Origin of the sequence: Methylobacillus draconifructus (assembly GCF_045984385.1) — a bacterium.
Taxonomy (GTDB): domain Bacteria; phylum Pseudomonadota; class Gammaproteobacteria; order Burkholderiales; family Methylophilaceae; genus Methylobacillus; species Methylobacillus flagellatus_A.
Genome location: NZ_JBJQIJ010000003.1, coordinates 401482 through 459020 on the forward strand (window position 1 = coordinate 401482; position 57539 = coordinate 459020).

The following is a 57539-nucleotide window of genomic DNA, read 5'->3' on the forward strand; positions in this document are numbered from 1 at the left end:
AGGCTGGATGTCAGTCCATCGACACGATCAAGAATGCCGCCATGGCCGGGCAACAGGTTGCCGCTATCCTTGAAGCCCGCCTGGCGCTTGATCAACGATTCGAGCAGGTCGCCCATAATGCTGAAAACCGTCAACACCCAGAATCCTGCGATCAACAAGACATTCAAGTCAAAAGCAATGCATAACGCCACTCCGTACAGACTCACGGCGACCAATGCGCCTAGCACGCCCTCCCAGGTCTTGCCCGGGCTGATACTGACCGCCAGCTTGTGCTTGCCGAAACGCTTGCCGGCGAAATAGGCTGCACTATCGGCAATCCAGACCACGAGCATGATGGCCAACAGCAGCCAGGGGCTGATCGCGCGCAAGCTGACGAGCGCCAGCCATAAAGGCAGGACGATCCACCACCCTGCAAGCATCATGAGATAAGGGTTCCTTACCTGTGTACGGCGCCATAACCAGATCGGCACGAGGGTAATCCAGAAAGCTGCCGCCAAGGGCAAACCCCAGTAAAGCGCATATTCCTGCATAAAGGCATTTGCCGGCCCTTGCCAGAAAGTAAAGAACACACCTGCGATAGCGGAGGCGGCAATATAAAGGACGCGGACAGCCGGCTTGAAGCCGGCCATATGGGACCACTCCCACAAGCCGATTAGGACGCCGGCAAGCATTAATAAGGACCAGTAAGGCTCCGGCAACACGAACAACACCGCCAAGAATGCGGGGATCAGGATAGCAGCCGTCAGCAAGCGGGTCTTCAGCATATCAGTCCGCAACCAGCTGTTCGCTCGTGCGTCCAAAGCGGCGCTCGCGCTGCTGGTAGGACGCAATCGCGCGCTTGAACTCGGCCTCGTCGAAATCCGGCCACAGGGTCTCGGTGAAATACAACTCGCTGTAGGCGAGCTGCCATAACAGGAAGTTGCTGATACGCTGCTCCCCTCCCGTACGGATGAACAAATCCGGCTCGGGCGCGTAATGCATGCTGAGATAGGCTGCCAGATCGGATTCCGTGAAGCTTTGCGCAAGGCCAGGCTTCTCGGCCAGCAGGCGCTTCATTGCCTGCATGATGTCCCAGCGGCCGCCATAGTTGACCGCGACCGTCAGGGTCAGTCCGTCATTGCTAGCCGTCTGCGCCTCGGCTTCCGCAATCTTGTCCACAAGGGCCGGGTCGAAACGGGAGCAATCCCCGATCATGCGCAAGCAGATATTGTTTTCGTCGAGCTTGCCGACCTCTTGTTGCAGCGCTTCCATGAACAGGTTCATCAAGAAGCTGACTTCATCCGCAGGACGGCGCCAGTTTTCACTGCTGAACGCAAACAGCGTGAGGTATTTCACGCCATGGTTTGCACACAGGCGCACGACTTCGCGCACGACCTCGACGCCGCGCTTATGCCCTGCGACTCGGGGGAGAAAGCGCTTCTTGGCCCAGCGGCCATTGCCGTCCATGATCACGGCAATGTGCTGGGGAATATCGCCCGTTACCGGGATGGTCTGGGTGGAGCTGGAAAAAAGTGCCACTCAATGCTCCATGGGATAGAAACAATATAAAATCACTGGCTGCCGCAATTAAACAGCCATCAACTCGGTTTCCTTGGTCTGCAGCAGCTTGTCGATCTCCGCTACAAACTTGTCCGTGAGCTTCTGCACGTCATCCTGCGCGCGACGCTCGTCATCCTCGCTGATTTCCTTATCCTTGACCAGTTTTTTCAGCGCATCATTGGCATCGCGGCGTACGTTGCGTACCGCCACCTTGGCATTTTCCGCCTCGCCACGCACCACCTTGATCAGGTCGCGGCGGCGCTCTTCGGTCAGCATGGGCATGGGGACCCGGATCACATCGCCGTTGGTGGCAGGGTTGAGGCCCAGGTCAGAATCCCGGATCGCCTTTTCCACCTTGGCCGTCATGCTCTTTTCGTATGCCTGCACGTTGAGGGTACGCGCATCGCCCAGGTTCACATTGGCGACCTGGTTGATCGCCACCATGGAACCGTAATATTCAACCTGCACGTGGTCAAGCAGCCCGGTATGCGCCCGGCCAGTGCGCACCTTGCTCAAATCGGCCTTCAAAGCCTCGATGGACTTCTGCATTTTCTGTTCTGCAGTGTTTTTTACGTCTTGTATCATGATGTCTCCTGCTAAGCATGTATCCGGGTATTCAAGGCAGAACGCGCGTTCCCTCGTCTTCACCCAGTACGACCCGTTTCAGCGCTCCCTGGCGGAAGATGCTGAACACGGAGATTGGTAACTTCTGGTCGCGGCACAATGTCAATGCCGTCGCATCCATGACTTTCAGATTCTTGACGATCGCCTCGTCGAATGTCAGCGTCTTGTAGCGCATGGCTTCGGGATTGCGTTTCGGGTCATCCGTATACACGCCGTCCACCTTGGTCGCCTTGAGCACGATTTCCGCGTTGATTTCCATGCCGCGCAAGGCAGCCGCGGTATCGGTGGTAAAGAACGGATTGCCCGTCCCTGCGCCGAAGATGACCACACGGCCTTCTTCAAGATAGCGGATGGCCTTGCCGCGAATATAAGGCTCGGCCACCTGCTCGATATTCAATGCGGACTGCACGCGGCTCACCAGGCCCACCTGGCGCATCGCGTCCTGCAACGCCAAGGCATTCATGACCGTAGCCAGCATGCCCATGTAGTCCGCCGTCGCCCTGTCCATGCCTTCTGCCGCCGGCGCAACGCCGCGGAAAATATTGCCCCCGCCGATCACCACCGCCACTTCCACGCCGAGATCGACCACTTCCTTGACCTCTTCCACAATCCGGAAAATGGTCGCTCGGTTGATACCGTAGCTGTCGTCGCCCATCAGGGCTTCACCAGAGAGTTTCAATAAAATGCGCTTATAGGCGGGAGTGCTCATGGGGCTCCTTATTGTTATGCAAATTGTGCAAAACGTGAATCATCCCACATATCAAGACGATCCACGTTCGTTTACTACCGGCAGGCCGCAACGGGTGCGACCATTAGTTTACACCTTTGCCGCAGCGGCAACTTCAGCAGCAAAATCGGTCACGACTTTTTCAATGCCTTCACCGACCACATACATGGTGAAAGAAGCGATGCTGGCATTGTTGGACTTGAGCAACTGATCGATGGTTTGCTTGTCGTCCTTGACGAAAGGCTGGCTCAACAAGGTCACTTCCTTGAGGAACTTCTGCACGGTGCCGTCAGCGATCTTGTCCAGCATGGCTTCCGGCTTGCCGGCTTCCTTCGCCTTCTCTATCGCGACGCGGCGCTCGGCTTCGATCAGCTCGGCAGGAATGCCGCTGGCGTCCAGGGACTTTGGCTTTGCAGCGGCGATATGCATGGCAATATCCTTGCCCAGCGCTTCGTCGCCGCCAACCAGGTCGACCAGCACGCCGATCTTGCCGCCGTGAACGTAGCTCACGAGCTTGCCCTTGGCTTCGGTAACGACGAAACGGCGCACGGTGATGTTTTCACCGATCTTGCCGATCAATTGCGTGCGGATGTCTTCCACGTTGCCGCCTTCGATATTGAGTGCGGACAAGGCAGCCACATCGGCAGGCTTGTTCGTGGCGGCAGCCTCGGCTACTTGGCTGGTGAAGGCGAGGAAATCCGCATTCTTGGCACAGAAGTCGGTTTCAGAGTTGATTTCAACGATCGCGCCCAGCTTGCCGTCGGCCTTGATGCTCACGGCCACGACGCCTTCAGCGGCCACGCGGCCGGCAGCCTTGCTGGCCTTGTTGCCAAAACGTACACGCAGGATTTCTTCCGCACGCGCCATATCGCCTTCAGCTTCTGTCAGCGCCTTCTTGCAATCCATCATGGGCGCATCGGTGCGCTCACGCAATTCCTTGACCATGCTTGCGGTAATTTCAGCCATTGTTTACTCCTTGAATATTGTTTTGTTGGCGTTAGCCAGGTTTCATTAACCAAATTCGGGTACAAAAAAAGGGGGCCAGAGCCCCCTTTTGACAGGGTCTTACTCTGCCGCGGCTTCTTCAACCTCGACGAATTCCTCTTCGGACGCTGCCTTGACGATTTCGTTGATGCTTTGATTACGGCCTTCCAGCACTGCATCGGCAATGCCGCGCGCATAGAGGCGGATGGCACGGCTGGAGTCGTCGTTGCCGGGGATGACGTACGCTACGCCGTCCGGGGAGTTGTTGGTATCAACTACGCCGATCACAGGGATGCCCAGCTTGGCTGCTTCAGTGACAGCGCCGCTTTCGTGGCCGACGTCGATAATGAAAATCGCGTCTGGCAGGCCGCCCATTTCCTTAATGCCGCCGATGGAGCGCTCAAGCTTCTCGACTTCGCGCTTGTAGCCCAGGGCTTCCTTCTTGCCGAACTTCTCGATGCCGCCGTCTTGCAACAGGGCTTCGTATTCATTCAGGCGCTTGATGGACTGCTTGACGGTCTTAAAATTGGTCAGCATGCCGCCCAGCCAGCGATGGTTGACGTAAGCGCAACCGGCGCGCTGCGCTTCTTCCTTGACGATTTCACGCGCTTGGCGCTTGGTGCCGACAAACAGGATGCGGCCCTTGTTTGCAGCCAGTTGACGCACGTATTTCAATGCATCTTCGAACAGCGGCAGGGTTTTTTCCAGGTTGACGATATGAATCTTGTTGCGGTCGCCGAAGATGTATTGGGACATCTTGGGATTCCAGTAGCGGGTTTGGTGGCCAAAGTGCACACCGGCTTCCAGCATTTGACGCATAGTAACGGACATTTTAATCTCCAGTAAGGGTTATGCTTCCATACGCCCAACAACATCCGCGCTTTCGCGCGGACACCCTGTACGGGGCGCATGTGCAGATTTGCAGCCTTGCCGTCGCGGCAGGCTGCGGGATTCCAGCCGGCAAGCATTATTCCTGCCAAATGGGTGCGGTATGCTACCATAAGCAACTGTACGAACTCAAGGAAAACCTGGGCGCAAGCCTTGCAATACAATGGCAATCAACATCAAGACAGAAAAAGATATCGAGAAAATGCGCGTGGCTTGCAAACTGGCCGCCGAAGTCCTGGATTTTATCACACCGCACATTCAAGCCGGCGTCACGACAGGCAAGCTCGACGAGCTATGCCACGACTACATGGTCAACGTGCAGAAAACCATCCCGGCCCCCCTCAACTACGCGCCCCACGGCCACACCCCGTACCCGAAATCGATCTGCACCTCGGTCAACCACCAGATATGCCATGGCATCCCCGGAGCCAAGGTATTGAAGAACGGCGACATCCTCAACATAGACATCACCGTCATCAAGGACGGTTATTACGGGGATACCAGCCGCATGTTCCATGTCGGCGACATCTCCATCCAGGCCCAGCGCCTGTCGGACATTACATATGAATGCATGTGGCTGGGCATAGACCAGGTCAAGCCAGGCGCGACATTGGGCGATATCGGCCATGCCATCCAGACCTATGCCGAGAAGCAAGGCTTCAGCGTCGTGCGCGAATTCTGCGGCCACGGCATCGGCAAGAATTTCCACGAGGACCCGCAAGTGCTGCATTACGGGCAGCCCGGCAAGGGCGCCGTGTTGAAGCCGGGCATGATTTTCACCATAGAACCCATGATCAATGCCGGCAAGCGCGACATCAAGCAACTGGGCGACGGCTGGACCATTGTCACCAAGGACCACAGCCTGTCCGCGCAATGGGAGCATACCGTGCTGGTGACCGACGACGGATATGAAGTGCTGACCGTTTCCGCAGGCACGCCTCCCGCCCCCGCCTTCATCAAATAAGCAGCATGCAACCCGCCGCACGCGCAGACAATACGCTTGCACGCCAATGGCGCCAGCAGTTGCAAGCCGGGCAACATGCGCTGAAGCAGGAATTCCTGCACAAACCCAATGTCAGCCGCCTGCTGCAAGCCCAGGCGGCGCTGACCGACCGCGTGCTGCGTGCGTTGTGGCAGGCTTTCGAACTGGACGCCGAGGCCTGCCTGATCGCCGTCGGCGGTTACGGCCGCGGCGAGCTGTTTCCCTACTCCGATGTCGACATCCTGATCCTGCTGAATAGCGAGGCTTCCGCATCGACCAACCGCAAGATAGAGGAATTGGTCGGCGTCCTGTGGGATACCGGGCTCGCCATCGGCCACAGCGTCCGCACCTTGACCGAGTGCGTCGTCGAGGCGCAAGGCGACGTCACAATACAGACCAACCTGCTTGAGGCTCGTTATCTGGATGGCCACGCTACCTTGTATGGCGATTTCCTCCAGGCTGTGGCATCCGTCATGAATGTCGCCAAGTTTTTTGAAGCCAAGGTGGAAGAACAGCACCGCCGCCATGCCCGCTTTAACGATACGGCGTACAACCTCGAGCCCAACATCAAGGAAAGCCCGGGCGGACTGCGCGACCTGCAGAACATCATCTGGATTGCGCGCGCGCTCAATCTTGGCAGCAATTGGCGCGAGCTGGTCAAGAACCGCATCCTGTCCAAGCATGCCGCGCAACAAGTGCGGCGCCACGAACGCAACCTGCAGATGTTGCGCACGCGCCTGCACTACCTGGCCAACCGACGCGAGGACCGCCTGCTATTCGACTTCCAGAACGAGCTGGCATCCCAGCTCGGCCTGGTCACGACCAAGCGCAGGCGCGCCAGCGAGCAATTGATGCACAGCTTCTACCAAAGCGCAAAGTTCGTGGGCCTGATCAACGAAATCCTGCTCCAGGTGCTGCGCGAGCGCATCTATCCCGAACAGCACACCGTCGTCAGCCTCAACAACCGCTTTGAGGCTGTCAACGGCCTGCTGGAAACCAAAAGCCCGACCCTGCTCTACGATGAGCCTTCCGCCATCCTGGAAAGCTTTCTCGTCCTGCAGCAGCACCCCGAGCTCAAGGGCATGGGCGCCGAGCTGCTGCGCGCATTGCACCGCACCAAGCATGAAATCACGCCTCAGTTCCGCGCCAGCGCAAAGAACAAGGCGATGTTCATGCAGATATTGCAGCAGCCCAAAGGCATTACCCATACGCTGAAACTCATGAACCGCTACGGCGTGCTCGGGCGCTATATCCCTGCTTTCGGCCGCGTATCGGGCCAGATGCAGCACGACCTGTTCCATGTCTACACCGTGGACGAGCATATCCTCAACGTGCTGGCCAACCTGCGCCGTTTCGCACTGGCCGAGTTCGCGCACGAATTTCCATTATGCAGCCGGCTGCTACGCGAGTTCCCCAAGCCCCACCTGCTGTACCTAGGCGCCCTTTTCCACGACATCGCGAAAGGCCGCGGCGGAGACCATTCCACGCTTGGCGCCGTCGATGCCCGCCGCTTCTGCAAGCAGCACAACCTTCCGGTTGAAGACGGGGAGCTGGTAGCCTGGCTGGTCGAGGCCCATTTGGTCATGTCGAGCACGGCGCAGAAGTCCGACTTATCCGACCCCGCAGTGGTGGAAAAATTTGCGCATTATGTAGGCAGCGAATACCGTCTGATTGCGCTATATCTGCTGACCGTAGCCGATATCCGCGGCACCAGCCCGAAGATATGGAACGCATGGAAAGGCTCCCTGCTCGAAAACCTGTTCCGCGCCACCCAGCGCATCCTGCGTGGAAGCAACCTGAGCGAGGAGCTCAGCGCCCGCCAGCAGCAAGCCAAGGAAATCCTCAGCTATTATGGCGTGGTGGAGCAAGCCTACCAGCCGCTATGGCAGCAACTGGGTCCCGCCTACTTCCTGCGTCACGAAGCGCAGCTGATCGCCTGGAACACCCGGCTGCTGCTCACCCACATCGATACCCAGGCACCGATCGTACGCGCCAGGCTCAGCCCGGCTGGCGACGGCATCCAGACCATGATCTACATGCCCGACAAGACCGACATATTTGTCCGCATCTGCAGCTTCTTTGGCCGGCTGGGCTACAACATCGTGGAAGCCAAGGTGCACACCACCCAGCATGGCTATGCGCTTGATAATTTTTTGGTTCTGGATCAGTCAGATAAAAAAATAACTTATCGTGACTTATTAAGTTTTATCGAATACGAGCTGACGCAAAAACTGCTCAGCCAGGCGCCGCCGGATGCGCCGGTGCAAGGCCGCATCAGCCGCCAGGTAAAACACATGCCGATCAAGCCCGAACTCACCATCGCGCAGGAAGCCGAAAGCCCCAACACCGTACTGGACATCGCCACCAACGACAGGCCGGGCCTGCTGTCGCGCATTGCCCATGTGCTGCAGCAACACCATATCCGCCTGCATACTGCGAAAATCAATACGCTCGGCAACCGCGCCGAGGATACTTTCCTGATTTCCGACCAATCGGGACACCGCTTGAACCCCGACGTCCTGACGGCATTGGAAGACTCGCTCCGCTCGCAGCTTTAACCTGCCTGGAATATAGATGTAGCTACAATAAAAAAGCCCCGTCTTAGACGGGGCTTTTTTATTGTGCGGTTAGTGCGAAATTAACCGTGCTTGTAGTGCTTGCGCAGCGGCTTCACAACTTCCCAGCTGCTTTGCAGGCCGACAGGGAATACAACCAGGTCGCCTGGAACGATGCGAACAGGTTCGCCGCCCTTTGGCGTTACCAGGATTTCACCTTCCAGCACGTATGCGGTTTCCTTGATGCCGAAGTCCAGCGGGAACTTGGACACTTCCTTTTCCCAGATGGACCAGTTTGCCACACCCAGTTCCTTCAGTTTTTCTTCACTCGGGTTGTGCTCGATAATAATTTGACTCATTTAAAAATCCTTGATTAATCAACAAAAACTGGACGAAAAAACAGCCGTAACACCGGCTTGCACGAGATTCTAACATGCGACCGTAGTCAGGCATACCTGCCGTTGCCAAACTGTTTCCAATAAAACACCTAGGCGCCAATCTGTTCTAATTAAAACACCAAAGCTCGAAATTCAACAGCTCTGCCCCGTACGATCAATAGCTTAGCTACCGGCACATTTTCTGCATATTCCCGAGGTTATTGCAAAACAATCTAAGGACGCATGATGACAACATTGTATATTTCTCCAGGCGCCTGTTCCCTGGGGGCGATTGTGACCCTCAAAGCCCTGGATATTCCTCATCGGCTTGTACGCGTCGCCTTACGCCAGGCAGACTCCCAGATCTACGATATCAACCCGTTGGGTAGAGTGCCCACACTGCAACTCGAAAACGGCGATGTCATTACCGAGAATGCCGCCATCCTTCCCTACCTCGCTGACAGCAAGCCTGAGGCCAATCTGTTTGCACCCGCAGGAAGCCTGCAACGCGCGCATATCCAGGAATGGCTAGGGTTCGCCAACTCGGACATCCACCCTGCGTTCAGGCCGGTGACGCGCCCGGAGTTGTTTGCCGATCACCATGAGGCGCAACAGCAAGTGCGCAAGAAAGGCCTGGAACGGCTCAACAGGCTATTATCCCACGTGGAAAAACGCCTTGTGACGGATCAATGGCTGGTAGACGGGCGTTTCACGATCGCAGACGCTTATCTTGGCGTGTTCCTCGGCTGGCTGCCGCGGGCCGATATCGAGGCTAAAGACAAATACCCTGCGATCCATGCCTATCACAAACGCTATCTGAGCCACCAGGCGGTGCAGGCGGCGCTTGCTGCCGAAGCACAGCTGCGCTCCGGCGATCAAGCGCAGGGCTAATATGGGCATTTTTTCGAAATTACTCCTGGCCTTGTCCGGCAGCCTGCTGCTTTCAACCACGGCCAATGCTGGAAGCAGCCTTTTACTGACAACGCCGCGCGGCACTACAATTGAAATCATAGAGGACAAGCCATCCGGCCACGGGCCCTTCCCTGCCGTGATCCTGGGTTCGGGTTCCAACTATGACGCCAGGCAGCCCCTGCAGGAGCAGGTTGCCAGACAGCTGACCGAGGCCGGCCTTGCTACCATCCGCTTCAACTGGGCATACCACGTGCAAGACAGGGAAAACGGCAAGCCCTCGCTTGATAGACAGCCGGAAATCGAGGATATGCAAACGGCCATCGCCTATGCCAAGCAGCAATCCTGGGTAGACAAGCAACGCATCGCCGTGGCAGGCAAATCGCTGGGCTCGATTATCGGCTGGAGAGTATTTCAGGCTGATCCGGAACTCAAGGCGGCCATATTGCTGACGCCCGTATGCAGAACGCCCCCAGGGCTTGCGCAGCAATATGCAAATGCCGCTGACGAGACCAGGCCAAGCCTGTGGCTGCTCGGCAATGCCGATCCCGTCTGCGTGACTTCCGACCTGTACGGCTACCTGGGAACTAAGCCCAACCCCGCGCGTATTGCCATTGTGGACGGCAATCATGCGCTGGCGCAGGAAGGCCAGCCTGCAGACCCAGGCAACTTGGCCTTGGCGGCAAAAATAGCAGCGCAATTTGCCGTATCAGCTATCAGGCAAGAAGTAAATCAAATATATACTGGCAAATGAAAACACAATACTTTAGCAATCTATTTTTTCTTCAGAGCTCACCCGTTTGCAATTTCCAAAGCTCTGCATAAGGCCCGCCGCTTTCCAGCAATTCTGTATGGCTTCCCGACTGGATTATCCGGCCGTGTTCCAGCACATGGATGCAATCCGCATGACGTACAGTGGACAATCGGTGCGCGATGATGATACTGGTACGCCCCACCACCAGTTTGTTGAGCGAGCGCTGGATGGCGGCCTCGGTTTCGTTATCCACCGCGGAAGTCGCCTCGTCGAGGATCAGGATCGGCGGATTCTTGAGGATGGCGCGCGCCAGGGCCAGGCGCTGGCGCTGCCCGCCCGAGAGCTTCATGCCGCGCTCGCCCACCTGAGTGTCGTAACCCTCCGGCAGACGCTCAATGAACTCGTGGGCCTCGGCAGCCTTGGCGGCGGCGATAATCGCATCAATACCCGCATTAGGCTGCCCGTAGGCAATGTTCTCGGCAATGCTCGCATCCGTCAGGAAGGTGTCCTGCGCAACATAGCCAATCGCGCGGCGCAATTGCTGCAGATCCAGGGAAACAATATTCTCCCCGTCGAGCAGGATCTGGCCTTGCTGCGGGTCGTAAAACCTCAGCAACAGCTTGGTGATCGTGCTCTTTCCGCCGCCGGTCGCGCCCACCAATGCCACGGTCTTGCCGGCCGGGATATGCAGGTCAAACCCATCAAGCGCGGGCTGGCCCGATTGGGCATCGTAGGCGAAACGCACTCCCGCGAAGCGGATGTCGCCTTTTACCGAATCCAGGCCCAGGGGCTTGCCGCCGTACTGGATCGCCAATGGCGAATCCAGCAAATTCATTACGCGCTGGATGGAAGCCATCGAGCGCTGGTAAAGGTCGGTCAGCTCGGCCAGACCGGTCAACGGCCACAGCAGGCGCTGGGTCAGGTAGACCAACGCGGAATAGCTTCCCACGCCCAGCTCGCCATTCAAGGTCATGAAGCCGCCGTAAAGCAAGGTCACGGTAAAGCCTGCCAGGATCGCAATGCGGATCACAGGCGTGATCGCGGCGGAAAGGCGGATGGCATCCGCATTCTTCTGGCGATAGGCATCGGAGGCGCTGCGGATGTGTTGGGACTCGATCTCCTCTGCCGCATAGGCCTTGACGGTGGCAATGCCGAGCAGGTTGTTGTTGAGGCGTGTAGCCAAGGCGCCAGCCGCCTCCCTGACCGAGGTATAGCGCCTGGCAAGGCGGGACTGGAACCAGAATGCGCCATAGAGGATGAACGGCACGGGTATCAATGCGAGAAACGCCAGTTTCTTGGTGAGGAAGAAGAACACCCCGCCTACCATCACTGAGCCAAAGAACACCTGGATCAGGCTGTTGAATCCGCCATTGAAGAAGCGCTCCATCTGATTGATGTCCTCATTGAGGATGGCCAGCAGGTTGCCGCTGCGGTTGCGCTCGAAGTAGGCAAGCTCGAGCTGCTGCACGTGCTGGTAGGCCTCCATGCGCAAGTCGTGCTGCAGGTTCTGCGCGAGGTTGCGCCAGCGCACGTCATACAGGTACTGGAACAGGGACTCCCCCACCCAGATCAGCACGGTCAATGCCGCAAGCAGCAGCAGTTGGTCGCGCGGCTCCGCGATGCCCAGCCCGGCCAGGAAGGAAGCCTTCTGGTTGACGACGACATCGACCGCCACGCCGATGAGGATCTCGGGCAGGATGTCGAAAATCTTGTTCAGCAGGGAATAGATGGAAGCGATCCACGCATCGCGCCGGTATTGGCGGGCGTGGTTAAATAACCGTCGAAGAGGATGCATATGCGATGTAGTGGGCAAAGTTTTGATTTTATCAGCCAGGCATAAAGTATCAGCTACGTTGTGACTGCGGGTTTGACCGCCTGGAAACGTAAAAACCCCATGCCGCAGCATGGGGTTTTCTTGAGCGACGGTAGAAGGTTAGCCGACTGCGCGCAAAGCAGGCGCACTATCATGGCCGCGCACCAGCGGCAGCACTTCCTCCCCTACCCGGTAAGCTTCTTCCAGGTGCGGCGTGCTGGCGAGGATGAAAGCATCCGCGCCGAGCCTGACCAGGTCGTCCAGGCGCTCGGCCACCTGCTCGTAGCTGCCGACGATGCCCTGGGTCTGCCCGCCGCGCAGCAGGCTGAGGCCGGACCAGACGTTGGGGTGGATGATGAAGTCGCGGTAATCGTTGAGCTCCTTCGGCGCATTGCTGCGCTGGCGGTTGGCGCCGACGGAATCCCCGGTTTGCTGGGCGAAACGCTTGTAGCGCTCGCGCGCGGCGTCATCGAGGTTTTCAAACCCGCGCTGAACTTCGCGCCAGGCCTCCTCCTCGGTACGGCGGGCAATGATGTCCACGCGCACTGCGCATTTGATCTTGCCGCCCAATGCGGCGGTGCGTTCCTTCACGCGGTCGAACTTGTCGCGCAACTGGTCGAAAGGCTCAAGCCATGAAAGGTAATAGTCCGCATGCTTGGAAGCGGAAGCTAGGGCAGCATCAGAGGAACCGGAGAAGTAAATCTCAGGAAAGTCCTGACCCAAGAGCTGGGCCGGCAGCGCCGCATTCTCCACCTGGTAGAACTTACCCTGGTAGGAAAAACTGTTCCCGCTCCATACGCCGCGCAATACGTCCAGGAATTCTGTCGTGCGCGCATAGCGGTCGTCGTGCGGTGCCACGTCTCCCCACCACAATTGGGCAGGGCCTCCGCCGCCGGTAATCACGTTGTAAAGGGCACGGCCGCCGGTGGCGCGTTGCAGGCTAGCCGTCATGCGCGCGGCCACGACCGGGTTCAGGAAGCCGGGCTGGAACGCGATCATGAATCGGAAAGTGCTGGTCTCGCGTGCCAGGAACGAAGAAATCGCCCACGGCTCATCGGTCATCGGGAAGGAAGGGATCAAACCGCCTTGAAAGCCCGATATTTCGGCGGCACGCGCCACCTCGGCGATATAGTCGAGGTTGTTGAAACCGTCGCCATGGTCGCCGCTGAGGCCTTTCTGCACGATATGGTCGCCTTGCTGCTGCGACCAGTCGCCGCGGTGGTGCAGCTTGTTGCGCAACGAGCTTGGCTCGCCGTGCGTTGGAATTCTCCAGAAAACATCAATTGCCATAATATATCGACTCCTCTATCAGGCTGCGCGCCGGCTGGCGCCGTTTATCAGGGAACGCAGCGGCGGCAGGACATTCTCGCCAATGCGGTAGGCCTCTTCCAGGCTGGGGACGGCGCCCAGGATGAACTGCTCGACGCCCGCTTCCGCCAGCGCGGCCAGCTGTTCCGTGACTTGCTCGAAGCTGCCGACCAGCACGGCGCTTGCGCCGGTGCTGACTGTGGTCAAACCTTGCCATAATCCTGCGGTATTACTGTTACCGCCTTGCTGACCGGTCTGTTCGGCATAACGCTTGGCGTCGAATACCGCTTCCTCCTCGGTTTCGCGCGCCAGCACATCGACGCGCAGGCCGATTTGCAATGTACGGCCCTGCTTGCTTGCCTGGTTGCGTAAAAGCGAGACTTTCCTTGCGACTTCGTCCAGCGGCTGCGCTTCCAGCACATGCACGTCGGCAAGCTTGGCTGAGAGGGCATATGCCTCGTCCGTCTCGCCGGATAGATAGATGGGAGGAACCTTCTGGCCGGAAAGCGGCCCTTGGAAGCCGCCTTGCAATACCTGAAAGAAGCGGCCGTCAAAATCGTACCCGGTCGTGGTGATGACGTTGCGGGCCACGGTGACAAACTCCTCCACCCTTGGATACAAATCCTCCTGCGCCGCGAAGTCGCCCTGCTGCCTGCGCTTCGCCTCGTCGGGCTCCACGCCGATTTGCCAGGCAAAACGGCCTTCGGTAAAGCGCTGGTAGCTCACCGCATTCTTGGCGGCATAGACCGCCGAGCCGCGAGATGCGTCGAACTCGGCCAGCACCGTCAAGTAGCGCGTCGCGCGGCTGAGGTAGCCGGCGACGATCCAGGATTCGTCGCCCTCAGGGTCGTTCCTGACCTTGATGCCGTCGAACTTGGCCAGTTCTACCGCCTTGGCGATCTGGTGCAAATGGTCGAAATAATTGAACCGCTGGCCGCGAGGATCGGTCACGCCCGGCAGGAAGTAAGGCCGGCTGTCGGCCCGTTCGCCCCGGATGCGTTTCTCGGCGTCGGCATAGCGCCCATCCCCTGAGGTCGGCGCTTGCCAGAAAAATTTAACTGTCATGCATATCTCCGCGATATTTCTACTTAGATCATCATACTTATCGCAGAAACCATGCCATTCGCCTTTAATTCCCACAATTATTTTATGGAAATTTGCAGAGGTTTGAATCCTTTAGCTTATTTCACAGATTCACATTGCACTGGATTTTAATGCTGGACTTGAGGGAGGCATATTCGCGGCCCGAACTGTTTACATAAAAACACTTTAGCCCTTTAATTTGCTCCAAAATAAACAGTTGCTGCTCCATAAGCAGCCATCTCTCGATTAAACAAGACTTGGTTACGGACTTTTTTTGACCTGTGAAGATTAATGCTGTCTTTCAAATCGATTGTCACGGAGCGAGCGACCTCAGCGTAATCGGGGCCTTGGAAAGCTTATAGGATTGCCGGAAAGCACTGATAATCAAACCGGTGCCGTTCAGTCAGGCCTGCCTTGACCAGCGCTCGCGGCTTTAAGGCAACCCCCAATATCATGAGGCGCGTCGACAATGTCCTTTAAAAAGCCAAATATCGCGTCTGTTTGGCTTGTTAATGTGCTAAGGAAACCCGAACAAGTCAGGGTCTAGCTGCACACAATGAATTGCTTTCCTCCCAGGATTTCTCTAATTTTTCAATAAAGTTCATTTTTACTCAGCATTAGGTTGCCACATTCTCATCCGGTCCATTTTCAACAACGCTTTCTGTGCAAAACTACGGTTTATCCTATCCGTAACCACGCCTGATGATGTCAGGCAAAAGCAGCATGTCATCCACCGCCTGCTCCGCGCCTGCCTCCAGCAATCTGCTGGCTGCCATGGTGCCGGTATAGGCGCATACCCGCATGCCTGCGGCGACCGCCGCCGCAACGCCGACATCGGTATCCTCGATTACCAGGCAGGCTGAAGGCTTGACTCCCTGGCTTTCTGCCGCCTTGAGATAGACGTCGGGCGCAGGCTTCGGCCTGCCCAGGTCGGCGGCACTGAATATCCTGTCGTTGAAATAAGGCAGCAAGCCGGTGATATCCAGCATTTCATGCACTTTGGCGGCACTGCTGTTGGAAGCCACGCAGTGCGGCAACTGTAGCTGCCGCAGCACCTGTTCTACACCGGCGACGGGCTGCAAGCCGTCGCGCAATGCGGCATCGCGCCTGTGCCGGTAACGGGCAAGAAAATCCGCACCCGGCCTGCGGCCATAAATGCGGGCGATAATGTCCATGCACTGTTCGAGCGAATGGCCGACAAAATGCCTGGCCATTTCCTCGATCCGGGCAGGTATGCCCTCCTCGTTCAATACGTCGACAAATATCCGGTTGGTGATTTTCTCGCTATCGACCAACACTCCGTCACAGTCAAACACGACTAATTCATAAGCAGGCATGATTCCCTTATTGCCCAGGAGCCGCTAATAAAATCCTGCCGGCCTTGCCGTACCACTTGTACTGCTGCTTTTGGCAGGACGGTTAGACAGAATCGCTAAGCTTGGTTGGCGGCTCTAAAGGTACGCTGTTCAAAGCGCAGAATGATGCCTTAAAACCAGGAGCTATGCAGCTCCCGGCTTTCACCTTAAGCGCGCAATGCTTCCGGCGAAGCCTGGGTGTTGGGATTCGCTGGCCGGTCCAGCCCCAGCCTTTCGCGGTAGGTATTGCCGCTGTACTCCTTCTGGAAGATGCCGCGGCGTTGCAGCTCTGGCACGACCAAACGGGCAAAGTCCTCCAGCCCCTTAATCGAGTAAGGCGGCACGACATTGAAGCCGTCCGCGCCCTTCTCCACAAACCATTGCTCGATCAAGTCGGCCACGGTTTTTACCGAGCCGATGGCCTGGATGTGGCCGCGCGCCACCCGGAACTTGAGCACCAGCTGGCGGATGGTGAGGTTTTCGCGCCGGGCCAGCTCCAGTTGCTGCTGGAAGCGGCCGCGCCCGTTCTCGCCCGCGTCGTAGGGCAAGTCCGGCAACGGGCCGTCCAGGGGATATTGCGAGAGGTCGAAACCGCCGAATTCCAGGTCGCTGAAATCCACCAGCTCCTGCAGCTCGCCGTATTTGTCCTGCGCCTCCTGGTCGGTTTCCGCCACCACCACGTTCAGGCCCGGGGTAATCTTGAGCTGGTCCTCCGCCCTGCCGTATTTCGCCATGCGGCTCTTGACGTCGGCATAGTAATCCTGCGCCACCTTGAGCGAGGTTGCCGAGCTGTAGGTCATTTCCGCCACGCGCGCGGCAAACTCCCTGCCGGTATCCGAGTTGCCCGCCTGCACGAATACGGGATATCCCTGGATCGGCCTTGGATAATCCAGCAAGCCTTCGGAAGAGAAATAGTTGCCCCTGAAGCTCACCGGGTGTGCGGATGCCAGGTCATAGAAGTAGCCGGCGTTCCTGTCGGGATGGTCGAATGCATCGTCGTCCCAACTGTCCCATAATGCCTTGGCTAAGTTCACATACTCCTCCGCGCGCTCGTAACGCTGCTCGTGCGAGCGATTATCCTGTATGCCGAAATTCTTCACCGTGGCGGGATTCAAGGACGACACCACGTTCCAGCCGGCGCGGCCGCCGCTGATATGATCAAGCGAGGTAAACTGCCGGGCGATGTTATAGGGCTCGGAGAAGTTTGTATTGACCGTGGCGACCAGGCCGATATTCTTGGTCTGCGTCGCAATCGCGGAAAGCAAGGTGAATGGCTCGAAATGAAAGTTGGACGGGTTCTTGGCCGCTTGCGGCGTCAGCTCGCCTGAACGGCCGATGAAGTCGGCCACGAAGAAGGTATGGAACTTTGCCTCCTCCGCGATCTTCGCGGCGCGTATCCACCATTGCAAGTCCGGGCGGCCGTTTTCCTGCCAGACCGGATGCAGCCAGCCTGTAGGATGGTGCCCGTAGCGGAGCAGGAATACATTCAGGATCAATTGGCGCTTGTTGTCACTCATATGGAGGCTCTCTTAAATATAAAAAGCTGGGCACCAAGGCCTGTTGACCCTAGTCCGGCTATGTCTTCTAAGCTGGACGCTTAGGCGATATCTTCCAGATAACGGCCGCTGTATGCCTTGGCCTTCTCCAGCAAGCCAGTGCGCTTCCACTGTACTTCCAGTGCGCCTGGCGTGTAGTGCTGGGCGCCGCCGATCTGCTCGGCGATCGCCTGGTAGCGCGCGGCCTCTTCCACGAACAGGATCAGCTCCGAAGTGCGGATGATGCCCTTGCCCCAGAAATTGACGCCGCCATTGGATTCCAACAACGCAGGAGGAGGTGCCAGTTCAGGGTGCTTATCCAAGCGTTCCTTGATGACATCCAGGACACTGCGCGTACGGTCGAGGTGGTTGGGGATTTCGCGCGCCAGCAAATGGCGGGCCGCGGCGACATACAGGATCGGGAACGGCTTGTGCGCCAGCGACCATGCCGACAGGAAATTGGTATGGATATGGATGGCGGTGTCCGCATCCAGGCGCGATTCGTTCAGGATATGGCTGCTTTCCTCGGAGAACTTGCTGATACGCAGACTGGGGGTCTGGTCACGCGCAAGTCCTCCCGGGAAGCGGATATGCAAAAGCTTGTCGTGGCCTGGAATCTTGTGGGAGATATGGAAGGTCAGGCTCGCAGACAAGGTGCCGTTCTCACGCAATACGTTGAATGCATGGATTGCATCGGCCTTGGCTTCGTCCACATAAGACACCAAGTCGATTTCGGATAGGTTTTCACTCATTTCACATCCTCCAGTTAAAAATTAAATACCGCTTCTAAGAATCTATTTTGTCAGGGAAATTGGCAAACTTCTGTTGTGCTTCCACCAGTTTTCTGGCGGCTTCCAGCGGCTCATGCACTATCCAATCCCTGATATCGAAATCGTTCGCAAAATAGCCCCACTCGTGCAGAAAGTCCTTTTGCACTTCCAACCCCCGGATATATTCCTCGGATAATGACGGGGTGAACGACAGGTGCACATCCTTGCCATGCGATCCGCACAGCATCCTGGCCGGTCCCTTTTGCCCATATCGGCGGGATATTCCCGTCCTCGCGGAACAAACCCGACTGCTTATGATGAAAATATGCGTTGCGCAACTCGAGGCTGTCAGAATCGCGCAGTGAGTGGAGGATAGTGCCGTCCTGGGCAAACTCGGCCTGCAGCCAGCCTTGGCGGATCGCCAACGCGGAAGCCGTGGCGGCACCGCAACGGGTATACCAGAGGCGGATTGGTTCTGCTGGGTTCTGCGCCATATACATCCTTAACCACAAGTCATCTGAACCCATTCATTCGCAAGCACTATGCCAGGATCGACTTAAGCAGGACCAGCCCACGACAATTAAAAATTAATCTAATTTATTAAATAAATTCACCAACTTATTATGTTTTATATAAAATTCACTATCAAAAACTGCTAAAAGATCACGATAAACAATCTCAATATCAGTGACCGGAAATCAACAATCTCCTCAATAAGCCATGCTGCCTCTGCTGAAAAACAAACATATCCCGGCTTGCAACTCGCAATTGCTGCTTTAAAAACAACATTTGTTTAAAAATAAACATCTGGGATTGCCCGCAAAACAACAGCGTTACTACGACAAAAATTAGAGGAAAATAAATATCCAATATAATTCATATAGTTAAGATATTTACATGAAGGAAACAAAGTACTGGCACGAATCCTGCCGATAGTTTTGCCTGTGCACAGCAATGCGCTGGGCCATTCATTTCATTATTAGCAGGAAAATTCAATGTCCAGGAAAAGCACGCCCTTGCCAACAGAGTCGGTCCCAAGCCCATTTGTCAAACGACAACTCACAATCGCCGTAGCCGCCGCATTTGCAGGCAGTTTTTTTATCGCTCCCGCATTTGCGGCCGATGAGCAAACTCCTCAAGCCACGGGCACCGCCACGACACAAGCAACATCAAACAACGAAGAAACCACTCCTGCCCAAGCAAAGGATGTCGAATCATCCCTTGGCAGCATTGTGGTGACCGCCCAACGCCGTGAAGAAAATGCACAGGAAGTACCGACCGCCATTTCGGTATTGGGAGGGGAAGAACTGCAGCAAAGAGGCATAGGCCGTTCTGCAGGCGAAATTCTGAACAACGTCCCCAATTCATCAGCCGGCACCATCCAGAATGGCCGGCCACGCTGGTGGATCCGCGGCGTGGGCGCAGGCCAGCAACAGCTGGATTTCCCCAACCCCATCGGCTTCTATATCGATGACGTATTCATCAGCAATGCCAGCGCCACCGGCATCCCCATTTTCGACCTGGAACGCGTGGAAGTCTTGCGCGGGCCGCAAGGCACGCTCTGGGGCAAGAACACGACTGGCGGCGCCGTCAATATCGTATCCAAGAAGCCTACCTTCTCGGAAAACCCTGAAGGCTATGCCAAGGTGGATTACGGCAGCTTCGGCGACAAGGTAATCCAGGGCGCCGTGGGGGGCACCATCGTCGACGAGCGCATCGCAGGCCGTATTTCCTTCTATAACCAGGACCTCGATGGCCGCTTCACCAACCAATTCAATGGTAAAACCAGCGGCGGCGTTGAAGACTCGGTCATTCGCGGCCAATTGTTATTTGCGCTGACTCCTGACATCGATGCCTTATTAAACGTTTACCACCGCAAGTACAAAACCGACGGCAACGTCGGTACGGTCTACAGCCGGACAGGCGAATTCCGCAATGGCTACCGACCTAGCCGGAATATCAACCATGTCAGCAGCAATGCCGAAGAAAGCAACGATGTTACGCAAAACGGTATTTCCTTGAATGTTAATTGGCAGATCGGCAAACTTACACTCACCTCCATTACTGCGTATGCCGATTACAAAACTGAGAATTTCGCCGATACAGATAACTCTCCGTTAGAAATTGGCCGTGGTTACACAGATGCAAAAAGTAAGCAGTGGACACAGGAATTCCGCCTAGCGTCTCCTCGTGAGGATCGCTGGAACTGGCTGACCGGTTTCTTCTATTTCAAAGAGGATATTGATTCATTCTCTGCCAACGCGAGACTACCTAATGGATCGGTTCCTCAGTTTGCAGGCTCTTCCCAACCAGTGAGCTTTAATTCTACTGACTTATCCCATAAGAGCGAAAGTTACGCTATCTTCGGGAGCACTACGTATAACTTCAGTGAAAAGTTTGATACTACTTTAGGCGCTCGCTGGACTACTGAAGAAAAGAAATACGACCTTAATCGCTTGAATAACACTGCAGGAACAGCGTCTTGGTCCGATCTGGGTTCTTGGTGGAGCAGTTACACTGGCGGCATTGGAGGAACAGGCACGTTTACTGATGAGCGTAGCAAACGATGGAACGCTTTCACTTACGACATCACCCCGCAATACAAGATCACGGACACGGATCGCGTTTACTTCAAGTTCTCCCGTGGCATCAAGTCCGGCGGCTACAATACCGCTGCCGCAAACCCATTGGCATTGAATACCTTGAAGCCGGAAGAATTGAACGCCTATGAAATCGGCTATAAGTCCGAATGGTTGAACGGCCGCTTGAATTTCAATGCCAATGCCTTCTACTACGACTACAGCAATGTGCAAGTCAATGTCGTCGGCACCAATCTTGCTGTGCCAATTTCCTACTTGCAAAACGTGGAAAAAGCCAGCGTCAAGGGCGCAGAATTTGAAGTCGAGGCATTGCCGACCAATAACCTGCACTTGAATGCCAATATCGGCATACTCAAGACCGAGTTCGAAAAATTCGACATCCAGAATGGCGGCGGCAACCACGATGGCAACGAGTTCGTGCGTGCTCCCCGCTGGAGCGCCCAATTACGCGGCACCTACAATATCCCGCTGGAAAACGGCAGCAGGATATTGCTGGGAGCCGATGCGCGCTATCTAGGCAAGCAGTATTTCTTTGTCGTACCGCAAAACAACGACTTGCTGAACCAGGGAGCCTACACCTTGGTGAATGCACGCGTAAGCTACTTGACCAAGAACGACAAGATCGAGATCACCGGCTACGTCAACAACCTGTTCGACAAGGAATACCGCTACCACGCCCTACCAGCAAGTGCTCCTGCAGGCACCGCCATCTCTGGTAACACTGTGTATTGGGGCAACCCAAGAACGATAGGCGCATCCTTGACCTACCGCTTCTAATAATTTCAGTCAACCAACCTAAACACTGTACGACTTTGTTCAAGAAACAGCCTGGAAACAGGCTGTTTCTTTTATTGAGTTCTAGCGGCATCAATGCAATCGAGCGTCTTCCCAAATTATTCGTATCTTTAAACCACGAGCACCCAATCAGTATGAAGCAATACTCCCTCATCCGCTGCCTGCTTTTGTATCGCTACATGCCATACAAATTTGCCTTGACCGCTGCCTTGTTCACCCTCGTCAATATCGGCATGGCGTGGCAGCTATGGCTGGTCGGCCAAGCGGTCAACGATGTCCAGAGCGGCAATGCCATTACCAGGCTCGCGGATGGCAGCCTGGAATATTCACAAGCGCTGCACTGGATCGTTCTATTGCTGCTGGTGGCTTTTGGCAGGGGCATATTGCAATATGTCGGCGGCCTGATGTCGCTGGTGATCGGCCAAGACCTGCTCACCATACTGCGCGAGCGCATCCTGCACCAGGTGCAGCGGCTGGACCTCGCCTACCACTGGCGGCACGGCATGGGCGAAATGGTCACGCGCACCACGCGGGATGCCGACAAGGTGCGCGACGCCTTGATCAACTTCTGGCGCCAGGTGTTCGAGGCCAGCCTCTGGGTGCTGGTTTCCGTAGCCCTGCTCTCCTGGTATCACCCATGGCTGGGCCTGGGTACGCTGGCATTCCCGCTGAGCGGCATTGCATTATTCGTCACCCAGACAGAAAAGCTGGTGACGCTGGATAGGGCTGTAGGTGCGGCCTACGATGCGGTCAACCAGGAACTGAGCGAAGGAGTGAACGGCGTGCGCGTCATCAAGTCCTTCGGCCTGGAACAGCAGCGCGTCGCGGTTTTCACGACACTGGTGCAGAGCTTCATGCAGAACGCGCGCAGCGCATTGGCCTATGCCGCCTCGCGCATTCCCCTGCCACAGACCGTGGTCGCCTTGAGCCATGTCTGGATCCTGGCTGCGGGGGCATACCTGGTGCAGCAAGGCACGCTCAATATCGGCGAACTGGTTGCCTCGGTGCTGGTCGCCAATGCGCTGGTGTTCCGCATCGAGGGCATTGGCCGGGTGATCCAGATTTTCGCAGATGCGCGCGCATCGGCCGCCCGCATCTGGGAGCTACTCGACGAGCAGCCGACGATCAAGTCTGGTGCCGACTCCGTTCCAGAGGGGGCATTGGGCATCCGCCTGAATCATGTCGGCATCCAATCCCCTGGCCAGGGCAATGCGATATTGCAGGATTGCAATCTGGAAGTCGCCCCAGGCGAGGTGGTGGCGATCGTGGGCATGACAGGCTCCGGCAAAAGCAGCCTGGCGGGATTGCTGCCGCGCTTGCTGGATGCGGATGCCGGCAGCGTGGAAATCGGCTCGCCCTGGGCAGGGTGGAACAATATAAAATCATTCAAATTAAATGAATTAAGAAAAAAAATTAATGTGGTTCCTCAAGAAAGTTTCTTGTTCTCCGACACTTTGGAGGCCAACCTGCGGCTAGCCAAGCCGGAGGCAAGCGAGCAACAAATTCTGCAAGCCTTGGAGCAAGCGGGTGCAACGGAAGTGCTCGACCGCTTGAGCGACGGCCTGCAAACCAGAATCGGCGATCGCGGCATCACCTTGTCCGGCGGGCAGCGGCAGCGCATCAGCCTGGCGCGCGCGTTTCTCGCCGAGCCTTCGATCCTGGTGCTGGACGACGCCACCAGCGCGCTGGACGCCATTACCGAGCGCCAGGTGCTGGACAACATCCGCAAACTGCGCAACAGCAACGGCCAGCCCATCACCGTCATCCTGATTGCCAGCAAGCTCTCCACCATCCTGCTCGCCGACCGAGTCGCCATGCTCGACCAGGGCCGAATCAGCGACCAAGGCACGCATGAGCATTTATCCACCACCAATGCGCAATACCGCGACCTGCTGGGAGTCAGCCATGGCAAATGATTTCCGCGGCGACAAGCCGCTCAATGATATCGAGCTGGAACAGGCCTTCGCCCGCAAGAAGCTGGACCGCAGCATGTTCTGGCGCCTGCTGCCACTGCTGCAGGATGTGAAGGGCCGGATTCTCGCAGTCATCCTGCTCGAAATCGTGCTCGTGGGCGTGATCTTCATCCGTCCGTGGTTCCTGCGCGAGGTGATCGACAACGGCTTCATCCAGACCGCACAAGGCATCGTCCTCAATACCCCGCTGCTAGCCTGGATGTCAGTCGCCACCGGCGTGAGCTGGACATTGCGCTTCGGTCTGGGCAGCTTCTCGCAATACCTCGCCGGCACGGCGGCCATCGACATCCTCAACAAGCTGCGCATCCGCGTCTTCAGCCATGTGCAGGCATTGAGCGTGCGCTATTTCGACCAGACCAAGGCCGGCCGCATCATCTCCCGCGCCGACCGCGATATCGATACGCTGGAGCCCTTGCTGGTGCAGGGCCCGCCCGAGCTGTTCTCAGCGCTGCTGCGCCTGGTCGTGGCCTCGATCGCCTTATGGTGGATTTCGCCCAAACTGTTTCTAGCCCTGGCCAGCATCGTACCTTTCCTGGTTCTGGGCACTTGGCTGTTCAAGCGCATCTCGGAGAAAATCTGGGGCCGTGTCGCCGAGGCGCGTGCGCGCTTTACCGCGCACCTGGTGGAAACCGTCTCCGGCGTGCGCATCCTCAAGCAGATGGTCAACGAATCCAGCAACGCGCGCCGTTATCGCGGATTGCTGGAAGACTTCAACAATATCCTCATCAGGGGCTCCATGAAGTCAAGCTGGTTCCTGCCATTGACGCAGGTGCTCAGCACCGTCGGCATGGCCTTCCTGCTCATGGTGGGCGGTATCGGCATCGCGGACCAGGAAATGACGGTCGGCCAGCTCGCGCAGAGTCTGTTCTATGTCCAGCTTTTCCTCGGGCCGCTGCAGGAGCTGAACGATTTGTTCGAGCGCTACACTTCCGGCGCTTCGTCGGCGCAGCGCATTTTCCTGATGCTGGATACGGAGCCTGAAATTCAGGACCCGCAAACCCCTGTAATCCCCAAGCAGCAATCCGGCAAAGTCGAATTCGATAACGTCATCTTCGGATACTTGCCGGAAAAGCCCGTAATACGTGGCTTTAACCTCGATATCCACCCTGGCGAAGTATTGGCAATCGTCGGGCCAACCGGCCACGGCAAAAGCACATTGGTGCAGTTGCTGACGCGCTTCTATGAGGTCAATGCAGGCGCAGTCAGGATCGACGGCCAGGATGTGCGCGAGTATGCGCAGCAGGATTTGCGACGCAAGGTAGGCATCGTGCTGCAGGACAACGTCCTATTCTCCGGCACGGTGCTGGACAACCTGCGCCTGGCAGCTCCTGAAGCCAGCGATGAAGCCCTGATTGCCGCCGCGCGCGAACTGGGTGCCGATGAAGTGCTGGAGCGGCTGCCTGCGGGCTACCGTACCGCAGTCGGCCCGCTCGGCGCATTCCTCAGCCACGGGCAGCGGCAACTGGTCTGCCTGGTGCGCGCCTATCTCGCCAACCCGGCCGTGTTGGTGCTAGATGAAGCCACTTCTGCCGTGGATATCCATACCGAACGCCGCATCCAGACCGCCTTGCGCCGTTTGTGCGAAGGCCGCACCGCCATCATCATCGCGCACCGCCTTGCCACTATCCGGGATGCAGACCGTATCGCCGTCATCTGGGACGGCAATATCCAGGAGCTAGGCAATCATCAACAGCTTATCCGCCAGGGCGGCGCTTATTCCCGGCTTTACCAGGCATACGAAGAAGCCTCCAACGCCAACAATCAGCCTGCCTAGCCTCAACCACAGCCAGGGCTACTGTTTCATAATCAACAGCAGCCCTGGATGCTGTTGATTTACAATCACCACATAATAATAAACAACATTAATAAATTATATTAATTTATTGATATATAAATAATTTTAACAATTATCACTTACATGCTTACCCTGGCATGGAACATGCCACTAATAAGGCTCCAACCTGTTCATCTGCGCAGGCTCAATTACAAGGAGACTCTTCATGTCGTCAGCAAGCTCTCAAAACACATCCGTTGATACCCTTTGGTACACACGCTGCCCGGTCCCCACCCCGCTCGGCCTTGCAGCCCGCCAGGACTGGTTCAAGCAGGAATTCCAGCCCGACAACATTACGATCAACACCCTGCAGGAAACCCGCGACCCGGAACTGCTCGAATCGCACTATGACCACAAGCTGCCGCACTCCTTCCGCCAGGGCGGCAACGTCCCGGCCATCTGGGCTCACGCCAATGGCGCAGACACCAAGGTCATCGGCCTCAACTGGGTCGACGAAGCCCAATTGCTCCTTGCCCTGCCTGCTTCCGGCATCAAGGAGCCCAAAGACCTCAAAGGCAAGAAAATCGCATTGCCATTGAACCGCATCAGCATCGACCATCAACGCGCCAGCGCACTGCGCGGCATCGTCGTCACGCTGGAAACAGCAGGCCTTTCCACCAATGATGTGGAATTGATCGATTTTGAAGTGCCGCAGTCCGCGCCTGGCTTTGGCTGGGGCAATGGCACCCGCATTGCCTATGCGACCGAGCTGGAAGCGCTCAAGAGCGGCAAGGTCGATGTCATCTTCACCAAGGGCGCACGCGGTTACGAAGCCGCCGAAGCCAACGGCCTGACCATTGTCTACGACGTACGCAACCACCCCGACCCGAAAGTCCGCGCCAATAACGGCGCTCCACGCCCTATCACGGTCGATGGCGAACTCCTGCGCCAGCGTCCTGACCTGGTAGCCCGTTTCCTGCGCCGCATCGTCGATGCCGGCGACTGGGCAGCAGCCCACGAGGCTGAAACCGTGGCCTACATTGCCAAGGAGTCCGGCTCTACCGACGAATACGTGCGCAAGGCCTATGGCAGCGACATCCACCTGCACCAAGGTACCGATCTGAACCCGGAATTCATCGCCGCGCTGGAAGGCTACAAGAACTTCCTGCTGGAATGGGGCTTCATCAAGGCTGACTTCGACGTCAAGGCCTGGATAGACCCTGCCCCGCTGGCCGAAGTGCTGCGCTCGCTCTCGCAAAAGGCGGCATAATAAGCATATAACAATTAACCATAACAACTGCTGGCGCAGTATGGTTAAAATCGAGGCAGCCTTCATAACAATGAGGGCTGCCTTATTCATTTGACGGCCGTCGTAGAACCAGGCCATCAATACTAGCTCAGAGAATCAATCAGGAGGCCTCAACATGGCAACACTACGCTTGGGTGACACCGCACCCGACTTTACCCAGGATTCCAGCATCGGCACTATCTCCTTCCATGAATGGCTGGGCGATAGCTGGGCCATCCTGTTCTCCCATCCTGCCGATTACACGCCCGTTTGCACAACAGAACTCGGCGCCACCGCCAAGCTTGCGGAAGAATTCAAGAAGCGCAAGGTCAAGCCCATTGCACTCTCCGTCGACCCGGTAGACTCCCACAAGGGCTGGATCACCGACATCAACGAAACCCAGGGCACGGAAGTCAACTTCCCCATCATTGCCGATGCCGACCGCAAGGTGTCGGAGCTCTACGACCTGATCCACCCCAACGCCAGCACCACCGCCACCGTGCGCTCCGTATTCATCATCGACCCGAACAAGAAAATCCGCCTGACGCTGACCTACCCCGCCAGCACCGGCCGCAACTTCAACGAAATCCTGCGCGTGATCGACTCCTTGCAACTGACCGAATACCACAGCGTTGCTACCCCGGCCAACTGGGAAGACGGCGACGACGTCGTCATCGTGCCCTCGATCACCGACCCGGAAGTGCTCAAGGAGAAATTCCCCAAGGGCTACAAAGCCGTCAAGCCCTACCTGAGGCTCACCCCTCAGCCCAATAAATGAAGATGGATTAATCTAGCAAATGCCCGGCCTGCCCGGGCATTTTTTTACTTGCTTCAGGAAATCATCCCTAACGGCACAATCTAACAACCTGCACTGACAATTGATTCAAAAAGAAAATTCCAGGTCAGCAAAAATGGCGTCAAAACTAGCATCGGAAATCTGTCATTTTTTTATAGAAAATAGTTGACCACTCCCCGCCAGCCCAGTATAGTAGCGGCTTCTCGATTCCCCGATAGCTCAGTCGGTAGAGCAACGGACTGTTAATCCGTGTGTCCCTGGTTCGAGCCCAGGTCGGGGAGCCAAACAGAGAAAGGCCCACAGCAATGTGGGCCTTTTTTCTTTAGTCTGTTCCGTCTTTAGATTTATATCAGCGCCATGTTGCTTGTTAGCAACACATCATGTGTAATCCTCAAGTTTTCTTTAGTCGGTAATCTATCTGAGCGGCCCTGCTTTATCGCCTGTTGTATTGGATGGGGGAAACTTGATTGCCAGACTCGGACCACGCTTTTCATCTTTAAGATTAGATATTAATAACTTATACCATGATGTATTTGAATATTTTCCTCGTCGCTTTCCTGGCCTTTGCCCTGAGCATGGTTTGCGGAGGTGGTGCCGGGCTGTTGCTGATTCCGATTCTGGGTTATGCCCTGCCAGCTGCCCAGGTGCCTGCAGCCCTTTCCATCGGGACGTCCATCAGCTCAATTACCAAGCTCTATCTATTTTTCCGGCAAATTGACTGGAACATAGTAAAACACTTCTTGCCGTTCGCGCTGCCTGGAGTGTTGGTTGGAGCTTGGCTACTGAGCTATCTGGCCCCGATGTATATAGAGTTGTGCATGGCGGTCTTCCTGGTATCCAACTTGCCTTATATATTCAAGAAGGATTCGGCACCTCCTCAGGATAAGCCACCATTTTCAAGCCGCCTTCTCAGATTTATTGGCTTCTTGGCCGGATTTATCTCAGCCTTGACTGGCGCAGTAGGTGTCCTGTTCAACGGGGTATATCTACGCTACGGGCTAACAAAGGAAGAGATCATCGCCACCCGGGCGGCCAATGAGATCATCCTGCATATTGTCAAATTATGCTTATATGCCTCATTCGGCTTGTTTACGCTGAAGGCGTTCTATATCGGCATGCTGGTTGCGGTGGCGGCAATCGCTTCTACTTATCTGATGAAGTATGTCCTGCCTAAAATATCGATCAAGGTATTCAGCAAGATTGGTTATAGCGCCATGGTACTGTCAGGCATCTTGCTATTGAATAGTGCGGTGGTAAGGATTCAAGAAGCTCACAACCCCAATATTGATATCGTCAGGGTGTCAAAAGGTTACGATGCTACATTCAACTGGAATGACTTGATCTACACCATTGAATTTAAATATGGTGAAGGCTTCGAATTCGAGAAAATCATTCCATTCTCAGACCTCGATCAAGCACGACAGGCATACGTACTCTCGCAAGATGTAGGATCTGCCAAAATCGTTATCGAGAAAGTCTATGCCTTGAAAAAGATTTCCTACGAGGCTTATTACTATGATCGCGATAATCAATTAATCAAGAAAATTAAGTTTCCTTAATCATAAAAAAACAAAAGCTTGTGCGAATACAAGCCTACAAGGAGATAAGGTCCGCGAAATTGCCGCTCACTGTACGCCCTCGTCAATCGCGGACTGGATAATGTCATCAGTAAAAGGCGTACCGGCGGCTCGCAGGGCAATCACAAGGTCGTCGACTTCATGTACCTTGCCGGAATCATCGGTTGCAACTAGCTGGTTGTATTCCATTTCATCCATGATGCGCTCTTTTTTCATATGTGTAAATCGATCATAAGCAGGCCATGTGAAAGTTGTATTACAAATCACTTCCAAAGAATTCTTTCAAGCCTCAGTAACCTGACAGACCGTTGAGACTTATCCGATGTCATATGAGATTAAGCATATCCCATGCCATAGCGGCTGGCTTACAATATTCGCCCGTCTTCAATCCGCATAAGTTGCTCATGCCAGGCATTCGATAACATGCCCAGCCTGCTGTACAATCGTTCATATATTTGAGTTTCTTCCTTCATCATGTTGCCCGCTTACGTACTGCTAGACCTTGAAACCACAGGCGCGACCCCGGTTACAGACCGCATCACTGAAATCGGCCTGATCCGTTACGAAAACGGAGTCGAGGTCAAACGCTGGCAGACCTTGGTCAATCCTGAAATGCACATTTCGCCCTTCATCAATGCCATTACCGGCATCAGCAATGCCATGGTGAAGGATGCGCCTTTGTTCCGCGATGTCGCCAACGAGCTACTTTCCCACCTGCACGGGGCGGTATTGTGCGCGCATAACGTACGGTTCGATTACGGTTTCCTCAAGAACGAGTTCAAGCGCCTAGGCATGACATTGCGACAGAATGTGCTCTGCACCGTCAAGCTGTCGCGCCGGCTTTATCCTGAATACAAAAGCCACGGCCTGGATGCCATCATCGCGCGCCATGGCATCGTCTGCGCGGCACGACACCGCGCCATGGGCGATGTGGATGTCATGGCGGAATTCCTGCATATTGCAGAAGCCGAACATGGATTGGAAACATTGCAGGCCACGGCCGAGGAGTTGCTCAAAGGCCAGTCGCTGCCTGCCGACATTGATCCGCAATTGATAGATGGCATACCGGAAACACCCGGCGTTTATTTCTTTTATGGGGAAAATGCCCTTCCCCTCTATGTAGGCAAGAGCGTCAACCTCCGCAACCGCGTGCTGTCGCATTTCAACAGCGACCATGCGCGGGCGCGCGGCATGCGCATCGCCCAAGAAATCAAGCATATCGAATGGATAGAGACCGCCGGGGAGTTTGGCGCGTTGTTATTGGAAGCCAGGTTGATCAAGGAGCGCCAACCGATACATAACCGGCAGTTGCGACGCGAGCAGCAGCTTTGCTCCTGGCATCTGGCCCCGTCTGCGGGGCAACGCCCCTTGCTGACCCTGGTCGCACAGGATGCCATGACCGAAGACTTGCTGGGCGAGCTCTACGGGACCTATCGCACCAAGCGCCAGGCCGTAGCCGCATTGCGCCAGCTTGCCCAGGTGCACGGGCTTTGCCCGCAACACCTGGGGCTGGAAAGCGGCAATGGCCCTTGCTTTTCATATCAGCTCAAACGCTGCAAGGGGGTGTGCTGCAACCAGGAGCCGCCGGAGTTGCACTACCTGCGCCTGAAGCAGGCGTTGATCAGTCATCAACTGAAATCATGGCCCTATCCCGGCAAGATCGGCATCCGCGAAACCAATGCCAAGAATGGAAAGTCCGCAGTGCATGTGTTTGAGCACTGGTGCTACCTTGGCACGGCGGACGAGCACGACAGCCTGGATATGATGCGCCACACCAAGACGGCGTTCATCTTCGATATCGATACCTACAAACTGCTGCTGAAACAACTCAACAAACCCGGCCTGCAATTGCTGCAGCTTTAAATTTAAAACTCCTGCCCGGCCTCATAGGCATGATACAGCGCGGCATAATGCCCGCCCTGGCGCATCAATGCGTCATGCGCGCCCTGCTCCACCACCTGGCCGTCGCGGATCACGGCAATGCGGTCGGCATCGCGGATGGTGGCAAGCCTGTGCGCGATGATGATGGCGGTCCGCCCCTCGCATAAGCGCCGCAAAGCGTGCTGTATCTTGCGCTCGGTCTGGATATCCACGGCGGAAGTCGCCTCGTCGAGGATCAGGATGGCCGGATCGGCGAGGTAGGCCCGCACCAGGCATACCAGTTGCCGCTGCCCATGGCTCAGGTGGCTACCGAGGGCTCCCACCTCCGTCTGATAGCCATGCGGCAAACGACTGATGATGTCATGCACGCCCAGCGCCTCCGCCGCGGCGATCAGCTCCTGTTCGCTGGCGTGCGGCTTCGCCAGCCGCAAGTTGGCGATAATCGTGCCGCTGAACAAGACGTTATCCTGCAGCACCACGCCGACATGGCGCCGCAATTCATGCTGCGCCACGGATTTCACATCATTGCCGTCGACCAGCACCGCGCCGCCCTGCACCTCGTAGAAGCGCGTCAGCAATTGCACCAGCGTGCTCTTGCCATGGCCGGTTGGCCCGACGATCGCCAGCACCTCGCCTACCTCCACCTTGAGGTTCAGGTTGCGTATAACCGGGTTTTCCCCGTCCGGATGATAGGAGAACACGACATTGCGGAACTCGACATCGCCCCGCACCTGCTGCAACGGCGCTGGGTGCTCGGCATCACGGATCTCCGGCTGAGTGTCGAGCAGCAGGAAAATACGCTGGGCGGAGGCCACGCCGTTGATGTAGCGCTCGAACAGGTCGCCCAGTTCTTGCAACGGCCCGAGGAACATGAAGACATAGAACATGCTCGCAGCCATCTGCCCAAAACTGATATGTCCCAAGGCGACTTCGCGGCTGCCGAAGACGATGAGCAGCATCATGCCCAGGGTCGTCAGCACGCCGGTGAAATGCGAGAACCAGCCCGACATCAGGGTATTGCGGATCAAGGCGTTGATGAAGTCCTGGATCAGCACGCGGTAGCTGGCACGGTTGTTTTCCTCCTGTACTGCCTGCTTGATCAGGCGCACGCCGGCCACCGTCTCGACCAGGTGCGCAGTAAAGCGAGCGCGGTTTTCCGCCACCCGGGCGTAATTGCTCTGCGCCAAATATTTGAACAGCCATGTCGCCCCGAATAACAAGGGAATCACGGATGCCAGGCTGAGGAACAATATCGGCGAGGTCAGCCAGAGCAATATCCCAGCTACTACGCTGCGTAGCAAGGCCGACAGCAGCTCGGGGGGCCCCTGTATCATCAATGGCTCCAGGCTGTCGACGTCGCGGTCTATGCGCGAGACGATGCGGCCAGACTTGGTGCGGTCAAAATACCCCACACTCAAATGCTGCACGTGATTGAACACACTCACGCGCAAGCTGTTCAACACCCGGATCGCCGCCGAGCCGGAAAGATATTGGGAAACGCCTGCCAGACCGAAACGCCCGGCCCAGGAAATGGTCATGCCGACCAAGGCCCACAGGATGATATGCGTATTGAGGCTGTAGCTTCCCGCCAAGCCTTTCACCAGGCCATGGTCTATCACCTGCTCGATCATGTAAGGCCGCAGGAACACCAGCCCGACCAGCACGATCTCCGCAATGATGGCCCCGGCTACGAAATGCTTCACCGGGCGCAGCAAAGGCAGCAGGCGCCAGAACATGCCGCGCTGCAGTTTCTGCTGCGCCAGCATTTCCTCCAACTCGATATCGGACATCACGCGCAGGGCGGGCGCTCTATCATTGGCCATCTTCCACCTCCGTCAACTCCTGCACGCCCATCAACTCCCTGTATTCCGCGCTGCTCGCCACCAAACTCGCATGCGTCCCTTCCGCAATGATCCTGCCGCCCGAAAGCACCAGTACGCGATCCGCCAGCAGGATAGTGGATAGCTTGCTGGCAATCATGAGCACTGAAACCGCCTGCCCCTTGTCTTCCGGCAGGCGGCGGATGTTGTTCAATACCGTGCGCTCGGTCACGGCATCCAGCGCGCTGGTGGCATCGTCCAGCACCAGGATGGAAGGCTTCCCTATCAAGGCGCGCGCAAGGCAGATCCGCTGCCGCTGTCCTCCCGAGAGCGTAATACCCCTATCGCCGATTCGGGTCTCCAACCCCGACTCCAACCGTGCCAGCACTTCTTCTGCCGACGCCATGCGTAATGCCCACAGCAGCTCCTCGTCCGTCGCGTTCTGGCCCGCGAGGCGCAAATTGCTGGCCAGGCTGTCGGAAAACAAGAAACCCTCCTGCGGCACGACATGGATCGCGCGCCTCAAGGCGTCCAGGGTGAAATCCCGCACATCGTGCCATTCATCATCCCATCTCAACTCGATCTTGCCGGCCTTGGCATCGGCAAGCCTGGGCAGCAAGCTTGCCAGCGTGCTCTTGCCGGAGCCTGTCGCCCCGACCAGCGCCACGACCTCGCCGGGCTTGAGTTCAAAACTGCATTGGTCGAGCACCGGGTTGCCTCCGCCTGGAGGCTCGACGCCCACCTGCTGAAGCCGGACGCCAAGCGCCTTGCCTTGGGGAATATCCAGCGTTCCACCTTTAATCTCGGGCAAGGCGTCCAGCAACTCCCATATGCGCGCCGCCGACGAACGCGCATCGGCAAACACCTGCATCACCCTTCCCACCCCCTCTACCCTGAATACCAGCGTGGTAGCCATCAACAGGGAAGCGACCAGCTCCCCATAATTCAAATGCCGGGTGTAGACCAGATATGCGCCCACGCCCAGCACCCATACCTGCCCGAGCCCCACGACGAACTGGGGAATGGGTATCCTGCTTGTCGAGTAGCGCAAGGCTTCCAGGGCCTGGCCGACGAAGAAACGGACATGGCGCTCGAACTGCGCCACGCGGGTGGATTCCAGGCTGAAGGCCTTGATCACGCGCACGCCGCTTACCCCTTCCGTCAAGTCCTGGTTGACGCTGTCGAACGCCTGCCCCACGGCACGGTCGAGCTGTACCAAATGGTCGGTCTGGCGGAACAGGATGTAGAAGCCCAGGGTCGTCAATAACAAGGGGCCGATGCCCAGCAACGGGTGATACCAGAACAGGAAGCCGACCGCGGCGATGATAATGAACGATGTGTCGACCACCTGCCGCCAGAAGCTGATCAAGGCATCGCGCAGCTTATCGGCGTCGCGCGTGGTGCGCGTCACGATCTCGCCCGCGCCGTGCAGCCAATGGTAGGCCAGGTCCAGGCGCTGTACCTGCACCAGGATCATCTCGCGCAAATATCCCAGCAGGTCTTGCTGGATCACCAGCGATAGCCAGCCGACAAAATACATCAGCAATGCCCGGCCTGCGGCAATGCCCACGATGATCAGCAGCCAATGCCAGGCCACGCTGGCATCCAGGTTGCCAGCCGCATCCGCGACGACGGCCACGCCCTGCTCCACATCGTGCACGGCACGCGCGATCATGCCCTGTTGCCAGGCCAGCATGAAATTGGCGAGGGCAAATAAGGCAGCGGAAATCCAGAAACGTACGGGCGTACGCCGATAAAGCCACAAACATCGCAACAAGGGATAGGAACGGAGATTCACAAACCGGGCTTTCATACAGCAGGGTTATGCGCCATGCCTGGGGAACCAGGCATGGCGGCAGTGCAGGAACGCACTGCGTTATTTGGGATATAGACTAGCGCAGATTACGCCAGCGGAACAAGTAGCGGCCCACGCGCTGGATGACCAGGTTCATCAGGTAGCCCAGCAAACCGATCAAGGCGGTGAGGATAATGAGGATATCCATGCGCGATGCGGCCTGCGCGTTCATCATGATGTTGCCGAGGCCAGCACCGGCGCTGAACAGGATCTCGCTGCCGATGGTCGCAAGCCAGGCAAACGCCAAGGCGAACGAAACGCCGGTAAAGATGCTGGGCAATGCCGCGGGCAGGAGTATCTTGAAGAAGGTCTTGCTACGCCCCAGCTTGTAGACATCCCCGACTTCCTTGTACTTGTCCTCAACCTGGTGCAGGCTTTCGTAAGTCGCCAGCACCATGGGATAAAACGCCGACAGGCACACCACCAGCAGCTTGGACGGATCGCCATTGCCCAGCCAGAGGCTGAACAAGGGCACCAGCCCCATCAACGGCACCTGGCGCAGCATATGGTAGAGCGGCCCGATCAATACATCCGCCACGCGCCATAACGCCATCACCGCACCGACCCCGAAGCCGATGGAGCCGCCGATCAGCAGCCCAAGGAAAGCGCGCTGGAGGCTGGCAGCGACGCCTTGCTGCAGCTCTCCTGTCGAGATGATTTCCAGCAAGCCATGATAAATCTGCGAGATAGAGGCGAATGCATAGGCATGTTCCGCGCTCTGGCGCGACATCGCTTCCCACAACAGCAGGAGTGCCAGCGGGATCAGCCAGCCGCGGCCGCTTTGCAAAATACGGTATCTGGATAGAGTTTGCGTTGTCATTTTGCTTCAACCTTGCGCCAGGGAATCAGATTGGCCTCGCCCCACTTGAACAGGCGGTCAATGCCGAAACCGATGAGTCCGGTCAGCACCACGCCGACCATCACGATATCAATGCGGAAAATCTCGCGGCCCATCTGCATCATATGCCCGAGCCCGCTGTCGGCGGCAAGCAACTCTGCCGCCACCAGGATGGTCCATGAACGCGCAAACGCAATGCGGAAGCCCGTCAGGATAGGCGGCAGGATCGCAGGAATGACCACTTTGGTGTACAAGGTACGGTTGGGCAGCTGATATGCCTGCGCCACCTCGAAATAATGCTTGGGTATGCCCTTGGTAGCCTCGTACGACGCCAATGCCACGGTAAAGAAGGCCGCCTTGGTCACGATGGCGATCTTGAACAGCTCCTCGATGCCGAACAACAGGATGAAGATCGGGATCAACGCGATGGTCGGCACCTGGCGCAATGCCTGGAACAGCGGCGAGAAAAAACCCTCCACCTTGGGCGACAACGCCATCAGGATGCCGAACAGCAATCCGGAACTGGCGCCGATCAGGAAACCCATCCCTAAACGAGACAAACTGACTGACAAATGCGCCCACAATTCGCCCGAATCCAGCAGCTCATGCAGGCTGGCGAGCACTTCCCACGGCGAAACCAGCAATTGCGGAGAGAAAATCTCCAGCTTGGTGACCCATGCCCACAGTAGGAGAAACGCGATCGGGGAGATAAACGCCGCCAGGCGTAACCTGCTGCGACGGCGAAACACCGGGTCGGCCTGGTTGATGCCAAGTGCAACCCTGATACCTATGCTCATAGATATAATTCTTTCCTGCTTGATAATAGAAGCGGCTACAGCGGCTAACAGAACTCAGCGCAACCCTCTCCTGGCTAGGCACTTTGCCGAGTAAAAGTAGTAGCGCTCGGCAAAGCAGCAATGCCAGGAGAGTTTTGTAACCGCCTTTATTCCGCCTGGGTCAGCACGGCCAGCTTGGTAATGCCGGCGCGCTCGATCGAGGCCATGACCTTGGCCACCACGCCGTAATTCACGGCTTCGTCGGAACTCAAGTGCAATGCCAGATCGGGATTGGCCGCATGGCGCGCTTTCAATTCCGACTCCAGTTGCGCCACTGGCAGTTCCTGCTTGTCCACGAACACTTTGCCTTCCGCGTCCACGCTCACTGTCACTGGCTTTTTCGGCTCGGGCGGCTGCGTGGCAGCCGTTTTAGGCAGGTTCACCGTGATGGCGTTGTTGAGTACCGGGATGGTGACGATGAACGCCACCAGGAGCACCAGCATCACGTCCACCAAGGGCGTAATGTTGATTTCGCTCAATACGTCATCTGATTCGCTAGTTGTCGAGAAAGCCATTATGCAACCGCCTCATTTTTCAGGTTGACCACGGAAGAAGAAGTCTCTTGCTTGGTTGAACCAAGCTCGACAGGCTTGCTGCCGGCAAAGTTGGCCTTGCGGGAAAGGCGAATCAGGTCGGCGGCAAAATCATCGAGGTCGCCGTTGATCAGCTTGAGGCGGCGGGTGAAGAAGTTGAATGCCAGCACGGCAGGCACCGCAACCGCAATCCCTAGGCCTGTCGCCACCAGGGCTTCGCCGATCGGGCCGGCGACGACTTCCAGGCTGGCGGAGCCCAGCGCGCCGATATTGGTCAGCGCGTTCATGATGCCCCATACCGTGCCGAACAGGCCGACAAACGGCGAGGTGCTGCCGATACTGGCCAATACGGCAAGACCGCTGTCCAGGCTGCGGCGCTCCTTGAGGATTTGCTGGCGCAGGGAGCGCTCGAGCAAGTCCTGGCGGTCGCCGGTATGCTCAAGATCATGGGAGGCATGGCTGTCTACGTCGCGCAGAGTATTGAAACCAGCCTGCGCCACGCGTGCCGCAGGACCGTCGACATCCTGGATCTCGGAGGCGGCAATAATATTGGGAGCGCTCCAGAACGCCTTCTTGTAACGCTTGGTCTGGCTGGCTGCGCGCCAATGCTGGTAGCCCTTGACCAACAGCAAGGTCCAGGTCACCACGGAAAAGGCAATCAGCGCATAGAGCACGCCATCGACAATCAATGAATTAGATTCTGAAATATCAAACATCTTTAATGTTCCTTCAAATAATGACGTAAATGATGGCTTTAAGAAGCCAGTTTGAATTCAATCGGCACGGTGGCCCAGCCATCGATCGGGGTATTGCCGCGCTTGGACGGCGCAAACTCCCAGCCTTTCACCGCCTCTATCGCGGCCTCGTCCAATGTCTTGCGGCCGCTGGACTTCTTGATCTCCACGCCCTGGACCTTGCCGCTGGCCAACACCCGCACCCGCAGCACTACTGTGCCTTGCCAACCTTGCCGTTGCGCGAAGGATGGATACTTCGGCGCAGGGTTGTTCAAGTAGCCCGCATAGCCCATTGCCTCGGTTATTGGTTCTTCCTTCACTGGCTCTGGCGGCGGTGGAGGCGCAGGCGGCGCGGCCTCTACTGGCTCGCTGGTCCTTTCCGCCGTGGTGTTTTCCTGCACCACGATATCGTCCGGCTTGATGTCAGGCTCGGCCTCCGGCGTTTTCAATGCCGGTTGCGGCTTGGGCTGCGGCGGCGGTTGCTTCACCACTTTCTTGGGCGGTGGAGGCGGCGGCGGTGGCGGTTTCACTTCGGGCGGCGGCTCGATCACTGGCCTGATGATCTCGATTTCCACCGGCCGGGGCTTGGGCACGATCGGCGCATGATCCGCATTGATATAGAAATAAGCCCCGACCACATGCACGGCAATCACCACCAGGCCCAGGGCCAGGTAATTCCTGCCGCCGCCTGGGACAGCCGCTTCTTCCTGAAATTCTTTCTGGCGCAAGGCAAATGCCTGATCCAGCCGCTTGCCTGCCTCGGCAACGCGCTTCGCCAGCTCATCCCTTTTCGGCAGGATGTCGCCACTCTCAAGCAACCTGCCAGCAGGCCTCAAGGCAGATGTAGACACGTATATCCTCCTTTGTATGTTCCGTTGCGGCGTGCTAGACGAAATCCGTCAGCACGTCATCCTTGATACGCTGGAATTCCAGCGTGGAACGCACGCGCGGACGCGGCAGGTCGACGGGGACGATGCGCTTGATGCGGCCTGGGTGGGATTGCATCACCACTACGCGGTCCCCCAAAAACACAGCCTCCTCCACATCATGGGTCACCAGGATGGTGGTCAAGCCCTCCTGCTCCCATAAGCGTTGCAGTTCCTGTTGTAGTTTCAATCTGGTCAAAGCGTCCAATGCGGCAAATGGCTCGTCCAACAGCAGCAATTGCGGACGCAATACCAACGCTCTGGCAATCGCCACGCGTTGCGACATCCCGCCGGAAATCTGGTGGGGATAGGCTTTTTCAAAACCCGACAATCCCACCAGGTCGATCTGCGCCTGCACGCGGCGCTTGCGCTCGGCCTTGGTGGTCTCGGTGGCGGCAAAAGCGAGCTCGATATTGGCCTCCACCGTCAGCCACGGAAACAAGCGGTGTTCCTGGAACACGATCCCACGGTCGAGGTCGGTACCCTGGATGCGCTTGCCCTGGTATACGATGTCTCCGCCATAGTAGGTATCCAGCCCGGCGATCAGCTTCAGCAAAGTCGATTTGCCGCAACCGCTGGCGCCCACGATCGAAATAAACTCGCCTGCGCGAATTTCCAGATTGATATCGGAAAGCACCTGAAGGCGCTCACCCGAAAGCTGGAACGCCTTTTCGACCCTTTCGATAGTCAAGGCAACCGGCCTCGGCTTTAATTGCTGCTTTGCGTTTTGCTCTTTCTGCGTTTCATCATGCAGTGCCTGTTCACGTTTAAAACTCAGCACTGTATTCAATGCACTCATTCTTGCTTCTTTCTGCCGCCTGGGCTTTTGGGTGCCCTGCGGCACATCACTCCAAATAACTTTTTCTAATATCTCTTAATAAAAACATATAAAGAGAATTAAAAATACAATTTGGTTATATATAGGCAATCCCTGTGCCAAATCCTTGGGAAAATCGACTTGTTATTAAAATTCATTGGCTTGGAAAAATCCCGAACGGTCACCAGAGAGCAAACTGTTGCTATGGCATCAAAAAACACAGTCAAAGTGTTGCTACAAAAACAGGGCCTGCTGGTGGAAATGAAACAGCAGCGCAAAATTAGCGCTGCTGTTTAAATCGCAATCTAGAGCAATTAACGAATTATCCAGGCGTCGTACCCTGCCTTTGCCCTACGACTACCTCCGACAGAGCCATATAGCCTGGATCGCTGCCTTTAATGTGGAACCCAGAAATCTTCGAGCTTGAGCTCCCGCAATGCCGTGGTGACAAATCGCGGGTTCAGCATTTGCTGGACGTCAGCTTGCGTTCGCGTCAACCCTGATGCCTGCGCATAGGCCACCGCCTTGCGGTAATGCTCCTGCAAGGCTGCATCGTAGAGCGGCGACCAGCGCTGGCGCCAGCTCACGTTGTCCTGGTCGTATTCTCTGCGGTTCACGCTTTCTGGATAGATCTTGTTGGAATATTCCCGGATGTAGGTTTCCTTGTTTTCATCCTGCGCTACCCAGTGCACGCTTTTCAGGTAGGCAGTGACGATGGCCTGGGTAACCTCGGGGTTCTGCTTCACAAAATCATTGCGCGCCCATACCCCGCCCATCAGCTTCCAATCGACCGGCGCGGTCTTGGTGGACCAGATGATTTTGCCTACTCCCCTATCCTCCAGGATATAGGAATCGAACAGGCTGAAAAAACCATCGACAGTGCCGCTTGCCAAGGCGGCAGCGCCGACTTGCGGGTTGACATTGACGATCTTGAAGTCCTTGAACGTCAGGCCTTCGCTCTGCAACAGGTTGGAAAAAGCCAGCTCCCACGGGCGGCCACGGTGCAAGGCAATCTTTTTGCCCTTCAAGTCCTTGATGCTCTTGGCTGTCGAGTTCTTCGGCACAACCAAATAGGAATTGGAAGTCGTACCCCAAGGCGCCACCAGCTGCACGGTGGGCTTGCTGGCATTGAGGATAATGGGCGGCAAATCGCCGTAGATGCCGAAATCGATCTTGCCGCTGGCAAAGCCTTCGTTGATCACGGGACCGACGGACGCCATCGCGGCGGGCACCCATTCCACCTTGATACCCTGCTTGCGCAGCTCTTCCGGGAAAGCACCATTGACGACAAGAGAAGCGCTACCGGTATACACCGTCTTGCCGCCGACGTTGGTTGCCACCGAGGCGATACGGACCACCTTGAGGTCTTCGGTATGGGCAGTAGGGAAATAGCCCAGGAACCCTGCCAGCAATAAGGCAGGCAATACAGTCAACCTCATCATTTCCCCTTACCCGCTGCTGGACTGAGCTGAGCCTGCTTGATCTGCTGGCTTTGCCAGTAATGTTCAAGGTTCAGTTCCTTGAGCGCATGCTCGACGAATTGCGGGTTCAGCAATTGATCCAACTTGACCTCGTTGCGCACCAAGCCTGATTGCTTGGCGTAACTCGCTACACGGCGGTAATGCGTCTTCAGCGCGTCATCATAAAGCGGGGACCAACGGTCCTTCCAGGCGACGATGTCATTATCGTAATCCTTGCGCACCACCTCTTCCGGCAAGGCATTGGTGGCATATTCCTTGATGTACTTGTCCTTGTTCGCATCCTGCGAAGTCCAGTAATTGGTCTTCACGTAGGCCGTCACGATGGTCTGGGTAAGCTCGGGATATTTCTTGATGAAATCGTTGCTGGCCCATAGCCCGCCCATCAGTTTCCAGTCGGGCGGCGAGTTCTTGGTGGACCAGATGATGCGCCCGACTTTGCGCTGCTCCAGGATATGCGCATCATTGAGGCCGAAGAAGCCGTCCACCGTGCCGCTCGCCAACGCGGCTGCGCCGACTTGGGGATTCACGTTGACGATCTTGAAGTCCTTGAAACTGAGACCCTTGGATTCGATCAGGTTGGCAAACGCGATTTCCCAGGGGCGGCCGCGGTGCAAGGCAATCTTTTTGCCTTTCAGGTCCTCAATAGTACTGGCCTTGGATTTTGCCGGCACTACAAGATAGGAATTGCCGCTGCGTCCCCAGGGCGCCACCAATTGCACAGTGGGCCTGGAGGCATTCAGGATCACCGGAGGCAAGTCGCCATAAGAGGCGAAATCGATTTTGCCGCTGGCAAAACCTTCGTTGATGATCGGGCCCACGGCGGAATGGGAGGCAGGCACCCATTCGATTTTCACGCCTTTTTTCGCGAGCGTCTCTTCCAGCCCGCCTTCGGTCAGCACTGCGGCGCCGTTGAGGTAAGTAGTCTTGCCCGCAATGTTGTATACCACTGCCGCAATTCGCACGACCTTAGGTGCTTCCTCGGCAAAGCCAACAGAAGCCGGCAATGCCATCATGGCGGCCAGCGCCAGATGATAAATTTTTCTATGCAACATTTAAATCACTCCAAAACATGTCAGTCCTGCTTCAAAATCCAGTGCGGGGTATTCGAAGCTCATGATAATTCAATGAAAAAACAGTGCGCTCGCCCGTGGTCGGGTAAAACACACCGATATAAGGTGACAGTCTGGAAAATCATCACTGTTACTCACAACATTGTTACTCAACACAAATGACTACCTGCCTGAGTTAGAACGATTCACAAAACTCAGCGAAGCACTCTTAGGCGACCTTTGCCTCTAGCTGCTTCTTGGCTTCCTGCAACGGGCGTTGATCCACCCATGCGTCAAAATCGAAATCGCGGTCCAGCAGCCCGTGAATCCACATGAAATTCTTCTGTTTGCGGAATAGCTCGAGGCGATCGGGTGTCAATGTCGGCTCAAGATGCAGGTGGAAATCGTTGCGGTATGCCGTCGCCACGCTCTCAGCGCCAGCAAAGGTCTCGTCCTGCAGAATGCTGCGCACGCCTTCCAGGTTGTGCTTGGCCCAATCGGCCGCACGCAGCGTCTGGTACAAGAAGCGGACCACCAGGTCGAAATGGTTCTCCAGCAAATCCTCATGCACCGTGATGGGCCGCGGGGTGCCATTGTTCACCCGCACGCTCTTGTCGGGATAGCTGTCGAGGTCAATCCCGACCACGAGCCCTAAGCGCTTGGCTGCTTCGACGGCGGAAGCGCCCTTGACGTAGACCGCATCGACATTCCCTGCCACCAGTTCGTCCAGTCCTGCCCACAGGCTGCCGACCACTTCGCGGCTGCGCCTGCCATCTCCACGGCCTGCCCCGGCTGCAGCCACTTCGACGAGCTCGACGTCATCCAGCGTCAAGCCTGCGATACCGAGCGCGCCTTTATATCCGTGCAGGCTCATGCCGCGGGCGATGCTGCTGCCGCGCACATGGTCCTTGATCGGATGGTCGACAAAAGCAGGCAAGGCCAAGCGCCTTCCCTTGAGCTGGTGCGGCTCGGTAATCCCGGAATCCGGCCTCACCAGGATCGCTTGCCATTCGTCTATCCATGTCAGCCCAATCAAGCGCGTAGGCGCATATTGCGCGCGGGCCGCGATCGCCAGCAAGTTGCCCCCTTCGCGGATGAGGGTAGGCAATTGGTGGTCGTAATGGTGCCGGTTGTATTCGCGGGGGCCGTCCTGTAAGGTGGAAACGGTAATGCCATCCTTTGAAAACTCTTCATCCAGCCAGCCCAGCTTGTAGGCAATCCCGGTTGCCGTCGGCACCGGGCAACGGGTAAACCAGATTTGGTCTACGCTATTTATCAGCTCGCTCATTGCCGCGCCCTCGATTAGCCCAGGTCAGTGGCTGGCAGCAGGTTCAGCCCCTTGGCCTGGTCGTAAATCCTGGCCATCTTCCATTGCTGCGCCAACACGCCAGGACCGTAATCACGAGATCCGCCAATCGGGTCTGCCAAGGTCTGGATTTGCGCGCCTTCTTCAAGGATGAGGATAAACTCGGCGGTCTTGCGCAAACCCTGCTTGCCCCAGACGGTAGAACCGCCATTGGCTTCCAGGATTGCCGTGTTGTGCGGATTCAGCTTGATCTGGTCAAGAATAAAATCCACTTCTTGCTGGCGGCGGTCTATATAAATAGGAATTTCACGAATCAGGTTATAACGCTGTACCGGAACATAACGAATCGGCAATGTACGGTGAGTTTGCGCCCAGGCGCCCAGATAGGGGGAATGCACATGTGAAATCGTCGTGATGTCCGCATGCTCCTTGAAGAGCTTGGTATAGCGGGTCGAGCCGGCGGCGCTTCCCTTGCCCAGCACCACATTGCCTTCAAAGTCCACGACGACCGCCTGCAAGCCACGACCATCCCAATTGAACGGGCCGGGATCGTTCACGATGACCAGCTTTTCCTCGCCGGGCACGCGCTCGACAAAGCCTACCGTCCCGTTAGCAGTAATGGTGCCGGTGTTGCGAAACGCGGCAAACGCGATCTTGGCGTCAGCCAAGACTTGTGCAGCAAAAGCTTCTAGATCGTTTTCTGTTTCAATTGCGGTTATGGTCATCATTCACCTCTGTAGTCATCATGAAAGGCAGGCGAACCTGCCGGGCATCTTGATAACTAAAGTGGCAAAACACATGCCAAGAGCAATTCATCCTATAAAATTGCACAATACCCTATGTATTTCATATACATACATCCAGCACAAAAAGTACTTGGCTCCACCCCGTCTGTTTCAAAATCAACAGTTGCTGAAATACAAACAGTGGATGCCATTGAATAATTGCTCAGGAAACAACAACCGTTCTCCAGCATCTTTTTTATTCCAAAAAAGAATATAAATATAAAAATATAGTTTTAGACCGGCTAAAGGATTGTGCGTATATTGTGAGAAGTTTCTACATAGAAAGTCCTAAGCAAATGCATGCTGAACTATGGAATTATGAGCGGGCATTCGAAAGCGCTGATCACGTCATCACGCACCCAAATCCCAGCTCTGTCAGCCTATCCGTGCGCGCAAGTGCACTGGTTTTCAGCGACCCTAGGTCCCAGGGGTTATTGAACCTGATTGAGAAAATTGCGGCCAGCAACGCCACCGCGCTGATTATTGGCGAAACCGGCACCGGCAAGGAGTTGATTGCCCGCCATATCCATGCGCTCAGCAATAGGCGCGACGGCCCTTTCCAAGCCATCAATTGCGGGGCTTTTTCAGAAACCCTGGTGGAAAGCGAATTGTTCGGTTACGAACGCGGCGCCTTCACAGGCGCGACCAGCGCCAAGACCGGTTGGTTTGAGTCCGCGAATGGCGGCACACTGTTCCTTGATGAAATAGGCGACCTGCCCCAATCAACCCAGGTCAAACTATTGCGGGTGCTGCAAGAGCGCGAAGTCGTGCGCCTGGGCTCCCGCAAATCAACACCGATCGACGTCCGTCTGATAGCCGCCACCAACGTGGACCTAGAAGAAGCGGTACGTGCCGGGCGCTTCCGCGAAGACTTGTACTACCGCATCAAGGTGGTGCCTGTCGATTTGCCACCGCTGCGCGAGCGTCCAGGCGATATCCTGCCGCTGGTCGAGCATTTCCTCAATGTCTACAAGTCACGGCTGCACACCGACATCCCCAAGCTCGCGGCAGAAACCATTCAGCAATTGCTTCATTATCCGTGGCCGGGAAATATCCGCGAACTCGAGAATGTCATCCACCGCGCATTGTTGATTTCAACCTCAGGCACCCTTTATCCCAAAGACTTGGGCTTGCCTCCGATTGGAACGGTACCGCTGGAAAAGCAAGAAGCAAAGCCGGTATTGACATCATACGCAGGCAACAAGCTCGGCAGCGGGACGCCTCAGGCTCACTATCCTGCGCAGCCACTTACCACGCTGGAAACCTATCAACTGGAACGTGTCCTCGGCCAGTTTTTTGAATCGCCCCCGCCCAATCTCTTCGAGCTGGTCAATGCGGTTCTGGTGGAAAAGGCCTACGAGTTCAGCAACAAGAACCAGGTGCACACGGCCAAGTTGCTGGGCATTAGCCGCAATATCCTGCGGGCAAGGCTGAAGGAACTGAAGCTGATTGCTTGACGAACAAAATAAAAAACCACCCTTGGGGTGGTTTTTTATTGCCTTAAAGACTCTTACTCTTGAGGGCTGCTGGGCTGGTCGGTGCCGCCACGGATCGCAGAGAGTTTAGCCTCGAGAAAATCGTCATAACCCTTCTGTACCAGATCATATGTCTTGGCAATCCCTGCCGCAACGGCACTGCCCTCTCCCAGTACATTCAAGCCGCTAAGAATATCCTTGGCTTCAGCATAGCCTTTCTCGAACCCGCCCCGGATCAACGCCACAAAATCGCGTGCCACCGTTTCCGCATCCTTATCGGGATACCGCGCGGCATAGGCTTCAAAAAATCCCGTGGACATCGACAAAATGCGTCCCGCCGTGGCTTCAGGGCTATTGTCCTGCCCCATCGCGCCTTCAATTGCATTCGCGCCCAATTCAGGCTCCAGTACGGCATTGAGCTGCTCTACGGCCGAACGATACAGCAAGGCCAAGCCATCATTGCCCGATTGGATCGAAACCTGCAACGAGGCTTGCAGGATTTGTCCGTTCAGCACCGCTTTCTGGGACTCCGGCCTGGCCTCGGCAGCTTTCCTAGCCTCGTTCAATGCTTCGTTGGCAGGCGCAGAGGCGGCGGGAGCCGTCGTGCCAGTGATAACGCCATTGCTGGATGCAACCATGGTGCTCTCCTATACTGGTTCTGAGATGGTATTCATCCATATCGGCAGAAAGCGGAGAAAATGAAGTCATCCTTTAGTCAACCACTCCGATGCAGCAACCTTAGGCACGAAAAAAGGGAGTCAGAGGACTCCCTTTTGTTTACCCGACCAATGACCCTTAGGCCACCAAGGTCTGTGGCGCTTCCTGCTTCAGCAGGAATGCTGCCTGCTCAACAGCCACCGCTATGCGCTGGCGGATGGCATCGCTGGTCAATTGGTAATGGGCGAACTCGGTATCCTTGGCATAGATGGCCGTGGGCGTGGTATACACATTGAAAAAACTCGCCAGGGTTCGCAGTTGGTAGTCCACCACCATGGCATGCTGGTCGCTGCCGCCGGTTGCCGCGAGGATGGCGACCTTGCCGACCAAGGCCTTGGGGTCGAGCAAATCAAAAAAATGCTTCAACAAGCCGGTATAGGAGGCTTTGTATACGGGGCTCGCAATCACGAGCAAATCCGCCTCTTGTACTTTCTTGTATATTTCGGTCAATTCGGGAGGGAAATTCCCATAAGACACGGTGCTACCCAAGATTGCTGCAAATTCAGCAATATCGATCACCTCAGCAGGCGCGTGCAATTGATGCGATGCGCTGGCAGCAATCTCTTCCACAAGCGCCCTTGTCCTGGACGGTTGCGACAAACTGCCTGAGATGCCTACTATTTTTGCCATACCAACTCCTACTTCCATTAATTAATTCAACTCATGCCAAGGCATGCATTGAATAAATTCAGCAATAAAAGTGCCAGGGCAAAATGTGATTATAAATCAATTGGGAACAATAAAAACCTCTATTCACTTTAGGGTGAAGTGCTGAATATCAAGCACCAATACAGCAATGTTGCTTTAATATCAGCAGTTGGATGGGTATGTGCGGATAAATCAACAGTTTGATCCATGGCCAGGCTTTACAGCCACCGTTCTCAGGCTATCTTGAATATCTCTACCGCTTTCTTCAAGCGGCCCGCCTGGTCATCCAAGGCGCTCGCAGTAGCCGCTGATTGCTCGACCAGTGCGGAGTTCTGCTGCGTTGCATCGTCCATCTGCGTGATGGCGAGCTTCACCTGTGCAATTTCGTTTGCCTGTTCGCTGGAGGCGGCGGCAATCTCCTCGATCAAGGTCGCTATCTGGTTGACCGAGTTCGCAACATCGTGGATGGTATTGCCGGCCGCAGTCACTTTGCGGGTGCCTGTATCCACCACCTCGCCAGAAGACGCAATCAATGTCTTGATTTCCTTGGCGGCGCTGGCACTACGCTGCGCCAGGGAGCGCACTTCACTGGCCACCACGGCGAATCCCTTGCCCTGTTCGCCAGCGCGAGCTGCTTCCACGGCAGCATTCAAGGCAAGAATGTTGGTCTGGAAGGCAATGCCGTCGATCAGGCCGGTAATCTCCTCGATCTGTCCGGACTTGCTGCTGATTTCCTGCATGATTTGCACGACCTCGTCCATGGCAGTCTCACCCTGCCTTGCAACACTGGCTGCATTATGCACCATGCCTGTGGCGGTCCTGGCGTTGTCCGCGTTGTGCGCGACGGTTTCCGCCAGCTCTTCCATGCTGCCCGCTGTTTCTTCGATCGAGCTGGCCTGTTCTTCGGTACGGTGGGAAAGGTCGTTGTTGCCTGTTGCAATCTCGCTCGTGCCACTGTTGATCTGCTCAACGCCCTCCCGCACTTGGCGCACCATCTGGGCAAGGCTGTTCTTCATGTCAATTAAGTAAGGATAGATCTGCCCTGGGCAGTTCTTGCCGAATGGTTCTATATGGAAGGTCAAGTCGCCATCGGCAATTTTCTGGAAATACTCTTTTACCTGGTCCAAGGGAGTGCGTACGAAATGGACAATATAGCGATCAGCCAATATCAACAGCATCAGGCAGACCAGCGGAACGGCCGCTACCGAGACCGTGACCAGCTTGCGGTTTTTATGCGCACTTTCCAATACGGACAACTGCTGCTGCTCCAGCTGCTCGTTCACTTCCTGGATCGTATTGCCGAAATCACGGCTGGCGCTGACGACGACTTTGATATTGTGCTGCTTGTACTGAGCGACATCGCCTTGCTCAAGCAACTGAACCAGGCTATTGACTCCTTCGTGTGCGAATGCGGTGTAGTGGTCCTTGAGCTGCTGAAGCAGGGCAGCGTTTGTCAATGACGTGTTCTGCAGGAAAGTATTGAAACTGGCATCGGCCTGCTCGATCGCAGCCAGTGCAGCCTGGGATTCCGCCTGGCTTGCGTTCTGGTCTCCCGCATCAAGGTAGTCGCCCTGCCTGACCAGCCGTAGCCTGGCCCTGAGCAATTGTTCATTTACCTGAGACAAGGCGCGAGTTTGCTGCAGCATGGCATGGCTGGCTCCAAGCTCTTTCCCGGCATTACTGAGTCCCTTCAACCCGATGGCAGAAAGCGTCAGGATCAAGATGCTGATGAAGATCAGCACAATAATCACCATGCGGTGAACTGTAATATCCCTAAGAAACTGTTTCATGTTATTCCTTCACCAAATGAACTCAATGCAGCGCTTGGCATGAAATCCAGTGAATGGCACTGATGAATGAAATAACGGAAGGAAAAGTAAAAATTTAATAAAATATGCAAATAGCAAATTTTATATATTTACAGAATTTTCCGGTTTAAAAGCTACTTGGCTGAATCTAAACCCGAATTTTTTCCAACCTGCCTTTAAGCAAATAAGTGCTGACCTTGCCCTTGCCTTTGACATCGACCCCGTGGCGGGGCTCAAGCAGGTAATCCTGTTTCAGCAACTCATAAGTAGCGGCAGATACCTGGATCTCATTAGGCAAGCCGGTATGCTCCATGCGGCTGGCGATATTGACGGCATCGCCCCACAAATCGTAGCTAAACCGGGTGTTGCCGATAATGCCGGCCACGACTGCGCCGCTGTTGATCCCAATGCGCATCGCCAGCGGCCGGCCAATCTCCGTCGAAACCTCTTGAAGCAAGGCCGGCATTGCCAAGGCCATATTCGCCATTACCTCGGCATGGTCGGCGCGGGCGTTGGGCGCCCCTGCTATCACCATGTAGGCATCGCCTATGGTCTTGATTTTCTCCACGCCGTAGCGTGCGGCAAGCTGGTCGAAGCGGGAAAAAACATGGTTTAGCATATCCACCACTTCAGTTGGCGCCATACCGGCGGAAATCTGGGTGAAGTTCACGATATCCGCGAACAGGATAGTCACTTCATCATGGCTATCCGCGATTCGCGTCCCTTGCGACTCATGCAAGCGTTGCGCTACCGATTCCGGCAGTATGCTCCGCAACAATTGCTCCGACCGCGCCTTTTCCACCGCCAATGCCTCCAGCACCTTGGCTTTTTGCGACTGGAAATAACGCATGACGATATAGAGAATAGCCGAGACCCCCGCCATATTGATGGCAAAGAACGCGTCCCGTATATCGCTGGGGATAGGCAAGGCATGGACGGAAAACAAGGGATTCAAGTGCCATGACAGTATCACCAGCAGCCCGAACAACACAAACCATGGCGTGGACTGCTTCGTCCCCAGAATCATCAGGGCGCCCACCGGCGACAAGATTGCCCAGAAAGCGACACCGCTGGAAGCCTGGAACCCGCCAATGATCCATTGCATGAAGAACGGCATCACCAGCAGCATGACCAGCTGGGTGAAGGTGAAGGCGTCGAAGCGCTTGAAATGGTAAAACACCAGCAAGCTGCCGTATGAAATGATGATGTAGATGTACGGCACGGCCGCCATCACCGCATATCCCTCCCCCAGGCTGGAAAGGGTGAATATCCAGAATACGCAGGCCAGGCTTTCAGCCAGCACCAGAATGGATAGGATGACGACGCCAAGCACGACCGTCTTGGCTATTTCAGAAGGCTTGTTCCCCAGGAAAGGCTGGATAAACCGCATGAAATAACGGTCAGCCTGATGCATGATTGCGTTCTCTTTTTTTGTTGTAATTCAATTGATTTGAGCAATATATCGCAAGGCCGGCAGTTAATCTATCCCCGTCGTCGTCAATCAAAGCGCTGGCTGATTGCCGCGGGTTTGGGTTAGAATGGCACCTGGCGGGCCTCCCCGCATTGCAAAGTAGCCAACCTGGTCAGGTCCGGAAGGAAGCAGCCACAACTATTGAAGCAAGTGCCGGGGGTTTGGCTCGCCTCTTTAAAGAATCCGACAAGCCTGGCTGCGATGGGCAGCGCCGAATCTTCGTTTCAATGTGCGCATTTGACCGGGCAGAGCAGGCTCCTGTAACGCATGACACCCAATGAGTTTATACGCCGATGAGCTATCAGGTTCTTGCCCGCAAATGGCGTCCGAAATCCTTTGATGCGCTGGTAGGCCAGGAGCATGTGGTACGTGCGCTCACCAATGCCTTGCAGCAGCAGCGATTGCATCATGCCTATCTTTTCACAGGCACCCGCGGCGTCGGCAAAACCACCCTCTCCCGCATCCTGGCAAAATCCCTGAATTGCGAACTCGGCGTCAGCGCCACCCCTTGCGGCCAATGTGCAGCCTGCGTCGCAATCGACAAAGGCAGCTTCCTCGATTACGTCGAGATGGATGCAGCATCCAACCGCGGGGTGGAAGACATGACCTCGCTGCTGGAAAAAGCCATTTACGCCCCTACGCAAGGCCGCTACAAAGTATACATGCTTGACGAAGTCCACCAGCTCACCGGGCATGCCTTCAACGCCATGCTGAAAACGCTGGAAGAGCCCCCGGCCCACGTCAAGTTCATCTTGGCCACCACCGATCCGCAAAAAGTGCCGGTCACCATCCTGTCGCGCTGCCTGCAGTTCAACCTGCGCCAGATGTCGAGCAGCGGCATTGCCGAGCATCTCCAGCATGTGCTGGCCCAAGAGAACATCGCCTTCGAGCCTGTCGCGCTGCAACTGATCGGCCGCTCCGCCAACGGCAGCATGCGGGACGCATTATCCCTGCTGGATCAGGCGATTGCCTATGGCGGCAACAGCATCAATGAAAAAGAGGTTCGTGCCATGCTGGGCGCGATTGACCAGGCTTACTTATTCGACCTGATCAATGCCCTGCTGGCCCGGGACGGCAATGCCCTGCTGAGCCAGGCCCGCGCCATGGAGCAACGTGCGATTTCCTTTGACGCCGCGCTGAACGACCTTGCCAACCTGCTGCATGAAATTGCCATTGCGCAGGCGGTGCCGGACAGCATCGCGCACGACCATCCCGAACGCCAGGCCATGCTCGACATCGCTGCGCGGATGAGCGCCGAGGAAATCCAGCTCTATTACCAGATCGCCCTCCTCGCTAGGCGGGACCTCGGCCTGGCGCCGGATGAATTTGCAGGGTTCACCATGGCATTGCTGCGCATGCTAGCTTTCAACCCCGGAGAGCAGAAATCACCGGCAAAGGCAAAACCGGCTGCTGTTGCGCCACCCGTAGCGGCTGAAAGCTCGACGCCCCGTGCCAGTGCCGCCCTTGCCATCAGCCAGCCAGTCGCCAAGATTGCAGCCCCCAGCATCACGACGCGCAGCGTGGAGGCAACGCCTGAACTGGCCCCACAGCCATCAGAACCTGCTCCGCAACCGGTTCCGGTTTCCGCGCCTGCTTCCAGCATTGAAGATACCCCTGTCTCAGCAGTTACCCGCAGCTTTGACGGCGATTGGCGTGGATTGGTTGACCGGTTGAAGCTCGGCTTGGCCAGAGCGCTTGCGCAAAATTGCGAGCTGGCAAGTTTCGATGAGGAACATATCGCTTTTTCCGTGCCGCCGACGCAAAAGCACCTGTTGGGCATGGGCTATGAGGAAAAATTGCAAAGCGCGGTTGAGCAGCACTTTGGCCGCAAAATCAAAATGACTTTCGCATTGGGCGGCAGCGGGAACACGCCGGCCCAGTTGATGAGCCAGGAAAAAGCCGCCTTGCAGGCGCACGCGGAAAGCGCAATTCACAACGATGGCTTTGTGCAGGCGCTGATCAAGGATTTCGGCGCACAGATCATTCCATCCAGCATCAAACCACTTCAATAAATCCCGGAGGATAAACATATGATGAAAGGCGGCTTGGGCAACCTCATGAAGCAGGCCCAGCAAATGCAGGAGAACATGAAACGCGCCCAGGAAGAACTGGGCAAGGTTGAAGTGGAAGGCCAGGCAGCCTCGGGCCTGGTCAAGATCACCATGACCTGCCGCCATGAAGTGCGCCGCGTCAGCATTGACGACAGCGTGCTGAGCGATGACAAGGAACTGCTGGAAGACCTGATCGCCACCGCGTTCAACGATGCCGCACGCAAGGCGGAAGCCACTTCCCAGGAACGCATGAGCAGCCTGACCGCGGGACTGCCAATCCCGCCCGGCATGAAGTTGCCATTCTGATTTGCACCTGAACTGGCCTTATCATGCGTAACCCTCCCGCCTTGGAACAATTGGTCGAAGCCTTGCGCTGCCTGCCTGGGGTGGGACCCAAATCCGCCTTGCGCATGGCCTACTACCTGCTGCAACGCGACCGCAAGGGCGCTGGCCTGCTTGCCAAGTCTCTTGATCAGGCCTTGCAGGTGGTCAGCCACTGCAGCCTGTGCAACAACTTCAGCGAACAGGAAATCTGCCCGCTTTGCGCCTCTCCTGCGCGCGATCGTTCATTGCTCTGCATCGTGGAAATGCCGAGCGATCTCATGATGCTGGAGCAAACCCAATCCTACCAAGGCATGTATTTCGTCCTCATGGGCAGGCTATCGCCGCTGGATGGCATCGGCCCTCGCGACATCCACTTGGACAAGCTGCTCAAACGCGCCCAGGATGGAGAGGTGGAAGAAGTCATCCTGGCAACGAACTATACTGTGGAGGGCGAAGCGACTGCGCACTATGTCAGCGAGCTGCTCCGCGCCCGCGGCATCAAGGTCAGCCGCATTGCGCGCGGCCTGCCGATGGGCGGGGAAATCGAGCATGTGGATAGCGGCACCCTCGCGCAAGCCATGCTGGAGCGCCGCAACCTACGCTAGTTCAAAACTGGCTGGGTTCTGCTTCTAGAGCGCGGCCAGCCAGGCTCTGCTGCCAGGCGGCCAGGCAGGTTTCTATTTCAGCCACATCGTGCACGGCATAATCCGCTCCCCACTCGAGCGGACGGTCTGTCTGGTCGAGGTATCCATAAAGCGCCACCACAGTCTGCATGCCTGCCGCAACCCCGGCTGCAATATCGCGTTGCGCATCCCCGATATAAATACAATCGTTCGGCTGTACGCCGCCCTGCTCGCAAGCCATCCATAATGAGTCGGGATGAGGCTTGGGACGCGGCGCATCATCTGCGCACACCAGGCAAGCCAGGCGCTGGTCCAGCTTCAACGCGGCAAGCAAGGGGGCCGAAAAACGCCTGGGTTTATTGGTCACGACTCCCCAGCGAATCCCGGCCGCTTCAATCCTCTGCAACAACGTCTCCATGCCGTCGAACAAGATAGGCGTACGCGTATATACCTCATCATACAGCGCCAGATACTCGTCCCGCATGACTGCAAAATTTGCATCCTCCGGCGTGATGTCGAACCCGATGCCCAACAGCCCTCTGGAACCGTGGGACGCATAGGGACGGATAATGTCCTGGTCCAGAAAAGGCAAACCGTGGCGCTTGCGCTGCAAGTTGAGCGCAAGCCCAAGGTCGGGCGCCGTGTCGGCCAGGGTACCGTCGAGGTCGAACAAGACAAGGCTTTTCATGGCTTACTTGACCGTTTGCAGGATGTAATTGACGGAGACATCGTCGTTCAGCTTGTAATGCTTGGTCAGCGGGTTGTAACCCATCCCTTTTGAGCCGATGACGTCGAGGCCGGCAGCACGGGCCCAGCCAGCCAGCTCGGAAGGCTTGATGAATTTCTCATATTCATGGGTGCCGCGCGGCAAGAGGTTCAATACATATTCAGCCCCCAGCACGGCAAAAAGATAAGCCTTGGGATTGCGGTTGATCGTCGAAAAGAATACCTTGCCTCCAGGTTTGACCAAACGCGCGCATGCCAGCACCACGGCCGCAGGGTCTGGCACATGCTCCAGCATCTCCATGCAGGTCACGACGTCAAAACTCTCGGGGGCCTCCTGCGCCAGATCCTCGACCGAGATCAGGCGATAATCGACTTTGGCGCCGCTTTCGTATTGGTGCAGCTTCGCTACTTTGAGCGCCTTCTCTCCCAGGTCTATGCCCGTCACATCGGCGCCTCGCTCACTCATGGACTCGGACAAAATGCCGCCGCCGCAACCTACATCCAGCACACGCTTGCCTGCCAAGCCTGCATGCTCGTCTATATAGTTGAGGCGTAACGGGTTGATTTCATGCAACGGCTTGAACTCGCTATTCTTGTCCCACCACTTATGGGCAAGCTCGGCAAATTTCTGCAACTCTGCCTGGTCTACGTTCACGCCAGATACTGATTCAGTTGGGCTTGCCATTCGGTACTGATCTCCTTTAACTCGGCAGGCTCGATATTGGCATACACGCCCGCCTGCCCTTGCAACTTCTGATACTTCAACTCTCCGGCCACCCATACATGGCTGACATGCTCACGCCCGGCACTGTATACAAGGTGGGAAACCACATTGAAACATGGTTCCAACTCGATTGAGGCAAGGTTGACAGCTACCACATCCGCATACTTCCCAGACTCCAACGAACCCAGGTCCGCTTCCTGTCCCAATGCTCTCGCCGCATTGATCGTCGCCATGGCCAACGCTTCTGCAGCCGGCACACTGGCTGCGTCCTTGCTCGCTCCTTTGGCCAGCAATGCAGCCAGGCGCATTTCCGCAAACATATCCTGGCGGTTATTGCTTGCCGCACCATCTGTGCCTATCGCGACATTCACCCCCTTTTTCAAGAGCGCATCCACATGCGCGATACCGCTGGCAAGCTTGAGATTTGACGCTGGGCAATGCGCAATATAGCAACCATGAGCAGCCAAGGAAATTATCTCAGCCTCACTCAAGTGAACCCCATGCGCCGCCACCAGATTGGGACCTAGCAAACCAAGCGCCTCCAGGCGTTGCAATGGTCTGACTCCATATTGCTTTATGCTGCCCTCAATTTCCGCTTCTGTCTCATGCAGATGCGTATGGATGTTCAATCCCAACTGCTCTGCATAAGTCAGGATGCTCCCAAACGTACTGTCACTGACTGTATAAGGCGCATGCGGAGCCAGGCTTGCGCTCAGCAGTTCACTATCTCGCCAATCATCCCTTGCCTGCAAACCTTTCTGCAAATAGTCTTCTGCATCATGCGCATAGCTGGTGGGAAACTCCATGACCACCAAACCGATATTCGCACGCATCCCTGCCTGGACTGCAGCTCCTGCCACAGCCTGCGGGAAAAAATACATATCGTTGAAACAGGTCGTTCCACCTGCGAGCATCTCAGCGCATCCGAGCAAGGTCCCTTGGCGCACGAAACGCTCCGAAACAAACCGCTTCTCCGTAGGCCAGATATGATCTTGCAACCACTGCATCAAAGGCAGGTCGTCCGCCAGTCCTCTCATCAGGCTCATTGCTGCGTGGGTATGCAGGTTGATCAACCCAGGTATCAACACATGTTCATCCAGCAGCACAGTTTGTGCCGATGGATAGCGCTCCCTGGCCTGCTCGGTCGGCAGGATATCCAGGATACGTTGACCCTCGACAATCACACTGTGATGCTCCAGCACCTTGCCCAAGAGAAGGCCGGGCACAACCCAGCGCGCCTCAAGTGAGTGCAAAGCCGGCTGCTCAGCCGAACGGGATTTGAAATTTTGATTCATGAATGGCCATATATGAAAAAGCCCCGCTAGGCGGGGCTTTTTCAACGCTTAAGCTAAATTACTCGCTAGCGCGTTGTACTTCAATTTCAACGATTACACGACGGTTAGGCTGCAAGCACTCGATCGCCTTCTTGCCGCGTACGCCAGCGCACTCGACAACAGGCTCGGACTCGCCCTTACCGACTGCATGCAGGCGGCTTTCTTCAATACCTTGGGAAACCAGGTACTTCTTGACAGTGTTAGCGCGACGCTCAGACAACTTCTGGTTGTAAGCTTCGTCACCGATGCGGTCAGTGTGGCCAGTGATCAGAACCAGCTCAACTTCTGGATGAGCCTTCATCTTTTCAACGACGTCAGCATTGAGCGCTGCCTTGCCTTCTTCCTTCAGGTTGTCCTTGTCGAAACCGAAGAGCACTTCAGAAGACAATGTCACCTTCTCGAAAGCTGGCTCCGCAGGACCAACTGGAGCTGGAGCTGGTTCTGCAACCGGCTCAGGTGCTGGCTCTACAGCAGCTACTGGCTCTGGAGTTGGCTCAACTACTGGAGCTGGCTTAGGAGCGCCAAAACGGAAGATGGCACCAAGATTCAGGTAGGTATTGCTCAGAGTAGTAGTATCACGATCGCCTACAGGACCTGTCTCGCCACGGCTCCATACTTGACGTACGTCAGCTTGCAAACCGAAGGATTCGTTGAACAAGTATTGTGCACCGAAACCAACGTTAGCCATCCAAGAGGTCTTCTTGCCACCCCAGTCGCCACCACCAACAGTTTCAGTGTAGTCGATCTTGTTACGCGCTGCACCCACACCGGCAAGGAGGAAAGGACGGAACTTGTCACGGCTAAAGAAGTACAGTGCGTCAACACCGAACAGAGTCTGCCTATATTTGCCATCGCTGAATTCAGCACGGTTTTCGTCGGCACGGTTGTGACTCAAGCCGATTTGAACATCCCAGTGCTCGCTGATTTCCTTACCAAACTTCAGGAAACCGCCAACACTTTGGTTTTCAGCCCTAGCATCGCTATCAGCATTCAACACATTAACACCTGGCAATGCATACCAAGCACCGCTGTATGCTACATCGTCAGCACTCGCTACCGATGCCGCAAACGCGAATGCGCTAGCAACTGCAAGACCAATCAGATTTTTTTTCATTCGATTTAACTCCTGATGACTAACGGACGACTTGACTATACTCAATGCATAAAAGCCACGCAATGGGTCTAGTCGAGGAAATCAAGCTAGATCGGCACTTTCAACCGATTTGTTGCAATTATACAACAACACACTTAAGGCAGACACCCTGTCTTTACAGAGTTTTGCAACACGATCGAACCCTACGCACACCGCACCACGCACCCCTATGTACGAAGGTTTCACTTTAATTATATTTTCAATATTTTCAATTTTCAATGACCCAGCGAGACCTGTTTGCATACCTTCGGCCATTTGCAGGAAAACCGCCAGGCTTCCCATATCCAAATAGGCAAGCAAATTGCGGCCATCTTTGTTGGCGGTATCCAGCATTACGCCCCAGAAACCTGCCTCGCGCAACAAAGGCACCAAGGCGAACTGGGGCGCAAGGTCGGCCATCAATACTGCGACCACCGCCAGCTTGCGTTCGGCAATCAAGGGCTGCAAGGCATTGAGGCAGGTAATGTTCTCATGCTCATTGCCAAAAAATCCTACCTTGATAATGTCGACGCCTGTCTCCGCCATTTGCATGACAGCCTCACAAATCACATCAGGATCCATGGGCAAGTCGCCAGTCGTCGCACTGGTGACCTTCCTGCCGTCAACAGCGGCCACAGC

General features: G+C 56.1%; 52 protein-coding genes, 1 tRNA gene and 1 other RNA gene (2 of these 54 only partly in view). 18 read left to right on the forward strand and 36 right to left on the reverse strand.

Annotation, left to right across the window (positions count from 1 at the left end):
- The 6 genes from ACKF11_RS08220 to rpsB form a co-directional block, all read right to left on the reverse strand.
- Positions 1–764 carry the 5' portion of a phosphatidate cytidylyltransferase gene (locus ACKF11_RS08220; RefSeq protein WP_407996662.1) on the reverse strand. 67 nt of this gene lie to the left of the window's left edge, so only the first 764 of its 831 coding nucleotides appear in the window; its start codon is at positions 762–764; its stop codon lies off the left edge, out of view.
- 1 nt (position 765) lies between these two features.
- The gene (gene uppS, locus ACKF11_RS08225) at positions 766–1518 is read right to left on the reverse strand and encodes an undecaprenyl pyrophosphate synthase (protein ID WP_407994910.1); all 753 of its coding nucleotides are present in this window, start codon (positions 1516–1518) and stop codon (positions 766–768) included.
- A gap of 48 nt (positions 1519–1566) precedes the next feature.
- On the reverse strand, positions 1567–2124 hold the full coding sequence (gene frr, locus ACKF11_RS08230) for a ribosome recycling factor (RefSeq protein WP_407996663.1): 558 nt from the start codon (positions 2122–2124) through the stop codon (positions 1567–1569).
- A 31-nt stretch (positions 2125–2155) separates the two neighbouring features.
- Positions 2156–2872 carry a UMP kinase gene (pyrH, locus tag ACKF11_RS08235; protein ID WP_407996664.1) on the reverse strand — a complete coding sequence of 239 codons (717 nt, stop codon included), beginning with the start codon at positions 2870–2872 and terminating at the stop codon, positions 2156–2158.
- A 108-nt stretch (positions 2873–2980) separates the two neighbouring features.
- Complete coding sequence (gene tsf, locus ACKF11_RS08240; RefSeq protein WP_407996665.1) at positions 2981–3856, reverse strand: translation elongation factor Ts; 876 nt, start codon at positions 3854–3856, stop codon at positions 2981–2983.
- A gap of 99 nt (positions 3857–3955) precedes the next feature.
- Positions 3956–4705: a 30S ribosomal protein S2 gene (gene rpsB, locus ACKF11_RS08245; RefSeq protein ID WP_309565346.1), complete on the reverse strand. Its 750-nt coding sequence runs from the start codon at positions 4703–4705 to the stop codon at positions 3956–3958.
- A gap of 220 nt (positions 4706–4925) precedes the next feature.
- Here rpsB and map point away from each other — a divergent pair, with 220 nt between their 5' ends.
- Positions 4926–5726, forward strand: a complete 801-nt coding sequence (map, locus tag ACKF11_RS08250) for a type I methionyl aminopeptidase (RefSeq protein WP_407996666.1) — start codon at positions 4926–4928, stop codon at positions 5724–5726.
- Positions 5727–5731: 5 nt separating this feature from the next.
- A complete protein-coding gene (locus ACKF11_RS08255; protein WP_407996667.1) occupies positions 5732–8302 on the forward strand; it encodes a [protein-PII] uridylyltransferase in 2571 nt (856 codons plus the stop codon).
- Between the two features lie 80 nt (positions 8303–8382).
- Here ACKF11_RS08255 and ACKF11_RS08260 read toward each other — a convergent pair whose 3' ends face one another.
- Entirely contained in the window at positions 8383–8658 is a 276-nt protein-coding gene (locus ACKF11_RS08260) for a cupin domain-containing protein (RefSeq protein ID WP_309565349.1), read from the reverse strand.
- 261 nt (positions 8659–8919) lie between these two features.
- Here ACKF11_RS08260 and ACKF11_RS08265 point away from each other — a divergent pair, with 261 nt between their 5' ends.
- Positions 8920–9567 carry a glutathione S-transferase family protein gene (locus ACKF11_RS08265; RefSeq protein ID WP_407996668.1) on the forward strand — a complete coding sequence of 216 codons (648 nt, stop codon included), beginning with the start codon at positions 8920–8922 and terminating at the stop codon, positions 9565–9567.
- Between the two features lies 1 nt (position 9568).
- Entirely contained in the window at positions 9569–10339 is a 771-nt protein-coding gene (locus ACKF11_RS08270) for a dienelactone hydrolase family protein (protein WP_407996669.1), read from the forward strand.
- Positions 10340–10370: 31 nt separating this feature from the next.
- On the opposite strand, the gene ACKF11_RS08275 is transcribed toward ACKF11_RS08270, so the two are convergent.
- From ACKF11_RS08275 to ACKF11_RS08305, 7 genes are all read right to left on the reverse strand, one after another.
- A complete protein-coding gene (locus tag ACKF11_RS08275; protein WP_407996670.1) occupies positions 10371–12134 on the reverse strand; it encodes an ABC transporter ATP-binding protein in 1764 nt (587 codons plus the stop codon).
- Positions 12135–12272: 138 nt separating this feature from the next.
- Positions 12273–13442 carry an LLM class flavin-dependent oxidoreductase gene (locus ACKF11_RS08280; RefSeq protein ID WP_309565353.1) on the reverse strand — a complete coding sequence of 390 codons (1170 nt, stop codon included), beginning with the start codon at positions 13440–13442 and terminating at the stop codon, positions 12273–12275.
- 18 nt (positions 13443–13460) lie between these two features.
- Positions 13461–14525 carry an LLM class flavin-dependent oxidoreductase gene (locus ACKF11_RS08285; protein ID WP_309565354.1) on the reverse strand — a complete coding sequence of 355 codons (1065 nt, stop codon included), beginning with the start codon at positions 14523–14525 and terminating at the stop codon, positions 13461–13463.
- A 701-nt stretch (positions 14526–15226) separates the two neighbouring features.
- A complete protein-coding gene (locus ACKF11_RS08290; protein WP_407996671.1) occupies positions 15227–15880 on the reverse strand; it encodes an HAD family hydrolase in 654 nt (217 codons plus the stop codon).
- 185 nt (positions 15881–16065) lie between these two features.
- Positions 16066–17415, reverse strand: a complete 1350-nt coding sequence (locus ACKF11_RS08295; RefSeq protein ID WP_407996672.1) for an LLM class flavin-dependent oxidoreductase — start codon at positions 17413–17415, stop codon at positions 16066–16068.
- Between the two features lie 80 nt (positions 17416–17495).
- Entirely contained in the window at positions 17496–18185 is a 690-nt protein-coding gene (locus ACKF11_RS08300) for a class II aldolase/adducin family protein (RefSeq protein WP_407996673.1), read from the reverse strand.
- A 34-nt stretch (positions 18186–18219) separates the two neighbouring features.
- Complete coding sequence (locus tag ACKF11_RS08305; RefSeq protein ID WP_407996674.1) at positions 18220–18450, reverse strand: hypothetical protein; 231 nt, start codon at positions 18448–18450, stop codon at positions 18220–18222.
- Between the two features lie 748 nt (positions 18451–19198).
- Between ACKF11_RS08305 and ACKF11_RS08310 the strand changes: the two genes are divergently transcribed.
- From ACKF11_RS08310 to ACKF11_RS08340, 7 genes are all read left to right on the forward strand, one after another.
- Positions 19199–21580 carry a TonB-dependent receptor gene (locus ACKF11_RS08310; RefSeq protein ID WP_407996675.1) on the forward strand — a complete coding sequence of 794 codons (2382 nt, stop codon included), beginning with the start codon at positions 19199–19201 and terminating at the stop codon, positions 21578–21580.
- 152 nt (positions 21581–21732) lie between these two features.
- Entirely contained in the window at positions 21733–23514 is a 1782-nt protein-coding gene (locus tag ACKF11_RS08315; RefSeq protein WP_407996676.1) for an ABC transporter ATP-binding protein, read from the forward strand.
- Entirely contained in the window at positions 23504–25345 is a 1842-nt protein-coding gene (locus tag ACKF11_RS08320; protein ID WP_407996677.1) for an ABC transporter ATP-binding protein, read from the forward strand. Before ACKF11_RS08315 ends, ACKF11_RS08320 begins: the two co-directional genes overlap by 11 nt.
- 226 nt (positions 25346–25571) lie before the next feature.
- Entirely contained in the window at positions 25572–26615 is a 1044-nt protein-coding gene (locus tag ACKF11_RS08325; RefSeq protein WP_407996678.1) for an ABC transporter substrate-binding protein, read from the forward strand.
- A 154-nt stretch (positions 26616–26769) separates the two neighbouring features.
- The gene (locus ACKF11_RS08330) at positions 26770–27411 is read left to right on the forward strand and encodes a peroxiredoxin (protein WP_309565363.1); all 642 of its coding nucleotides are present in this window, start codon (positions 26770–26772) and stop codon (positions 27409–27411) included.
- Between the two features lie 226 nt (positions 27412–27637).
- Positions 27638–27713 (forward strand) — tRNA-Asn (locus ACKF11_RS08335).
- Positions 27714–27953: 240 nt separating this feature from the next.
- On the forward strand, positions 27954–28988 hold the full coding sequence (locus tag ACKF11_RS08340) for a sulfite exporter TauE/SafE family protein (RefSeq protein ID WP_407996679.1): 1035 nt from the start codon (positions 27954–27956) through the stop codon (positions 28986–28988).
- A gap of 66 nt (positions 28989–29054) precedes the next feature.
- On the opposite strand, the gene ACKF11_RS08345 is transcribed toward ACKF11_RS08340, so the two are convergent.
- A complete protein-coding gene (locus ACKF11_RS08345; RefSeq protein ID WP_407996680.1) occupies positions 29055–29222 on the reverse strand; it encodes a hypothetical protein in 168 nt (55 codons plus the stop codon).
- Positions 29223–29480: 258 nt separating this feature from the next.
- On the opposite strand from ACKF11_RS08345, the gene ACKF11_RS08350 reads away from it, so the two are divergent.
- Complete coding sequence (locus ACKF11_RS08350; RefSeq protein ID WP_407996681.1) at positions 29481–30869, forward strand: exonuclease domain-containing protein; 1389 nt, start codon at positions 29481–29483, stop codon at positions 30867–30869.
- A 2-nt stretch (positions 30870–30871) separates the two neighbouring features.
- Here the strand turns inward: ACKF11_RS08350 and ACKF11_RS08355 are convergent, their stop codons facing one another.
- The 8 genes from ACKF11_RS08355 to ACKF11_RS08390 all read right to left on the reverse strand — a co-directional run bounded on the left by ACKF11_RS08355 (position 30872) and on the right by ACKF11_RS08390 (position 39228).
- Positions 30872–32710 carry an ABC transporter ATP-binding protein gene (locus tag ACKF11_RS08355; protein WP_407996682.1) on the reverse strand — a complete coding sequence of 613 codons (1839 nt, stop codon included), beginning with the start codon at positions 32708–32710 and terminating at the stop codon, positions 30872–30874.
- Positions 32700–34520 carry an ABC transporter ATP-binding protein gene (locus ACKF11_RS08360; protein ID WP_407996683.1) on the reverse strand — a complete coding sequence of 607 codons (1821 nt, stop codon included), beginning with the start codon at positions 34518–34520 and terminating at the stop codon, positions 32700–32702. Before ACKF11_RS08360 ends, ACKF11_RS08355 begins: the two co-directional genes overlap by 11 nt.
- 79 nt (positions 34521–34599) lie before the next feature.
- Positions 34600–35382: an ABC transporter permease gene (locus ACKF11_RS08365; RefSeq protein WP_407996684.1), complete on the reverse strand. Its 783-nt coding sequence runs from the start codon at positions 35380–35382 to the stop codon at positions 34600–34602.
- Positions 35379–36197 (reverse strand): ABC transporter permease, encoded by an 819-nt coding sequence (locus ACKF11_RS08370; protein WP_407996685.1) that lies wholly within the window; start codon positions 36195–36197, stop codon positions 35379–35381. The genes ACKF11_RS08365 and ACKF11_RS08370 overlap by 4 nt, the downstream gene beginning before the upstream one ends.
- A 146-nt stretch (positions 36198–36343) precedes the next feature.
- Positions 36344–36751 (reverse strand): ExbD/TolR family protein, encoded by a 408-nt coding sequence (locus ACKF11_RS08375; protein ID WP_309565370.1) that lies wholly within the window; start codon positions 36749–36751, stop codon positions 36344–36346.
- Positions 36751–37485 carry a MotA/TolQ/ExbB proton channel family protein gene (locus tag ACKF11_RS08380; protein WP_407996686.1) on the reverse strand — a complete coding sequence of 245 codons (735 nt, stop codon included), beginning with the start codon at positions 37483–37485 and terminating at the stop codon, positions 36751–36753. The genes ACKF11_RS08375 and ACKF11_RS08380 overlap by 1 nt, the downstream gene beginning before the upstream one ends.
- 38 nt (positions 37486–37523) lie before the next feature.
- Positions 37524–38354 carry an energy transducer TonB gene (locus ACKF11_RS08385; protein WP_407996687.1) on the reverse strand — a complete coding sequence of 277 codons (831 nt, stop codon included), beginning with the start codon at positions 38352–38354 and terminating at the stop codon, positions 37524–37526.
- A 34-nt stretch (positions 38355–38388) separates the two neighbouring features.
- Positions 38389–39228, reverse strand: coding sequence for an ABC transporter ATP-binding protein (locus tag ACKF11_RS08390; protein WP_407996688.1), 840 nt, complete (start codon positions 39226–39228; stop codon positions 38389–38391).
- 159 nt (positions 39229–39387) lie between these two features.
- Here ACKF11_RS08390 and ACKF11_RS08395 point away from each other — a divergent pair, with 159 nt between their 5' ends.
- On the forward strand, positions 39388–39543 hold the full coding sequence (locus ACKF11_RS08395) for a hypothetical protein (protein ID WP_407996689.1): 156 nt from the start codon (positions 39388–39390) through the stop codon (positions 39541–39543).
- 98 nt (positions 39544–39641) lie between these two features.
- Here the strand turns inward: ACKF11_RS08395 and ACKF11_RS08400 are convergent, their stop codons facing one another.
- From ACKF11_RS08400 to ACKF11_RS08415, 4 genes are all read right to left on the reverse strand, one after another.
- Positions 39642–40688 (reverse strand): ABC transporter substrate-binding protein, encoded by a 1047-nt coding sequence (locus tag ACKF11_RS08400; protein WP_407996690.1) that lies wholly within the window; start codon positions 40686–40688, stop codon positions 39642–39644.
- The gene (locus ACKF11_RS08405; protein ID WP_407996691.1) at positions 40685–41779 is read right to left on the reverse strand and encodes an ABC transporter substrate-binding protein; all 1095 of its coding nucleotides are present in this window, start codon (positions 41777–41779) and stop codon (positions 40685–40687) included. Before ACKF11_RS08405 ends, ACKF11_RS08400 begins: the two co-directional genes overlap by 4 nt.
- 226 nt (positions 41780–42005) lie before the next feature.
- Positions 42006–43064: an ABC transporter substrate-binding protein gene (locus ACKF11_RS08410; RefSeq protein WP_309565377.1), complete on the reverse strand. Its 1059-nt coding sequence runs from the start codon at positions 43062–43064 to the stop codon at positions 42006–42008.
- Positions 43065–43078: 14 nt separating this feature from the next.
- Entirely contained in the window at positions 43079–43807 is a 729-nt protein-coding gene (locus ACKF11_RS08415) for a class II aldolase/adducin family protein (protein ID WP_407996798.1), read from the reverse strand.
- 356 nt (positions 43808–44163) lie between these two features.
- Between ACKF11_RS08415 and ACKF11_RS08420 the strand changes: the two genes are divergently transcribed.
- Positions 44164–45324 carry a sigma-54 interaction domain-containing protein gene (locus tag ACKF11_RS08420; protein ID WP_407996692.1) on the forward strand — a complete coding sequence of 387 codons (1161 nt, stop codon included), beginning with the start codon at positions 44164–44166 and terminating at the stop codon, positions 45322–45324.
- A gap of 53 nt (positions 45325–45377) precedes the next feature.
- Here ACKF11_RS08420 and ACKF11_RS08425 read toward each other — a convergent pair whose 3' ends face one another.
- From ACKF11_RS08425 to ACKF11_RS08440, 4 genes are all read right to left on the reverse strand, one after another.
- Complete coding sequence (locus tag ACKF11_RS08425) at positions 45378–45980, reverse strand: DUF5610 domain-containing protein (RefSeq protein WP_407994945.1); 603 nt, start codon at positions 45978–45980, stop codon at positions 45378–45380.
- A 157-nt stretch (positions 45981–46137) separates the two neighbouring features.
- Entirely contained in the window at positions 46138–46689 is a 552-nt protein-coding gene (locus ACKF11_RS08430; RefSeq protein ID WP_407996693.1) for an NADPH-dependent FMN reductase, read from the reverse strand.
- 251 nt (positions 46690–46940) lie between these two features.
- The gene (locus tag ACKF11_RS08435; RefSeq protein ID WP_407996694.1) at positions 46941–48497 is read right to left on the reverse strand and encodes a methyl-accepting chemotaxis protein; all 1557 of its coding nucleotides are present in this window, start codon (positions 48495–48497) and stop codon (positions 46941–46943) included.
- 166 nt (positions 48498–48663) lie between these two features.
- On the reverse strand, positions 48664–49932 hold the full coding sequence (locus ACKF11_RS08440) for an adenylate/guanylate cyclase domain-containing protein (protein ID WP_407996799.1): 1269 nt from the start codon (positions 49930–49932) through the stop codon (positions 48664–48666).
- Positions 49933–50062: 130 nt separating this feature from the next.
- Here ACKF11_RS08440 and ffs point away from each other — a divergent pair.
- The 4 genes from ffs (at position 50063) to recR (ending at position 52966) form a co-directional block, all read left to right on the forward strand.
- An RNA gene (gene ffs / locus ACKF11_RS08445) (signal recognition particle sRNA small type) lies at positions 50063–50160 on the forward strand.
- A gap of 119 nt (positions 50161–50279) precedes the next feature.
- Complete coding sequence (gene dnaX / locus ACKF11_RS08450) at positions 50280–51998, forward strand: DNA polymerase III subunit gamma/tau (RefSeq protein WP_407996695.1); 1719 nt, start codon at positions 50280–50282, stop codon at positions 51996–51998.
- Positions 51999–52016: 18 nt separating this feature from the next.
- Complete coding sequence (locus ACKF11_RS08455; protein ID WP_309565383.1) at positions 52017–52343, forward strand: YbaB/EbfC family nucleoid-associated protein; 327 nt, start codon at positions 52017–52019, stop codon at positions 52341–52343.
- 23 nt (positions 52344–52366) lie between these two features.
- Positions 52367–52966 carry a recombination mediator RecR gene (gene recR / locus ACKF11_RS08460; protein WP_407996696.1) on the forward strand — a complete coding sequence of 200 codons (600 nt, stop codon included), beginning with the start codon at positions 52367–52369 and terminating at the stop codon, positions 52964–52966.
- A 1-nt stretch (position 52967) separates the two neighbouring features.
- On the opposite strand, the gene ACKF11_RS08465 is transcribed toward recR, so the two are convergent.
- The 5 genes from ACKF11_RS08465 to ACKF11_RS08485 all read right to left on the reverse strand — a co-directional run.
- Complete coding sequence (locus ACKF11_RS08465) at positions 52968–53672, reverse strand: HAD family hydrolase (RefSeq protein ID WP_407996697.1); 705 nt, start codon at positions 53670–53672, stop codon at positions 52968–52970.
- A 3-nt stretch (positions 53673–53675) separates the two neighbouring features.
- On the reverse strand, positions 53676–54395 hold the full coding sequence (ubiG, locus tag ACKF11_RS08470) for a bifunctional 2-polyprenyl-6-hydroxyphenol methylase/3-demethylubiquinol 3-O-methyltransferase UbiG (RefSeq protein ID WP_407996698.1): 720 nt from the start codon (positions 54393–54395) through the stop codon (positions 53676–53678).
- Positions 54362–55729, reverse strand: coding sequence for a TRZ/ATZ family hydrolase (locus tag ACKF11_RS08475; protein ID WP_407996800.1), 1368 nt, complete (start codon positions 55727–55729; stop codon positions 54362–54364). Before ACKF11_RS08475 ends, ubiG begins: the two co-directional genes overlap by 34 nt.
- Before the next feature lie 58 nt (positions 55730–55787).
- The gene (locus ACKF11_RS08480; protein WP_407996699.1) at positions 55788–56882 is read right to left on the reverse strand and encodes an OmpA family protein; all 1095 of its coding nucleotides are present in this window, start codon (positions 56880–56882) and stop codon (positions 55788–55790) included.
- Positions 56883–56963: 81 nt separating this feature from the next.
- A protein-coding gene (locus tag ACKF11_RS08485) for a (5-formylfuran-3-yl)methyl phosphate synthase (RefSeq protein WP_407996700.1) crosses the window boundary here: on the reverse strand, positions 56964–57539 show its 3' portion. The gene runs 135 nt beyond the window's last position; 576 of the gene's 711 nt are visible here — the last part of the coding sequence; its start codon lies beyond the right edge, outside the window; its stop codon occupies positions 56964–56966.

Excerpts from the sequence above, each read along its gene's own strand:
- frr (WP_407996663.1), bottom strand. The coding sequence starts at position 2,124 with ATGATACAAGACGTAAAAAACACTGCAGAACAGAAAATGCAGAAGTCC.
- pyrH (WP_407996664.1), bottom strand. The coding sequence starts at position 2,872 with ATGAGCACTCCCGCCTATAAGCGCATTTTATTGAAACTCTCTGGTGAA.
- tsf (WP_407996665.1), bottom strand. The coding sequence starts at position 3,856 with ATGGCTGAAATTACCGCAAGCATGGTCAAGGAATTGCGTGAGCGCACC.
- rpsB (WP_309565346.1), bottom strand. The coding sequence starts at position 4,705 with ATGTCCGTTACTATGCGTCAAATGCTGGAAGCCGGTGTGCACTTTGGC.
- map (WP_407996666.1), top strand. The coding sequence starts at position 4,926 with ATGGCAATCAACATCAAGACAGAAAAAGATATCGAGAAAATGCGCGTG.
- ACKF11_RS08255 (WP_407996667.1), top strand. The coding sequence starts at position 5,732 with ATGCAACCCGCCGCACGCGCAGACAATACGCTTGCACGCCAATGGCGC.
- ACKF11_RS08260 (WP_309565349.1), bottom strand. The coding sequence starts at position 8,658 with ATGAGTCAAATTATTATCGAGCACAACCCGAGTGAAGAAAAACTGAAG.
- ACKF11_RS08265 (WP_407996668.1), top strand. The coding sequence starts at position 8,920 with ATGATGACAACATTGTATATTTCTCCAGGCGCCTGTTCCCTGGGGGCG.
- ACKF11_RS08270 (WP_407996669.1), top strand. The coding sequence starts at position 9,569 with ATGGGCATTTTTTCGAAATTACTCCTGGCCTTGTCCGGCAGCCTGCTG.
- ACKF11_RS08275 (WP_407996670.1), bottom strand. The coding sequence starts at position 12,134 with ATGCATCCTCTTCGACGGTTATTTAACCACGCCCGCCAATACCGGCGC.
- ACKF11_RS08280 (WP_309565353.1), bottom strand. The coding sequence starts at position 13,442 with ATGGCAATTGATGTTTTCTGGAGAATTCCAACGCACGGCGAGCCAAGC.
- ACKF11_RS08285 (WP_309565354.1), bottom strand. The coding sequence starts at position 14,525 with ATGACAGTTAAATTTTTCTGGCAAGCGCCGACCTCAGGGGATGGGCGC.
- ACKF11_RS08290 (WP_407996671.1), bottom strand. The coding sequence starts at position 15,880 with ATGCCTGCTTATGAATTAGTCGTGTTTGACTGTGACGGAGTGTTGGTC.
- ACKF11_RS08295 (WP_407996672.1), bottom strand. The coding sequence starts at position 17,415 with ATGAGTGACAACAAGCGCCAATTGATCCTGAATGTATTCCTGCTCCGC.
- ACKF11_RS08300 (WP_407996673.1), bottom strand. The coding sequence starts at position 18,185 with ATGAGTGAAAACCTATCCGAAATCGACTTGGTGTCTTATGTGGACGAA.
- ACKF11_RS08305 (WP_407996674.1), bottom strand. The coding sequence starts at position 18,450 with ATGCTGTGCGGATCGCATGGCAAGGATGTGCACCTGTCGTTCACCCCG.
- ACKF11_RS08310 (WP_407996675.1), top strand. The coding sequence starts at position 19,199 with ATGTCCAGGAAAAGCACGCCCTTGCCAACAGAGTCGGTCCCAAGCCCA.
- ACKF11_RS08315 (WP_407996676.1), top strand. The coding sequence starts at position 21,733 with ATGAAGCAATACTCCCTCATCCGCTGCCTGCTTTTGTATCGCTACATG.
- ACKF11_RS08320 (WP_407996677.1), top strand. The coding sequence starts at position 23,504 with ATGGCAAATGATTTCCGCGGCGACAAGCCGCTCAATGATATCGAGCTG.
- ACKF11_RS08325 (WP_407996678.1), top strand. The coding sequence starts at position 25,572 with ATGTCGTCAGCAAGCTCTCAAAACACATCCGTTGATACCCTTTGGTAC.
- ACKF11_RS08330 (WP_309565363.1), top strand. The coding sequence starts at position 26,770 with ATGGCAACACTACGCTTGGGTGACACCGCACCCGACTTTACCCAGGAT.
- ACKF11_RS08340 (WP_407996679.1), top strand. The coding sequence starts at position 27,954 with ATGATGTATTTGAATATTTTCCTCGTCGCTTTCCTGGCCTTTGCCCTG.
- ACKF11_RS08345 (WP_407996680.1), bottom strand. The coding sequence starts at position 29,222 with ATGAAAAAAGAGCGCATCATGGATGAAATGGAATACAACCAGCTAGTT.
- ACKF11_RS08350 (WP_407996681.1), top strand. The coding sequence starts at position 29,481 with ATGTTGCCCGCTTACGTACTGCTAGACCTTGAAACCACAGGCGCGACC.
- ACKF11_RS08355 (WP_407996682.1), bottom strand. The coding sequence starts at position 32,710 with ATGGCCAATGATAGAGCGCCCGCCCTGCGCGTGATGTCCGATATCGAG.
- ACKF11_RS08360 (WP_407996683.1), bottom strand. The coding sequence starts at position 34,520 with ATGAAAGCCCGGTTTGTGAATCTCCGTTCCTATCCCTTGTTGCGATGT.
- ACKF11_RS08365 (WP_407996684.1), bottom strand. The coding sequence starts at position 35,382 with ATGACAACGCAAACTCTATCCAGATACCGTATTTTGCAAAGCGGCCGC.
- ACKF11_RS08370 (WP_407996685.1), bottom strand. The coding sequence starts at position 36,197 with ATGAGCATAGGTATCAGGGTTGCACTTGGCATCAACCAGGCCGACCCG.
- ACKF11_RS08375 (WP_309565370.1), bottom strand. The coding sequence starts at position 36,751 with ATGGCTTTCTCGACAACTAGCGAATCAGATGACGTATTGAGCGAAATC.
- ACKF11_RS08380 (WP_407996686.1), bottom strand. The coding sequence starts at position 37,485 with ATGTTTGATATTTCAGAATCTAATTCATTGATTGTCGATGGCGTGCTC.
- ACKF11_RS08390 (WP_407996688.1), bottom strand. The coding sequence starts at position 39,228 with ATGAGTGCATTGAATACAGTGCTGAGTTTTAAACGTGAACAGGCACTG.
- ACKF11_RS08400 (WP_407996690.1), bottom strand. The coding sequence starts at position 40,688 with ATGATGAGGTTGACTGTATTGCCTGCCTTATTGCTGGCAGGGTTCCTG.
- ACKF11_RS08405 (WP_407996691.1), bottom strand. The coding sequence starts at position 41,779 with ATGTTGCATAGAAAAATTTATCATCTGGCGCTGGCCGCCATGATGGCA.
- ACKF11_RS08410 (WP_309565377.1), bottom strand. The coding sequence starts at position 43,064 with ATGAGCGAGCTGATAAATAGCGTAGACCAAATCTGGTTTACCCGTTGC.
- ACKF11_RS08415 (WP_407996798.1), bottom strand. The coding sequence starts at position 43,807 with ATGACCATAACCGCAATTGAAACAGAAAACGATCTAGAAGCTTTTGCT.
- ACKF11_RS08420 (WP_407996692.1), top strand. The coding sequence starts at position 44,164 with ATGCATGCTGAACTATGGAATTATGAGCGGGCATTCGAAAGCGCTGAT.
- ACKF11_RS08425 (WP_407994945.1), bottom strand. The coding sequence starts at position 45,980 with ATGGTTGCATCCAGCAATGGCGTTATCACTGGCACGACGGCTCCCGCC.
- ACKF11_RS08430 (WP_407996693.1), bottom strand. The coding sequence starts at position 46,689 with ATGGCAAAAATAGTAGGCATCTCAGGCAGTTTGTCGCAACCGTCCAGG.
- ACKF11_RS08435 (WP_407996694.1), bottom strand. The coding sequence starts at position 48,497 with ATGAAACAGTTTCTTAGGGATATTACAGTTCACCGCATGGTGATTATT.
- dnaX (WP_407996695.1), top strand. The coding sequence starts at position 50,280 with ATGAGCTATCAGGTTCTTGCCCGCAAATGGCGTCCGAAATCCTTTGAT.
- ACKF11_RS08455 (WP_309565383.1), top strand. The coding sequence starts at position 52,017 with ATGATGAAAGGCGGCTTGGGCAACCTCATGAAGCAGGCCCAGCAAATG.
- recR (WP_407996696.1), top strand. The coding sequence starts at position 52,367 with ATGCGTAACCCTCCCGCCTTGGAACAATTGGTCGAAGCCTTGCGCTGC.
- ACKF11_RS08465 (WP_407996697.1), bottom strand. The coding sequence starts at position 53,672 with ATGAAAAGCCTTGTCTTGTTCGACCTCGACGGTACCCTGGCCGACACG.
- ubiG (WP_407996698.1), bottom strand. The coding sequence starts at position 54,395 with ATGGCAAGCCCAACTGAATCAGTATCTGGCGTGAACGTAGACCAGGCA.
- ACKF11_RS08475 (WP_407996800.1), bottom strand. The coding sequence starts at position 55,729 with ATGAATCAAAATTTCAAATCCCGTTCGGCTGAGCAGCCGGCTTTGCAC.
- ACKF11_RS08480 (WP_407996699.1), bottom strand. The coding sequence starts at position 56,882 with ATGAAAAAAAATCTGATTGGTCTTGCAGTTGCTAGCGCATTCGCGTTT.